The 55,160-nt window shown below is 73.8% G+C and carries 61 protein-coding genes (1 of these 61 cut by a window edge); 39 read left to right on the top strand and 22 right to left on the bottom strand.

The window, feature by feature from the left end; all coding sequences use genetic code 11:
* Positions 1-234: the beginning of a PP2C family protein-serine/threonine phosphatase gene (locus tag LC193_RS04210; protein ID WP_226071676.1), read on the bottom strand. Its footprint begins 948 nt before the window's first position; the window shows 234 of its 1,182 coding nt (coding positions 1-234); the start codon lies at positions 232-234; the stop codon falls past the left edge of the window.
* Positions 235-412: 178 nt separating this feature from the next.
* On the opposite strand from LC193_RS04210, the gene LC193_RS04205 reads away from it, so the two are divergent.
* The 7 genes from LC193_RS04205 to LC193_RS04175 all read left to right on the top strand — a co-directional run bounded on the left by LC193_RS04205 (position 413) and on the right by LC193_RS04175 (position 6,062).
* A complete protein-coding gene (locus LC193_RS04205) occupies positions 413-856 on the top strand; it encodes a MarR family winged helix-turn-helix transcriptional regulator (protein WP_226071674.1) in 444 nt (147 codons plus the stop codon).
* A 201-nt stretch (positions 857-1,057) separates the two neighbouring features.
* Positions 1,058-1,936, top strand: coding sequence for an STAS domain-containing protein (locus LC193_RS04200; protein ID WP_226071673.1), 879 nt, complete (start codon positions 1,058-1,060; stop codon positions 1,934-1,936).
* Complete coding sequence (locus LC193_RS04195; RefSeq protein WP_226071671.1) at positions 1,933-2,343, top strand: STAS domain-containing protein; 411 nt, start codon at positions 1,933-1,935, stop codon at positions 2,341-2,343. Before LC193_RS04200 ends, LC193_RS04195 begins: the two co-directional genes overlap by 4 nt.
* Entirely contained in the window at positions 2,330-2,794 is a 465-nt protein-coding gene (locus tag LC193_RS04190) for an anti-sigma regulatory factor (protein WP_404819514.1), read from the top strand. Before LC193_RS04195 ends, LC193_RS04190 begins: the two co-directional genes overlap by 14 nt.
* Positions 2,795-2,798: 4 nt before the next feature.
* Positions 2,799-3,824 carry an ATP-binding protein gene (locus tag LC193_RS04185; protein ID WP_226071667.1) on the top strand — a complete coding sequence of 342 codons (1,026 nt, stop codon included), beginning with the start codon at positions 2,799-2,801 and terminating at the stop codon, positions 3,822-3,824.
* A gap of 4 nt (positions 3,825-3,828) precedes the next feature.
* Positions 3,829-5,133 carry a PP2C family protein-serine/threonine phosphatase gene (locus LC193_RS04180; RefSeq protein WP_226071666.1) on the top strand — a complete coding sequence of 435 codons (1,305 nt, stop codon included), beginning with the start codon at positions 3,829-3,831 and terminating at the stop codon, positions 5,131-5,133.
* Positions 5,130-6,062 (top strand): aminoglycoside phosphotransferase family protein, encoded by a 933-nt coding sequence (locus LC193_RS04175; RefSeq protein ID WP_226071664.1) that lies wholly within the window; start codon positions 5,130-5,132, stop codon positions 6,060-6,062. The genes LC193_RS04180 and LC193_RS04175 overlap by 4 nt, the downstream gene beginning before the upstream one ends.
* Before the next feature lie 42 nt (positions 6,063-6,104).
* Here the strand turns inward: LC193_RS04175 and LC193_RS04170 are convergent, their stop codons facing one another.
* Both LC193_RS04170 and LC193_RS04165 read right to left on the bottom strand, forming a co-directional pair.
* Positions 6,105-7,391 carry a hypothetical protein gene (locus LC193_RS04170; protein ID WP_226071662.1) on the bottom strand — a complete coding sequence of 429 codons (1,287 nt, stop codon included), beginning with the start codon at positions 7,389-7,391 and terminating at the stop codon, positions 6,105-6,107.
* Between the two features lie 212 nt (positions 7,392-7,603).
* Positions 7,604-8,635: a LacI family DNA-binding transcriptional regulator gene (locus LC193_RS04165; RefSeq protein WP_226071657.1), complete on the bottom strand. Its 1,032-nt coding sequence runs from the start codon at positions 8,633-8,635 to the stop codon at positions 7,604-7,606.
* Positions 8,636-8,784: 149 nt separating this feature from the next.
* On the opposite strand from LC193_RS04165, the gene LC193_RS04160 reads away from it, so the two are divergent.
* Together LC193_RS04160 and LC193_RS04155 are read left to right on the top strand one after the other, a co-directional pair.
* Entirely contained in the window at positions 8,785-10,785 is a 2,001-nt protein-coding gene (locus LC193_RS04160; protein WP_226071656.1) for a beta-galactosidase, read from the top strand.
* 143 nt (positions 10,786-10,928) lie between these two features.
* Entirely contained in the window at positions 10,929-11,939 is a 1,011-nt protein-coding gene (locus LC193_RS04155; RefSeq protein WP_318842125.1) for a glycoside hydrolase family 53 protein, read from the top strand.
* Between the two features lie 184 nt (positions 11,940-12,123).
* Here LC193_RS04155 and LC193_RS04150 read toward each other — a convergent pair whose 3' ends face one another.
* The 5 genes from LC193_RS04150 to ectA all read right to left on the bottom strand — a co-directional run bounded on the left by LC193_RS04150 (position 12,124) and on the right by ectA (position 15,946).
* Positions 12,124-12,522 (bottom strand): nucleoside/nucleotide kinase family protein, encoded by a 399-nt coding sequence (locus tag LC193_RS04150; RefSeq protein ID WP_226071654.1) that lies wholly within the window; start codon positions 12,520-12,522, stop codon positions 12,124-12,126.
* 161 nt (positions 12,523-12,683) lie between these two features.
* On the bottom strand, positions 12,684-13,583 hold the full coding sequence (gene thpD / locus LC193_RS04145) for an ectoine hydroxylase (RefSeq protein ID WP_226071651.1): 900 nt from the start codon (positions 13,581-13,583) through the stop codon (positions 12,684-12,686).
* A 20-nt stretch (positions 13,584-13,603) separates the two neighbouring features.
* Entirely contained in the window at positions 13,604-13,999 is a 396-nt protein-coding gene (locus LC193_RS04140) for an ectoine synthase (protein WP_086161249.1), read from the bottom strand.
* 36 nt (positions 14,000-14,035) lie between these two features.
* Entirely contained in the window at positions 14,036-15,298 is a 1,263-nt protein-coding gene (gene ectB, locus LC193_RS04135) for a diaminobutyrate--2-oxoglutarate transaminase (RefSeq protein WP_226071650.1), read from the bottom strand.
* Positions 15,299-15,364: 66 nt separating this feature from the next.
* Positions 15,365-15,946, bottom strand: coding sequence for a diaminobutyrate acetyltransferase (gene ectA / locus LC193_RS04130; RefSeq protein WP_404819345.1), 582 nt, complete (start codon positions 15,944-15,946; stop codon positions 15,365-15,367).
* Positions 15,947-16,514: 568 nt separating this feature from the next.
* Between ectA and LC193_RS04125 the strand changes: the two genes are divergently transcribed.
* The 8 genes from LC193_RS04125 (at position 16,515) to LC193_RS04090 (ending at position 25,319) form a co-directional block, all read left to right on the top strand.
* Entirely contained in the window at positions 16,515-17,639 is a 1,125-nt protein-coding gene (locus tag LC193_RS04125; protein ID WP_226071646.1) for an amidohydrolase family protein, read from the top strand.
* Positions 17,640-17,745: 106 nt separating this feature from the next.
* Positions 17,746-18,645 carry an SCO1860 family LAETG-anchored protein gene (locus LC193_RS04120; protein WP_226071645.1) on the top strand — a complete coding sequence of 300 codons (900 nt, stop codon included), beginning with the start codon at positions 17,746-17,748 and terminating at the stop codon, positions 18,643-18,645.
* Positions 18,646-18,821: 176 nt separating this feature from the next.
* Positions 18,822-19,502, top strand: a complete 681-nt coding sequence (locus LC193_RS04115; protein ID WP_226071642.1) for a class II aldolase/adducin family protein — start codon at positions 18,822-18,824, stop codon at positions 19,500-19,502.
* A gap of 59 nt (positions 19,503-19,561) precedes the next feature.
* Positions 19,562-20,704 carry an alpha/beta hydrolase gene (locus LC193_RS04110; RefSeq protein ID WP_226071641.1) on the top strand — a complete coding sequence of 381 codons (1,143 nt, stop codon included), beginning with the start codon at positions 19,562-19,564 and terminating at the stop codon, positions 20,702-20,704.
* Between the two features lie 54 nt (positions 20,705-20,758).
* Complete coding sequence (locus LC193_RS04105; protein ID WP_226071640.1) at positions 20,759-22,198, top strand: hypothetical protein; 1,440 nt, start codon at positions 20,759-20,761, stop codon at positions 22,196-22,198.
* Positions 22,199-22,338: 140 nt separating this feature from the next.
* Positions 22,339-23,937: an ABC-F family ATP-binding cassette domain-containing protein gene (locus tag LC193_RS04100; RefSeq protein WP_226071639.1), complete on the top strand. Its 1,599-nt coding sequence runs from the start codon at positions 22,339-22,341 to the stop codon at positions 23,935-23,937.
* Between the two features lie 299 nt (positions 23,938-24,236).
* A complete protein-coding gene (locus tag LC193_RS04095) occupies positions 24,237-24,461 on the top strand; it encodes a helix-turn-helix domain-containing protein (RefSeq protein WP_176582984.1) in 225 nt (74 codons plus the stop codon).
* Between the two features lie 78 nt (positions 24,462-24,539).
* Positions 24,540-25,319 (top strand): enoyl-CoA hydratase/isomerase family protein, encoded by a 780-nt coding sequence (locus LC193_RS04090; protein ID WP_226071637.1) that lies wholly within the window; start codon positions 24,540-24,542, stop codon positions 25,317-25,319.
* Positions 25,320-25,328: 9 nt separating this feature from the next.
* Here LC193_RS04090 and LC193_RS04085 read toward each other — a convergent pair whose 3' ends face one another.
* The gene (locus LC193_RS04085) at positions 25,329-26,096 is read right to left on the bottom strand and encodes a nucleopolyhedrovirus P10 family protein (RefSeq protein WP_226071636.1); all 768 of its coding nucleotides are present in this window, start codon (positions 26,094-26,096) and stop codon (positions 25,329-25,331) included.
* A gap of 249 nt (positions 26,097-26,345) precedes the next feature.
* Between LC193_RS04085 and LC193_RS04080 the strand changes: the two genes are divergently transcribed.
* The 5 genes from LC193_RS04080 (at position 26,346) to amaP (ending at position 28,658) form a co-directional block, all read left to right on the top strand.
* Positions 26,346-26,783 carry an Asp23/Gls24 family envelope stress response protein gene (locus LC193_RS04080; protein ID WP_226078475.1) on the top strand — a complete coding sequence of 146 codons (438 nt, stop codon included), beginning with the start codon at positions 26,346-26,348 and terminating at the stop codon, positions 26,781-26,783.
* A 30-nt stretch (positions 26,784-26,813) separates the two neighbouring features.
* Positions 26,814-27,008, top strand: a complete 195-nt coding sequence (locus tag LC193_RS04075) for a hypothetical protein (RefSeq protein WP_086161261.1) — start codon at positions 26,814-26,816, stop codon at positions 27,006-27,008.
* 2 nt (positions 27,009-27,010) lie between these two features.
* The gene (locus LC193_RS04070) at positions 27,011-27,394 is read left to right on the top strand and encodes a hypothetical protein (protein ID WP_226078474.1); all 384 of its coding nucleotides are present in this window, start codon (positions 27,011-27,013) and stop codon (positions 27,392-27,394) included.
* Between the two features lie 62 nt (positions 27,395-27,456).
* The gene (locus LC193_RS04065; protein WP_226078473.1) at positions 27,457-28,047 is read left to right on the top strand and encodes a DUF6286 domain-containing protein; all 591 of its coding nucleotides are present in this window, start codon (positions 27,457-27,459) and stop codon (positions 28,045-28,047) included.
* A 14-nt stretch (positions 28,048-28,061) separates the two neighbouring features.
* Positions 28,062-28,658: an alkaline shock response membrane anchor protein AmaP gene (gene amaP, locus LC193_RS04060; RefSeq protein WP_226071635.1), complete on the top strand. Its 597-nt coding sequence runs from the start codon at positions 28,062-28,064 to the stop codon at positions 28,656-28,658.
* Positions 28,659-28,796: 138 nt separating this feature from the next.
* Here amaP and LC193_RS04055 read toward each other — a convergent pair whose 3' ends face one another.
* From LC193_RS04055 to LC193_RS04040, 4 genes are all read right to left on the bottom strand, one after another.
* On the bottom strand, positions 28,797-29,663 hold the full coding sequence (locus LC193_RS04055) for an alpha/beta fold hydrolase (RefSeq protein ID WP_086161263.1): 867 nt from the start codon (positions 29,661-29,663) through the stop codon (positions 28,797-28,799).
* Positions 29,645-30,133 carry a hypothetical protein gene (locus LC193_RS04050; RefSeq protein WP_226071634.1) on the bottom strand — a complete coding sequence of 163 codons (489 nt, stop codon included), beginning with the start codon at positions 30,131-30,133 and terminating at the stop codon, positions 29,645-29,647. Before LC193_RS04050 ends, LC193_RS04055 begins: the two co-directional genes overlap by 19 nt.
* A 264-nt stretch (positions 30,134-30,397) precedes the next feature.
* On the bottom strand, positions 30,398-31,237 hold the full coding sequence (locus LC193_RS04045; protein WP_226071633.1) for an SURF1 family cytochrome oxidase biogenesis protein: 840 nt from the start codon (positions 31,235-31,237) through the stop codon (positions 30,398-30,400).
* Positions 31,238-31,262: 25 nt separating this feature from the next.
* The gene (locus tag LC193_RS04040; RefSeq protein WP_226071631.1) at positions 31,263-32,273 is read right to left on the bottom strand and encodes a DEDDh family exonuclease; all 1,011 of its coding nucleotides are present in this window, start codon (positions 32,271-32,273) and stop codon (positions 31,263-31,265) included.
* A 122-nt stretch (positions 32,274-32,395) separates the two neighbouring features.
* On the opposite strand from LC193_RS04040, the gene moaA reads away from it, so the two are divergent.
* Positions 32,396-33,379 carry a GTP 3',8-cyclase MoaA gene (gene moaA / locus LC193_RS04035; RefSeq protein WP_226071630.1) on the top strand — a complete coding sequence of 328 codons (984 nt, stop codon included), beginning with the start codon at positions 32,396-32,398 and terminating at the stop codon, positions 33,377-33,379.
* Here moaA and LC193_RS04030 read toward each other — a convergent pair.
* The 4 genes from LC193_RS04030 to LC193_RS04015 all read right to left on the bottom strand — a co-directional run bounded on the left by LC193_RS04030 (position 33,362) and on the right by LC193_RS04015 (position 37,139).
* Positions 33,362-33,595, bottom strand: coding sequence for a hypothetical protein (locus tag LC193_RS04030; protein WP_404819344.1), 234 nt, complete (start codon positions 33,593-33,595; stop codon positions 33,362-33,364). The two genes, moaA and LC193_RS04030, sit on opposite strands and share 18 nt — an antisense overlap.
* Before the next feature lie 204 nt (positions 33,596-33,799).
* A complete protein-coding gene (locus LC193_RS04025) occupies positions 33,800-34,135 on the bottom strand; it encodes a DUF3099 domain-containing protein (RefSeq protein WP_226071628.1) in 336 nt (111 codons plus the stop codon).
* Positions 34,136-34,209: 74 nt separating this feature from the next.
* Positions 34,210-35,619, bottom strand: a complete 1,410-nt coding sequence (locus tag LC193_RS04020; protein WP_226071626.1) for a metallopeptidase TldD-related protein — start codon at positions 35,617-35,619, stop codon at positions 34,210-34,212.
* A complete protein-coding gene (locus LC193_RS04015; RefSeq protein WP_226071624.1) occupies positions 35,616-37,139 on the bottom strand; it encodes a TldD/PmbA family protein in 1,524 nt (507 codons plus the stop codon). Before LC193_RS04015 ends, LC193_RS04020 begins: the two co-directional genes overlap by 4 nt.
* Before the next feature lie 255 nt (positions 37,140-37,394).
* Between LC193_RS04015 and fabG the strand changes: the two genes are divergently transcribed.
* Entirely contained in the window at positions 37,395-38,114 is a 720-nt protein-coding gene (fabG, locus tag LC193_RS04010; RefSeq protein ID WP_226071623.1) for a 3-oxoacyl-[acyl-carrier-protein] reductase, read from the top strand.
* A gap of 2 nt (positions 38,115-38,116) precedes the next feature.
* Positions 38,117-38,896, top strand: coding sequence for an enoyl-ACP reductase FabI (gene fabI / locus LC193_RS04005; protein WP_226071622.1), 780 nt, complete (start codon positions 38,117-38,119; stop codon positions 38,894-38,896).
* Between the two features lie 100 nt (positions 38,897-38,996).
* On the opposite strand, the gene LC193_RS04000 is transcribed toward fabI, so the two are convergent.
* Positions 38,997-39,683, bottom strand: a complete 687-nt coding sequence (locus tag LC193_RS04000; RefSeq protein ID WP_226071620.1) for a FadR/GntR family transcriptional regulator — start codon at positions 39,681-39,683, stop codon at positions 38,997-38,999.
* A 66-nt stretch (positions 39,684-39,749) separates the two neighbouring features.
* On the opposite strand from LC193_RS04000, the gene LC193_RS03995 reads away from it, so the two are divergent.
* The 4 genes from LC193_RS03995 to LC193_RS03985 all read left to right on the top strand — a co-directional run bounded on the left by LC193_RS03995 (position 39,750) and on the right by LC193_RS03985 (position 42,173).
* Positions 39,750-41,057, top strand: a complete 1,308-nt coding sequence (locus tag LC193_RS03995) for a CynX/NimT family MFS transporter (protein WP_226071619.1) — start codon at positions 39,750-39,752, stop codon at positions 41,055-41,057.
* A gap of 16 nt (positions 41,058-41,073) precedes the next feature.
* Positions 41,074-41,190 (top strand): SGM_5486 family transporter-associated protein, encoded by a 117-nt coding sequence (locus LC193_RS28910; protein ID WP_264086253.1) that lies wholly within the window; start codon positions 41,074-41,076, stop codon positions 41,188-41,190.
* 184 nt (positions 41,191-41,374) lie between these two features.
* Positions 41,375-41,566, top strand: coding sequence for a hypothetical protein (locus LC193_RS03990; RefSeq protein WP_226071618.1), 192 nt, complete (start codon positions 41,375-41,377; stop codon positions 41,564-41,566).
* Positions 41,567-41,654: 88 nt separating this feature from the next.
* Entirely contained in the window at positions 41,655-42,173 is a 519-nt protein-coding gene (locus tag LC193_RS03985; RefSeq protein ID WP_226071617.1) for a SixA phosphatase family protein, read from the top strand.
* Positions 42,174-42,275: 102 nt separating this feature from the next.
* On the opposite strand, the gene serB is transcribed toward LC193_RS03985, so the two are convergent.
* Positions 42,276-43,502, bottom strand: coding sequence for a phosphoserine phosphatase SerB (gene serB / locus LC193_RS03980; protein ID WP_226071615.1), 1,227 nt, complete (start codon positions 43,500-43,502; stop codon positions 42,276-42,278).
* Between the two features lie 232 nt (positions 43,503-43,734).
* On the opposite strand from serB, the gene LC193_RS03975 reads away from it, so the two are divergent.
* The 5 genes from LC193_RS03975 to LC193_RS03955 all read left to right on the top strand — a co-directional run bounded on the left by LC193_RS03975 (position 43,735) and on the right by LC193_RS03955 (position 48,961).
* Positions 43,735-46,206 (top strand): FHA domain-containing protein, encoded by a 2,472-nt coding sequence (locus LC193_RS03975; RefSeq protein ID WP_226071614.1) that lies wholly within the window; start codon positions 43,735-43,737, stop codon positions 46,204-46,206.
* 171 nt (positions 46,207-46,377) lie between these two features.
* The gene (locus tag LC193_RS03970) at positions 46,378-47,526 is read left to right on the top strand and encodes a GAF domain-containing sensor histidine kinase (RefSeq protein WP_226071609.1); all 1,149 of its coding nucleotides are present in this window, start codon (positions 46,378-46,380) and stop codon (positions 47,524-47,526) included.
* Complete coding sequence (locus LC193_RS03965) at positions 47,519-48,160, top strand: response regulator (RefSeq protein WP_226071608.1); 642 nt, start codon at positions 47,519-47,521, stop codon at positions 48,158-48,160. The genes LC193_RS03970 and LC193_RS03965 overlap by 8 nt, the downstream gene beginning before the upstream one ends.
* 170 nt (positions 48,161-48,330) lie before the next feature.
* The gene (locus LC193_RS03960) at positions 48,331-48,570 is read left to right on the top strand and encodes a chaplin (protein ID WP_226071606.1); all 240 of its coding nucleotides are present in this window, start codon (positions 48,331-48,333) and stop codon (positions 48,568-48,570) included.
* A 151-nt stretch (positions 48,571-48,721) separates the two neighbouring features.
* Positions 48,722-48,961, top strand: coding sequence for a chaplin family protein (locus LC193_RS03955; RefSeq protein WP_226071605.1), 240 nt, complete (start codon positions 48,722-48,724; stop codon positions 48,959-48,961).
* A gap of 166 nt (positions 48,962-49,127) precedes the next feature.
* Here the strand turns inward: LC193_RS03955 and LC193_RS03950 are convergent, their stop codons facing one another.
* Complete coding sequence (locus tag LC193_RS03950) at positions 49,128-49,934, bottom strand: hypothetical protein (protein WP_226071604.1); 807 nt, start codon at positions 49,932-49,934, stop codon at positions 49,128-49,130.
* A 108-nt stretch (positions 49,935-50,042) separates the two neighbouring features.
* Here LC193_RS03950 and LC193_RS03945 point away from each other — a divergent pair, with 108 nt between their 5' ends.
* The 3 genes from LC193_RS03945 (at position 50,043) to LC193_RS03935 (ending at position 52,336) form a co-directional block, all read left to right on the top strand.
* Complete coding sequence (locus LC193_RS03945; protein WP_226071602.1) at positions 50,043-50,834, top strand: ABC transporter ATP-binding protein; 792 nt, start codon at positions 50,043-50,045, stop codon at positions 50,832-50,834.
* A 55-nt stretch (positions 50,835-50,889) separates the two neighbouring features.
* Positions 50,890-51,312 (top strand): NfeD family protein, encoded by a 423-nt coding sequence (locus LC193_RS03940; protein WP_226071601.1) that lies wholly within the window; start codon positions 50,890-50,892, stop codon positions 51,310-51,312.
* Between the two features lie 64 nt (positions 51,313-51,376).
* The gene (locus tag LC193_RS03935; protein ID WP_226071600.1) at positions 51,377-52,336 is read left to right on the top strand and encodes an SPFH domain-containing protein; all 960 of its coding nucleotides are present in this window, start codon (positions 51,377-51,379) and stop codon (positions 52,334-52,336) included.
* 85 nt (positions 52,337-52,421) lie between these two features.
* Here LC193_RS03935 and LC193_RS03930 read toward each other — a convergent pair whose 3' ends face one another.
* Positions 52,422-52,940 (bottom strand): HNH endonuclease, encoded by a 519-nt coding sequence (locus LC193_RS03930; RefSeq protein ID WP_226071599.1) that lies wholly within the window; start codon positions 52,938-52,940, stop codon positions 52,422-52,424.
* 169 nt (positions 52,941-53,109) lie between these two features.
* Positions 53,110-53,649: a YbhB/YbcL family Raf kinase inhibitor-like protein gene (locus LC193_RS03925; protein ID WP_226071598.1), complete on the bottom strand. Its 540-nt coding sequence runs from the start codon at positions 53,647-53,649 to the stop codon at positions 53,110-53,112.
* An 86-nt stretch (positions 53,650-53,735) separates the two neighbouring features.
* Here LC193_RS03925 and LC193_RS03920 point away from each other — a divergent pair, with 86 nt between their 5' ends.
* Positions 53,736-54,170 carry a barstar family protein gene (locus LC193_RS03920; protein WP_226071596.1) on the top strand — a complete coding sequence of 145 codons (435 nt, stop codon included), beginning with the start codon at positions 53,736-53,738 and terminating at the stop codon, positions 54,168-54,170.
* Positions 54,171-54,188: 18 nt separating this feature from the next.
* Positions 54,189-54,857, top strand: a complete 669-nt coding sequence (locus LC193_RS03915; RefSeq protein ID WP_226071595.1) for a DNA-3-methyladenine glycosylase — start codon at positions 54,189-54,191, stop codon at positions 54,855-54,857.
* The last annotated feature ends 303 nt before the right edge of the window (positions 54,858-55,160 follow it).

Raw genomic sequence — 55,160 nt, 5'->3', positions numbered from 1 at the left:
GGGCCGCTGGGAGCCGAACGCCCGCCCGGCCGGGCCGGTCCGCGCGGACACCACGCCCGCGTCGCCCGAGGCGTCGCCCTCCACCGGGCGCAGGGCGTCCATCGCGTAGTCGACGAGCCTGAATTCCACCTCGTGCACGGCGTAGTGCCGTGTCAGGGCGGCCCGGAGGGCACCGGGCAACCCGTGGGGGGCCGCCGTGCGCAGAGCGCGGTACGCGGCCAGAAGTCTGTCCACCGTGTGGGATCCGCCTTCTTCAGAAGTGACGTTGCCCACCGGCCGCGACGACCGGCGGGCAAGGATGTGGTACCGGACATCCGGGATGACAAGCACGAGCGTGAGTGCCACAGTGAGACACGTGAATCGGCCTTCTCCGCACCGCTCTCCGGACGCAGCCACCCTGGCGGCGTCCGAAATGATCGAGTTGCTGGAGATTCTGTGGGAACGAGGACGGGATGCCGCGTCGCCCGCGCCCGTCTCCTCCTCCCAGCTGCGGGTGCTCTACATACTGGAGCGCGACGAGGGGATCAACCTCCGCAATCTCGGCCGCCTGCTCGGCGCCGCGCCGTCCTCCGTCAGCCGGCTCTGCGACCGGCTCCAGGCGGTGGGGTTCGTCGAGCGGACGACCAGCCCCACCAGCCGGCGCGAGGTGGAGCTGTGGCTCACCCCGAGCGGGCGCCGTTTCCTCGCCGAGCTGCGCGCGCGGCGCGAGGCCGCGCTGCGGTCCGCGATCTCCGCCATGTCGCCCCCGGCCCGCAAGGCCCTCACCGAGGGACTCTCCGGGTTCAGGGCCGCGGTGCGCAAGACCACCGACATCGGCGGGGAGCGGCCGGGCGACCAGTCCGCCAGATCCGCGTAGCGGGGGCTGCGGTCCCATGCGGACTCCTTGCTGGTCGGACGGCACATGAGGGGAGCAGGCACCGGTGTACGGGCAGGGCTTCCGGCCCTGGACGGATGAACGCTAACATTTGCCGGAGTGCAACTATGAGGCTCACGGTGATTGAGCTGACGATTGATGACGTCGGCGCGACCGGAGGCGTCGACGGCGAGAGGGTTTGTTGTGAGTGCCATCGAGTCAGCCGTGCGTGACCGGCTGATCCATACGCTGCGTGACCATCACGAGGAGATCGCCCAGAACTGGGTGCGCCTCCAGATCGACCAGGAGGTCATGGTCAGCGGGATCGGCGAGGACGAACTGCGCCGTGAAGCCGGCCAGTTGCTCTCGGCGCTGCTGGCGGGCCTGGAGAGCGACATGGCCGCGGGGCGCCTCGCGGCGGAGCACACCGAGGTGCGGGACACCATCACCGAGCTGTCGCTGCGCCGGGCCCGCGCGGGCGCCACCCCCACCGCGACCTCGCTCGCCGTGCTGTCGCTGAAGGAGGTCATGCTGGAGATCCTCCAGCGCTCCACGCAGAACGCGCGGGAGCTGTTCGAGGCGGCGGTCGTGATCAACCGGCTGCTCGACACGGCGGGCGTGCTGTCGTTCGACACCTACGTCGCCAGCCGCGAGGAGATCATCAGCCGGCAGAGCAGGCAGCTGATGGAACTGTCCACTCCCGTCGTCCGGCTGTGGCGCCACGTGCTCGCGGTGCCGTTGATCGGGACCCTGGACACCGACCGCACGCAGGTCGTCATGGAGAGCCTGTTGCAGGCCATCCAGGCCGACGAGGCCCAGGTCGCCATCATCGACATCACGGGCGTCGCCACCGTGGACACCTCCGTGGCGCAGCACCTGATGCAGACCGTGGCCGCCGTGCGCCTGATGGGCGCCGACTGCGTCATCAGCGGCATCCGGCCGCCCATCGCCCAGACCATCGCCCAGCTCGGTCTCGACCTGTCGGCCATCACCACCAAGGCGACCCTCGCGGACGCGCTGGCCGAAGCCATCAAGATCACGGGCCAGGCCCGCATTCCCACGGGTGAGACGGTCGGCCGGTGACCGGAAGGCACTCGGCCGGTGTGCCGATCCTGCGCCTCGGTGACGTCCTCGTCACCGGTCTGCTCGACGAACTCGACGACCGGTCCGCCATGGGCTTCGTCGACGAGCTGACCGAGCGCATCGCCCGCGAGGCCGCGACCGGTGTCCTCATCGACATCTCCCGCCTCGAAGTCATCGACTCGTTCGTCGCCCGCACCCTCAGCGAGCTGACCACCACCGCCCGGCTGCTCGGCGCCCGGGTGATCGTCGCGGGCATGCGGCCACCGGTCGCCATCACACTCGTCGAGCTGGGGCTGAAGCTGCACGGTGTCGAGACCGCCCTGAACGCGGAGGCGGGCATGGCCGCACTCGGTTGGTACCGCACCAACCGGCTGGGGGAGGCAACCCGTGGCGATGACGCCTCCTGACCATCGGGCCACGCCGGACCTGGGCACCGGCCCCCGCGCCGCCGCGGCCGTGCACCGCGTGGAGTTCCCCGTGCGCACCGAGGAGGACCTGCTCGAAGCCAGGCACGCCGTCCGGGCCGCCACCCAGGAGATGGGGTTCGGACTGGTCGACCAGACCCGCGTGGTGACCGCGGCCAGCGAACTGGTCCGCAACGCCTACATCCACGGCGGCGGCGGCACGCTCGTCGTCGAACGGCTGCGCCGCCCCAAGGGCAGCGGCCTGCGGCTCACCGTCAGCGACAGCGGCCCCGGCATCCCCGACGTGGAGGCCGCGCTGACCGACGGCTTCAGCACCGGCGCCGGACTCGGGCACGGACTCGGCGGCGCGCGGCGGCTGATGCACGAGTTCGCCATAGAATGCCCGCCCGGCGGCGGGACCACTGTGTCCGTCACCCGCTGGACGGCCGGATAACGCCGTGCCCCCCCGTGCCACGCGACCGCGGATCACCCGGCAGGTCCGCATCGACCACCGCAGCGCCGTGCACCTGGCCGTCCGCGCCGCCCGGGAGGCGGCCGAGGAGGCCGGGCTGCCCGGCGCCCTCCCGGAGAAGGCCGCCGTGCTCGCCAGCGAGCTGGCCACCAACCTCCACAAGCACGCCGTCGACGGCGTGCTCTACCTCCAGCCGCTGCCGCTCGACCACGGCGTCGAAGTCGTGGCCGCGGACCGCGGTCCCGGCATCGGGAGCGTGGACGCCGCCCTCACCGACGGGTTCACCACCAGCGGCACCCTGGGCACGGGACTCGGCGCGATCCGCCGCATCGCCACGGACCTGTCCATCCGCACCGGCCCCACCGGCACCCTCGTCGCCGCCCGGCTCACGATGCCGGGCACCGCGCCCGTCGCCGCCGGTGCCGTGGGCACGGTGTGCCTGCCGGCCGGCCCGCAGGAGCAGGGCGCGCGCCACGAGGACCTGGCGTGCGGCGACGCCGCCGCGGTCGTGGAGACCGAGGCGGGCCGCACCGCCGTGCTCATCGACGGCCTCGGCCACGGACCGGCGGCGGCCGAGGCGGCCGGCAGCGCGATGACGGCCTTCCTCGCGGCCCCGGGCGCGCCGTTGTCCCCGCTGATGACCGCGCTCCACGATGCGCTGCGCCGCACCCGCGGCGCGGCCGTCGCGCTGCTGCGGAACGCGGGCGGCACCATGGAGTTCTGCGCGACCGGCAACGTCAGGCTGGTGCTCGCCGACGGGCAGCGGGCCCGCGGCGGCCCGCAGGGACCGCCCGGTATCGTCGGCTACAACCTGCCGCGGCCGGTGGTGCACCGGCTGCCCGCCACCGCGGCCGGCGTGTGGGTCCTGCACACCGACGGCATCGACGCCGCCTGGAGTCGGGACCCGGCCCCGTTCCTGCTCCGCCTGCCCCCGTCCCTGCTCGCCCCCGCCCTCGCCCACCGGCACCGCCACGACCGCGACGACGCGGCGGCCATCGCCCTCGCCCCGTAACGCCATGACGACGACCGAAAGCAGCCGCTTCACCAGCGCGGCGCAACTGCTCGGCGCGGTGCGCCTGACGGCCCGCGCCTACCGCCTGCCCGTCGACCTGCGGGCCCGCCTCGCGGTCTCGGTGGCCGCCGTGGCCGCGGCGGAGTTCGCCGCGGACCGGGCCGTCCGCCTGGAGACCGAGGTGCGCGCGGACAGCGCGGGCCGGGCCGGCGCGCTGCGGCTCACCTGCCGCCCCGACGAGGTGGGCAGCCGCCAGCTCCCCGCCGAACTGCCGCTGCCCGCGCAGGTGCTGACCGACGGTTCCGTGCTGTGGGACCTGCCGCTGCCCGCCGGGCCGCCCGCGCCCGCGGGCCCGGACGGCGCGGACGAGGACGCCGCCGAGCACGCCGCCCGCGAGGAGGAGCTGCGCCACGCACTCGAACGCGCCGAGACCCTGGCCGCCGAGCACCGCCGCCTCAAGGACGAACTGGCCGAGACCAACAGCGGCGTTCTCGCGCTCTACGTGCAACTGGAGGAACGGGACGAGCGGCTGCGCCGCGCGCACGGCAAGACGCTGCGCGAGCTTGAGGACGCGCTGCGCCCGCCGCCCATCGTCGTGGACGGGCTCGAACTCGCCGTCCACTACGCCCCGGCAGGCACCGACGCGCCCACAGGCGGCGACCTCTACGACTGGTTCCGCCTGCCCGACGGTTCGGTGCACATCACGGTCGTCGACGCGCTCGGCCACGGCGTGCGCAGCACCCGCAGCGCCCTCAACGTCACCCACGCCGTGCGCACCCTCGCCCTTGAGGGGCACGGCATCGAGTCGATCATCGCCCGCACCGACGAGATCCTGCTGCCGTTCGACCGCGACCTGATGGCCACGGTGCAGCTCGCGCGGCTCGACCCGGCGACCGGCGAGCTGCTGCTCGCCAACGGCAGCCACCCGCCTGCGCTGCTGATCGGCGCCGACGGCAACCACAGGTACCTGGAGGTCAAGGGCCGAGGCATCGGCTTCCCGCTGCCGGGCAGCGACGCGGTGCTGCGCACCGGGTTCGCGCCGGGCGACCTGCTCGTGCTGTACACCGACGGGCTGACCGAGAGCCGCAAGGACCCGCTGGAGGGCGAGGCCCGGCTGATCCGCGCCGCGGCCCGCCACGCCGGGCGGCCGATAGGCGAGGTGCCCTCGGCCATCGCGGAGGACATGCACACCGTGATCCTGCACCCGGACGACACGCTCGCCCTCGCCGTCAGGGCCCTGTCCTGGCCGGCCGCCGCCGGTCCTGTCCCGCCCGCGCAGCTCGGCCCGGTGCCGCGGAGCGGCGCGTGAGGCGCCCCGACGCGCCGCGGCGGCGGGAAGCGGTCGCCGTTCCCGAGGACTTCGCCCGCCTGACCGCCGCGCGGGAGGGCGAACGCGGACTGGCCTGGCTCGCCGGGCTGCCCGCGCTGGCCGGCCGGCTGCTGCGGCGCTGGGACTGCGAGGTCGCGGGGCCGGTGGCGCACGGCGAGGTCGGCATCGTGGTGCCGGTGCGCCGCGCGGACGGTGCTCCCGCGGCGCTGAAGGTGTCCTTCACCCACCCGGGCAACGTGCACGAACCGGACGCGTTCGCCGTCTGGGAGGGCCGGGGCGCGGTCCTGCTCCTCGAACGGGACGACGCGGCGTTCGCGATGCTGCTCGAACACGCCGGGCCCGGCACGCTGGCCGATCTCCCCGACACGGAGGAGGCCGTCGCGGAGGCGGGCCGCCTGCTGCGCCGGCTCGCCGTGCCCGCCCCGCCTGGGCTGCCGCGGCTCGCGGACCTCGCGGACCGGTGGGAGGAGGAACTGCGCGCGAACGACGAGGCGCTGGGCCGCCCCATGTCGCGGCGCGCCACCGGGGCGGCGCTGGCCGCCGTGGCGGAACTCGCCGGTGACCAGCCCGCGGTGATGGTCCACGGCGACCTGCACTTCCGCAACGTGCTGCGCGGGGCGCGCGAGCCGTGGCTCGCCATCGACCCCAAGGGCCTGGTGGGCGACCCGGCGTACGACACGTTCTCGCTGGTCAGGGCGAGTCTGCTCGACGTGGTCGGCTCGGGTGACCTGGCGGGCCACGCGCGGCGGCGGGTCGCGGTGTTCGCGGAGGCCGCCGGCCTCGACGCCGAACGCGCTCTGCGGTGGACCCAGTTGCTGACCGTGCGGTCGGCCCACTGGCACCGGGCGCACGACCGGGACCCGGGGTTGGCGCGGCTGACCGAGCAGCTGGCGGAACAGCTCCTCTGAGTCCGGCCGCGCCCCGGCCGCCCCCCCCCGGGCCCGGGGGCGTCAGTGCGTGACGCGCTCGAACGGGGTCGGGGTCGCGCCGGTCCAGCGGTACAGGTGCACCTCGCCCTCCTGGCCGCCGGGCACGGGACCGCCCTCGGCCGCGTAGTAGTAGCCGTTCCCGAGCGCGGCGAGCCCGTAGTCGCCGTGGAAGTCCCAGCCGCGGATGCCGGTGGCCGGGTCGTGGAGGCCGTCGTCGACGAGGCTCAGCAGCCGGCCGTGCTCGCGCTCGGGCTGGCCGGCGATCTCGCCGCGCTGCGGGCGGGCCGAGCCGTCCACGATGAAGAACGAGTAGTTCGGGAAGCCGGGCTTCACCCCGTTGTAGACCGCGAGCATCCAGTCGCCCGTGTACGCGTCGTACTCCAGGTTCTGCACGCCGAACCTGGTGTTCCCCGTGTACACGAAGTACTTGCCGGCCGTGCGGCGCGGCCCGCTGCGGTGCGGCTCGCTCTGCGTCAGCGGGCGCTCGTAGCGGTGCCAGGTGCGCACGTCGTATTCCAGGATCACCTGGTGGTCGTTGTCGGCGCGTTCGGTGTTGGAGTACACGCCGTAGGCGACCATCAGCCGCTGCGGCCCGCCCGTGCGCCCGAAGGACGGGCCGAAGGAGACTCCGTCGATGCCGCTGCACCCGTAGCGGTGGTCCGCGGTGTCGGCCGTGTCGCCGTCGAACACGCCGTCGCCGTCCATGTCGGCGGTGAAGTCCTCGACGACCTCGTCGAGGTGGACGGCCGTCATGACGCCGTCGGTCTCGGCGTCGAGGCCGATCCGGTCGACGGCGGCCCCGTCGAAGACGGCTATGTAGAACGCCTCTTCCGCCTTGTACTCCAGCGATCCGTACACGCGGCCGTCCCGCGGGTTGAGGTCGATGTCCCCGAGGTGCCCGGTCAGGCCCTCGACCGTGCCGAGGACGTTGCCCTCCAGGTCGGTCTTCACCAGCATCTGCGTGAAGGACCAGTAGACCCAGCCGTGTTCGTGGTCGACGGTGACGCCCTGGACGTGGCTGGTCGGCCAGGTTCCGCCGTGGATGCTGAGGGGCAGGTCGCGCGGGTGGCCGGGCCGGCGGCCCGGGTCCCGGTGGGGCACGTCCTGCGGGGTGGCGCCCTGTGGCGAGACGTTGTGCGGAAGCGCGTCCGCGGCGGGCATGGTCGGAACGGGCATGGTCCCGGCGGGAGTCTGGGCGGGGGCGGTCTGAGGGGGCATGCTCTGAGGGGGCACGGCGAACGCGGGGGTCGCGGCGGCGACCGCGGCGGCTGCGAGGGCTGCGGCGAGGGTCGGCCTGGCCTTGCGCACGATGTTCTCCCTGGCTCGGTGGGGGAAAGCAAACGGACCCTAGGGAACGGGAGTTTCCGGCCCGCCCGGCCCGGGAGTCGCGCGGACGACGTCCGTGTGAACAGCCGTGGGGGAGTGGGCCACCCTCGGCATTCCCGCGCACCACGGGTGCCGAAGCATCCCGTGCGCCCCACCGTCCTGTGCGCTCGCGCGCGGTGGCGGACGCGCCGCGGTCAGGCGGACTCCCTGCGGACCAGTTCGGTGGGCAGGATCACCGCCGAGGCGTCCTCGCCCGCCATCCGGGCGAGCAGGACGCGGACCATCTCGGAGCTGATGCGGTCCCACGGCTGCCTGACCGTGGTCAGGCCGGGCCGGGAGGCCACCGCCGCCGTCGAGTCGTCGAAGCCGCCGACGGCCACGTCGTGCGGCACGCGGCGGCCGGCGCGTTCCAGCGCGGCGAGCGCGCCCCGCGCCATCAGGTCCGAGGCGACGAACAGCGCGTCGAGGTCCGGGCGGCGCGCGAGCAGCCGGGCCGTGGCCGCCGCGCCGCCGTCGTGGCTGTAGTCGCCGGTCTCCACCAGGTCGTCGTCCGCGGGCAGGCCGGCCTCGTCGAGCACCTCGCGGTAGCCGGCCAGCCGTTCCACGCCGCCCGGGGTGTCGAGCGGCCCGGTCACCGTCGCCACGCGCCGCCGGCCCGTGGCCAGCAGGTGGCGGACCATCTGCCGGGCGCCGCCCCGGTCGTCGGCCGCCACGTGCGCCAGGCCCGTGGCGCGCCCCACGGGCCGGCCGCACACGACCACAGGCAGGCCGGCCCGCACGAGCGTCTCGGCCATCGGGTCCCCGGTGCGCGAGGAGACGAGCAGCACGCCGTCGACGTGGCCCGCCGAGACGTAGCGGGTGATGCGCCGCTGCTCCGCGCCGCTGCCGGCGATCATCAGCAGCAGCGGGATGTCGTGCGCGGCCAGCGCCTGCGTGCAGCCGCGCAGCAGCACGCCCAGGTTCGGGTCCTCGAAGAACCTCTCCTGCGGCTCGGTCAGCAGGAACGCCGCGGAGCCGGAACGGCCGGTGATGAGGCTGCGGGCGTGCCGGTTGACGACGTAGCCGGTCCTGCGGATCGCCGCGTTCACGGCCTCGGCCGCGGCCGGGCTGACGTGGTGCCCGCCGTTGAGCACCCGGGAGACGGTGCCGCGGGAGACGCCCGCCTCCCGCGCCACGTCGTGGATCGTCGGCCGCCTGCGCCGGGTCGTGTTGTTCGTCGGGCTCACGGGCACGACTGTACGGCGCCGCTGCGAGAGCCGGGGCGAGGGCTGGGATCGTGCACAGGAAGGGCCCGATCCAACCCTTGTCAATGGTCGGTGCTGTGCGGTTATGTTGCCTGTGCACGTTCACAGGAAAGGCAGCTCGACAGATGCGCATGGACCGACTCGCGTTCGGCGGGGACTACAACCCCGAGCAGTGGCCCGAGGAGCTGTGGCCGGAGGATGTCGCGCTGATGCGCGAAGCCGGGGTGACCCTCGTCAGCATCGGGATCTTCTCCTGGGCCCGGCTCGAACCCCGCGAGGGCGTGTACGACTTCGGCTGGCTCGACCGGATCATCGACCTGCTGCACGAGGGCGGCATCCGGATCGACCTCGCCACCCCCACGGTCGTCCCCCCGGCGTGGTTCTACCGCGCGCACCCCGAGGCGCTGCCGGTCACGCGGGAGGGCGTGCGCCTGGAGTTCGGCTCGCGCGGGGCGATCTGCCACAGCTCGCCCGCCTACCGCGAGGCCGCCGCGCGCATCACCCGCGCGCTCGGCGAGCGGTACGGCGACCACCCGGCGCTCGCGCTGTGGCACGTGCACAACGAGTACGGAGTGCCCGTCCTTGAGTGCTACTGCGACGTCTCCGCCGCCCACTTCAGGCGCTGGCTCGCCGAGCGGTACGGCACCCTCGACGCGCTCAACGCGGCCTGGGGCACGGCCTTCTGGGGCCAGGCGTACGGCGAGTGGGACGAGGTGCAGCCGCCCAGGCTCACCCCCACCACGGCCAACCCCGCGCAGCGCCTGGACTTCGCGCGCTTCGCCTCCGACAGCGCGCTGGAGAACTTCCGCGCCGAGCGCGACCTGCTGCACGAACTGTCCCCCGGCGTGCCGGTCACCACCAACTTCATGGTCTCGCCCACCCAGTGCGACACCATTGACTACTGGAAGTGGGGCCGCGAGGTCGACATCGTCACCAACGACCACTACCTGGTGGCCGAGGACGACAGGAACCACATCAACCTCTCGTTCGCCGCCGACCTCACCCGTTCCGTCGGCGCCGGCCGCCCCTGGCTCCTGCTCGAACACTCCACCAGCGCCGTCAACTGGCAGCCGCGCGGCATCGCCAAGCGGCCGGGCGAGATGGCGCGCAACAGCCTCGCGCACGTCGCCCGCGGCTCGCAGGGCGCGATGTTCTTCCAGTGGCGCGCCTCACGCGCCGGCGCGGAGAAATTCCACTCGGCGATGGTGCCGCACGCGGGCACCGACAGCCGTGTGTGGCGCGAGGTCGTCGAACTCGGCGGGCACATCGACGCGTTGGCGGACATCATGGACACCCGCACGGTGGCCGACGCGGCCGTCGTGTGGGACTGGGAGTCCTGGTGGGCGCACAAGCTGGAGTGGCGGCCGAGCGACGACCTGGGCACCAGGGAACGCGCGGAGGCGTGGTACGCCGCGCTGTTCGACCAGCACCTGACCGTCGACTTCGCGCACCCCGAGTCCGGTGACCTCGCCGGCCGGCCGCTGGTCGTCGTCCCGGCCCTCTACCTCGCCACCCGGGCCGCGGGCGAGAACCTGCGCCGCTACGTCGAGGGCGGCGGCACGCTGGTGGTGTCCTGCTTCTCGGGCATCGTCGACGAGCACGACGCCGTGCACCCGGGACCGCACCCCGGCGCGCTGCGCGACGTCCTCGGCCTGGTCGTCGAGGAGTTCCAGCCGCTGCGCGCGGGCGAGACGGTGCGGCTGGCAGGCCCTGAGGGCGCCACCGCGACCGCCGACGTCTGGGCGGAGACCGTCCGCACCACGGGCGCGGAAACGGTGTGGACCTACGCCGACGGACCCGCGGCCGGCGGGCCCGCGATCACCCGCCACCGGCTCGGTGACGGCACCGCCTGGTACGTCTCGGCCCGCGTGGGCCAGGAGGGGCTGCGCCAGGTCCTGGCCGCGGCGGGGAAGGACGCCGGTCTCGACCCGCGCGACGACCTGCCCCGCGACGTCGAGGTGGTCAGGCGCGCGGGCCCCGGCGGCGACTTCCTGTTCGCGATCAACCACACGGCCGAGGACCACGAGGTGGCCCTGCCCGCCTCCGGCACCGAACTGCTCACCGGCACCCGCGCCGACGGCCCGCTCGCCGTGCCCGCGGGTGCCACCCGGGTGGTGCGCCTGGACCGGTGACGCCCCGCGGGTGAAGTCCTGTCACTCATGGAAGGGACCCATGATGCACAGACGCACACTGCTCCGCGCCACAACGGCCGCCCTGGCCGGCCGCCGTCCTCGCCTCCCTGCCGGGCGGCGCCGCGCACGCCGCGGCGCCGCCCGTGCGGGGGGTCGACCTCTCCTCCGTCCCGAAGGCGGAGGACCTGGGCGCCGTCTTCCGGTACGCCGACGGCACCGTCGGCGACCCGGTCCGCATCCTGCGGGACGGCGGCGCCAACTGGGTCAGGCTCAAGGTGTGGGTCGACTCGCCCGACGGCTACCACGGCACGGCGCAGGTCCTGACCATGGCCCGGCGGGCGCATGCCCTCGGCATGCGCCTGCTGGTCGACTTCCACTACTCGGACAGCTGGGCCGACCCGGGGCAGCAGCGCAAGCCCGCCGCGTGGACGGGACTGCGCGGCAGCGCGCTCGAACAGGCCCTCTACGACCACACGTCCGATGTCCTCGGCGCGCTGCGCGCCCAGGGCACCCCGGCCGCGATGGCGCAGACCGGCAACGAGATCAACCACGGGCTGCTGTGGCCCGAGGGCTCGACCGACGACTGGAACGCCCTGGCCGGCCTGCTGCGCGCGGGCTCCCGTGCCGTCGCGGACGCCTCGCCCGGCACCGAGGTCGCCCTGCACCTCGCGGAGGGCGGCGACAACGGGGGCACCGTGTGGTGGTTCGACCAGGCGGTGGCGCGCGGCGTGCCGTTCGACGTGATCGCGCTGTCGTTCTACGTGTACTGGCACGGCACGCTCGACGACCTGGGCGCCAACCTGGCGGACGCGGCCGCCCGTTACGGCAAGGACGTCGTCCTGGCCGAGACGGCGTACCCGTTCACGCTGCGCGACGCGGACGGCCACCCCAACCTCATCGGGGACACCGGCCAGTTGCCCCCCGCGTTCCCCCCGACGCCGCAGGGCCAGGCGGCCTGGCTCGACGCCGTCTCCGGCGTGGTCGGCGCCGTGCCCGGCGGGCGCGGACGCGGGCTGTTCTACTGGGAGCCGGCGTGGATCGCGACCCGCGGCAACGGCTGGGACCCCGCCGACCCGGCCTCGGGCAACGCCTGGGAGAACCAGGCGCTGTTCGACTTCACCGGCCGCGCGCTGCCCGCGGCCCGCTGGCGCTGATCTTCCGCTCCGGTGCCTGGCGGGGGATACTGCCCGCATGGCCGTGGAACAGGTGTCGCAGGACGAGCCGCACCGCCGCGTGGTGCGCGTCGGCGAACTCGAAAGCCGCGTCGTGTGGAGCCGGGAGAACCGCCACCTGTTCGTCTGACGCCCGGCCGCCGCCTGGCCGTTCGGCCGCGGAGGGTCACGCGGGCAGGGGCCCGGCCAGGCTCTCCACCTGCCCGACCACGTCCGCCACGGGCGCGGTGGCGTCGATCTCGGCGCTCGCGGTGGCTCGCAGCAGCGGTTCGACGGTGGCCAGATGACGCAGCACGGCGGCCCGTTCCTCCGGCCGCTTGCCGTAGGGGTTGCCGGTGCGCCGCTCGATCCTGGCGAGCAGCACGTCGGCCGGCGCGCTGAGCAGCACGACCTGGTCGAGCAGCGGATAGAAGCCGCCCTGGTTGCTCTTGCAGCCGGCGAGGAAGAGGTGGCCACCGGTGTGGCCGGTCAGCAGGGCGGTGATCTCCCGCTCGCGCCAGATCCGGTCGGGGGAGCCGTCCGGCAGGGTCACCCAACGGCTCCAGGCGTCGCTGTCGGTGTCCACCGTCCTGTGCCCCCGCGCGCAGCAGGCGCAGCGCCGTCGACTTGCCGGTGCCCGACATGCCGGTGAGCAGGACCTTGGCCACGGGCCGAGAGCCTACGCGAACGCGGCGGGCGCCGGTCCCCCTCGCGGGGAACCGGCGCCCGCCGGCCGGTGAAACCGGCTCAGCTCACCGGCGTGAAGTCCCTGGCCCCGATGAACTCGGGACGGCGGACCGGTGCCGCGAAGGGCTCGACCGCGGCGTTCTCCACGCTGTTGAACACGATGAACACGTTGCTGCGCGGGTAGGGCGTGATGTTGTCGCCCGAGCCGTGCATGCAGTTGCAGTCGAACCACGTGGCCGAGCCGGCCCGGCCGGTGAACAGCTTGATCCCGTGCCGGTCCGCGAACCCGGTCAGCGCCTCGTCCGACGGCGTGCCCGCGTCCTGCATCTGGAGCGACTTCTTGTAGTTGTCCTTCGGCGTCTCACCGGCGCAGCCGAGGAACGACAGGTGCGAGCCCGGCATGATCATCAAGCCGCCGTTGGTGTCGAAGTTCTCCGTCAGCGCGATCGACACGGACACCGTCCGCATGCGGGGCAGCCCGTCCTCGGCGTGCCACGTCTCGAAGTCCGAGTGCCAGTAGAACCCGCTGGCGCCGAACCCCGGCTTGACGTTGATCCGGCTCTGGTGCACATACACCTCGGAGCCCAGGATCTGCCGCGCCCGGTCGAGCAGCCGCGGGTCGCGCACCAGCCCGGCGAACTTCTCGCTGATCTTGTGCACCTCGAACACCGACCTGATCTCCTGCGACGAGGGCTCGACGATCGAGCGCTCGTCCGCGCGGATGTCCGGGTCGGTGACCAGCCGGTCCAGTTCGGCGCGGTAGGCCAGCACCTCCTCCGGCGTGATCAGCTGGTCGACGGCGGCGAAGCCGTCCCGTTCGAAGCCGGCCAGCTCGTCCGTGCTGAACGGCCCCGGCGCCCCGGGTTCTGACCACACCACCGGGTCCTGGCGTGGCGTGGTGACCTCGGTCGCCCCGCGGGTCGGGTACAGGTCGGCGGTGCGTTCGGGTGCGGTGGTCATGTGGGTGTTCCTTCCTCTCCTTACGCCTCGGTGAGCAGCGGGTAGACACCGTTCTCGTCATGGTCCTCACGGCCGGTGACCGGCGGGTTGAAGACGCACATGACGCGGAAGTCGCTCTTCGGACGAATGGTGTGCTTCTCGTGCCCGTCGAGCAGATACATCGTTCCCGGCGAGATCCAGTGCTTCTCGCCGGTCTCCTCATTGGTCAGTTCGGCCTCGCCCTCGACACAGAAGACGGCCTCGATGTGGTTCGCATACCACATGGTGGTCTCGGTACCCGCGTAGAGCACGGTCTCGTGCAGCGAGAATCCGACGCCCTCCTTGGCCAGGACGATGCGCTTGCTGCGCCACGTGCCGGAGGCGGACTGCACGTCCCGGTCGGTTCCCTCGATGTCGCTGAGCGATCGGACGATCACGGCGGTGTACTTCCCTTCCCGTTCCCAGTGGTTGCTTCAGTCGGTCTCGCGGACGGCACGGGCCAGCACCCGCAGGCCCTCGTCCAGCTCCTCGGGCGTGGTCGTCAGCGCCGGCAGCAGCTTGACGACCTCGCTCTGCGGGCCCGACGTCTCCAGCAGCAGGCCGAGTTCGAACGCGCGGCGGCACACGGCGGTGGCGCGCTCGGTGTCCTCGAACGTCAGGCCCCACACCATGCCGCGGCCGCGGTAGGAGGCGCCGGAGTGCTCAGCGGCGATCGCGCGCAGCGCGGACTCCACCTGCTCGCCGCGGCCGAGGGTCTGCTTCTCCATCTGCCCGTCGTTCCAGTACGTCTCCAGCGCGGCGGCGGCGGTGACGAAGGCCGGGTTGTTGCCGCGGAACGTGCCGTTGTGCTCGCCGGGGCCCCAGATGTCGAGCTCGGGCTTGAACAGCGTGAGGGCCATCGGCAGCCCGTAGCCGCTGATCGACTTCGACACCGTGACGATGTCGGGCACGATGCCCGCCTCCTCGAACGAGAAGAACGGCCCGGTGCGCCCGCAGCCCATCTGGATGTCGTCGACGATCAGCAGCATGTCGTGCCGCCGGCACAGGTCGGCCAGGCCGCGCAGCCACTCGGGCCGCGCCACGTTGATGCCGCCCTCGCCCTGCACCGTCTCCACGATCGTCGCCGCGGGCTTGTTCAGCCCCGAACCGGTGTCCTCAAGCAGCCGCTCGAACCAGATGAAGTCCGGGGTGCGGCCGTCGAGGTAGTCGTCGAACGGCATCGGGGTGCCGTGCACCAGCGGGATGCCGGCGCCGGCGCGCTTGAACGCGTTGCCCGTCACGGCGAGCGAGCCGAGCGACATACCGTGGAACGCGTTGGTGAAGGAGATGATCGACTCGCGGCCCTTGACCTTGCGGGCCAGCTTCAGCGCGGACTCCACCGCGTTGGTGCCGGTCGGGCCGGGGAACATCACCTTGTAGTCGAGGTCGCGCGGGCGCAGGATCACGTTCTGGAACGATTCGAGGAACGCCCGTTTCGCGGTGGTGGACATGTCCAGGCCGTGGGTGATGCCGTCGCGCTCCAGGTAGTCGAGCAGGGCGCGTTTGAGCACCGGGTTGTTGTGGCCGTAGTTGAGCGAGCCGGCGCCGGCGAAGAAGTCCAGGTAGGTGTGGCCGTCCTCGTCGTACAGGTAGCTGCCCTGCGCGCGGTCGAAGATGGTGGGCCAGGCGCGGCAGTAGCTGCGGACCTCGGACTCCAGGGTGGTGAACACGCTCAGGTCGGGCTGGGTGATGGTCACAACGGTCTCCTGATCTCAGGGGGTGATCACGTGGAGGGGTCGGAAGTGGTCGCGGTCGGGTCGGAGTCAGCGGGCGGTCGCCGCCGGTTCGGCTATGGGGCCGATCCGGTACAGCACCTCCGGCTGGTGCCCCCGTTCCGGGAACACCCCCGCGTCGAACAGCACCTCGCGCTCCACGGCGGCGTCGTGCCGCGCGGCGAAGGAGGCGAAGAGGCGGTTGGACGCGGTGTTGTCCGGTGTGACGGTGGTTTCGATCATGTTCACCCCCAGCTCCCGGCCCGTCCGGCGGGCCAGGGCGTCAAGCATCGCGGCGGCGAGGCCGCGTCCGCGCTGCCCGCCGTCGACGGCGACCTGCCACACCAGCAGGGTGCTCGGCGCCTGCGGGCGGGTGTACCCGGTGATGAAGCCGACCGGGACGCCGGCCGCGTCCCTGGCCACGATCGAGGTGCGCGCGTAGTCGCGGCACCACAGGAGGTAGCTGTACGACGAGTTCAGGTCCAGGACCCTGGAGTCCCGGGCGAGGCGCCACAGGTCCGCTCCGTCGTCCAGGCGCGGGGTGTCGAGTGTGAGGCCATCGGTTCCTGCGGTGAATTCACTGTCCATGAAATCCGGTCGGGCACGTGCATGGTCTGCTTGTGCGGGGGTCATGCAGATTCAATTTACCCAGCGATTCTTGAAATTGCACCGCCGACTGGTCTTAACAGGTCGGGCCCGATGTGTTATCGCGCGCGCGGGGGACCGCAGCTTACTTCGGAGCAAAAAGTTACGTTCTGTCCGTTAGTTACCGGGCAAATCGGTCATCCGTGTGGGCTTGGTCACATGTCTGTAACGAAGAAGTGAGGGTGCTGACCCGTTCCGGTGACCGGCCACGATCGTGTATCGGCCCCGTTTAGAAGTCGATAAAGCGGGCAGAAGAGGCCCGTTGGCTCCGTCTGAATTACCTGGGGAATCGCAGTTTGAATTCCGTTGTAAAACGCCGGGAGCTGCGCCGGGAATTATCGCGCGGCAGCCGGGGGACCGCCACCCGCGGACCCGGTGCCCCGAACCCCTCGCGCCCGTTCCCGGGCGCGGGGCGGCGCGCGGGCCCCGCGGCGGCCGCTCCATCGAAGTCGTCCATCGGAGTCGTCCATCGGAGTCGTCCACCGGGGCCGCCCCGCCCACGAGTTCGGGCACCGGCCCTCGGCGCGGGCGGCGGCCCGGCCGTAGGCTGCGGCGCATGAACGCAGGCCCGCCCTCCGCGCCCGTCCTCCACATCCGGGGCCGCGTGCTCGCGGCCGAGGGACCGGACGGCGGACCCGACCTGGTGATCCGGGACGAACTCTGGGTCGTCGGCGGCCGGATCACCTACGACCGGCCGCCCGCCGCGCGGGACGTCGTCCGCCTCACCGGCTGGGTGCTGCCCGGGCTCGTCGACGCCCACTGCCACGTGGGCCTCGACGCGCACGGGGCCGTCGGCCGCGCCGCCGCGGAGGCGCAGGCCCTCGCGGACCGCGACGCGGGCGCCCTGCTGCTGCGCGACGCCGGGTCGCCCTCCGACACCCGCTGGACGGACGCGCGCGCCGACCTGCCCCCGATCATCCGCGCCGGCCGGCACATCGCCCGCACCCGGCGCTACATCCGCGAGTACGCGCACGAGATCGAGCCCGACCGGCTCGCCGCTGTGGTCAGGCAGGAGGCCAGGCGCGGCGACGGCTGGGTCAAGCTCGTCGGGGACTGGATCGACCGCGAACGCGGCGACCTCGCGCCCTGCTGGCCGGCCGACGCGCTCGTGGCCGCCGTCGCCGCCGCGCACGAGGAGGGCGCGCGGGTCACCGCGCACTGCTTCGCCGAGGACTCGCTCGCGGACCTCGTGGCCGCGGGCATCGACTGCGTGGAGCACGCGACCGGACTCACCGAGGACACCATCCCCCTGTTCGCCGCGCACGGCGTGGCCATCGTTCCCACCCTGGTCAACATCGCGACCTTCCCCGGCCTCGCCGAGAGCGGGGAGGCCAAGTACCCGCGCTGGTCGGCCCACATGCGCCGGCTGCACGCGCGCAGGTACGACACCGTGCGCGCCGCCCACGACGCGGGCATCGCCGTCTTCACCGGAACGGACGCCGGGGGCTCGCTCCCGCACGGCCTCATCGCGCGGGAGGTCGCGGAGCTGTGCCGGGCCGGACTGCCCGTCCACGACGCGCTGGCCGCGGCGACCTGGCGGGCCAGGGAATGGCTCGGCCGCCCGGGCCTGACCGAGGGCGCGCCCGCCGACCTCGTCGTCTACGCCGACGACCCGCGGCGCGACCTCGCCGTACTCGCCGAGCCGCGACGCGTCGTGCTGCGGGGGCGCGTCGTCGCCTGAGTTACCCCGTTCGGGTGAACGGGTGACGTAACCAGGACGGCCGGCGCGAGCGGACCGAAGGATGGCGGGCGTCCCAGCAACACCCATCCCGATGGAGTCCCCTGTCGTGAACAGAACCGCCCGCCGCGGCGCCACCGCGCTGCTCGCCGCCACCGTCCTGACGACCCCGGCCACGGCCCGTGCCGACGAGGCCGGGGACCGGAGCGCGGGGACGGCGAGCGCCGCAGTCCTGCGAGCCGGCCTGAACGTCTCCCTCCTCGACGGCGGCGTCAGGCTCCCGCTCACGGCGTCGCTCAACGAGGTCAGCGCGCCCGACGGGGGCGGCAGCGCCGACGACACCCTGCTGACCGCGACCCTGGAGGGCGTCGAGGACGGGCAGCCGTTCGACCTGCTGCGCGCCGATGCCGCCTCCGCCTCCGCGACGACCGGCGCGGACGGCGCGTTCGCCGAGACGAGCCTCGCCGGAGCCCGCGTCCACCTCCCGGGCCTGCCGCTGCTCTCCCTGATCGAAGTGGACGCGGTCTCCGCGCGCGCCTCGTGCCCGGTGGGCGGGCAGGCGTCGGCCGAGACCGTGATGCCCGCCACGGCCACCGTGCTCGGCCGCACCGCCGAGCTGAGCACCGAGGGCACCACCGAGGTGTCGGTGCCGGGCGTCGGCGACGTCACCCTCGCGCTCGCCCAGCGCGAGTCGGGCGACGGCACCGCGAGCGCGAGCGCGCTCGACCTGAACGTGGCGGTCGACCCGCTCGACCTGGGCGTCGCCGAGGTCACCGGCACCGTCACGCTCGCCGAGGCCGCCTGCACCGCGCCCGCCCCGCCCGGGCGGGGCCCGCAGACCGTCACGGAGGACCAGCCGGTCGAGCGGCCCGATGAGGACGTCGACCTGGCGGAGACGGGCGGCGGCTCGTCCACGCCCTACATGGTCGGCGGAGCGGCCGGCCTGCTCGCCGCCGGCGCGGCCACCGTGCTGATCGCCCGCCGCCGCAGGGCCGCCGCGCAGGGCTGACCGGCCCGGCGCGGCGCCGCGGGAACGCGGGCCGGGCGCCGCGCCTCGCGCGCGCCCGGCCCGTTCCCCTGTCGCCGCGTGCCCCGCCTGCCGGACAATCACCCGTGGCCGGCGGCGCCGACGACGGGCGGTGCGGCCGATGACGAGCGGTACAGGGGAGACGGGTGGACGCGGCGATGAGCGGACAAGGGCAGGGCGAGACGTCCGGCGGGTGGCCGGACGCGTGGCAGGAGGCGTGGCACGACCTGGTCGCGCACGCGCGGCGGACGGTGGCGGACGGCCTCGTCGTCGGCACCTCGGGCAACGTGTCCGTCCGCGTGGGGGACGCCGTGCTCGTCACCCCCTCGGGGGTCCCCTACGAACGGCTGCGCGCCCGCGACCTGCTCGCGGTCGACCTCACGGGCCGGCGCGTCGCCGGTGAGCTGGCCCCCACCAGCGAACTGCCGCTGCACCTGGCGGTCTACCGCGGCACGGACGCGCGGGCCGTGGTGCACACCCACGCGGTGCACGCCACCGCGGTGTCCACCCTCGTGGACGAACTGCCCGCCGTCCACTACATGACCGCGGTCCTGGGCGGCCCGGTCCGGGTCGCGCCGTACGCCACGTTCGGCAGCGACGAGCTGGCGCGGCACGCGCTCACCGCGCTGCGCGGGCGCAGCGGCTGCCTGCTGCGCAACCACGGGACCCTCGTGCACGGCGCCGACCTGCGCGAGGCGTACGACAACACCGCGCAGCTTGAGTGGATGTGCCGCGTCTGGCTGGCCGCGGCCTCCGTGCCGGGGCGCACGCCGACGCTCGTTCCCGAGGACGAACTGGCCCGCGTGCGGGAACGGTTCCGCGGTTACGGCCAGCGCTGACCGGAGGGCCGCGGTCCGCGCGGTGGCGCCGCCGCCGCGCCTGGCGCATCCTGGAAGGCATGCGTCGGCACACCAAGGCGGCCGTGGCCGCCACCACGCTGCTGGGCGCCGGGGCGGCCGTGGCCACGGTCGCCGCCGGGCGGTGGGCCTTCGGCGCCACGCTCGGCCCCGCCCGCCCGGCCCGCCCCGCCGGGTTCGCCGAGAGCCGGTTCGCCGTGCACGGCACCGCGGCCGGCCAGGTCACGCTCACCCGCTCCCTGGAAACGCTGCGGCCCGGCACCTACGGGCTGACCGCCGGGCCCTGCCACGCCGTCGTCGGCCCGGTCCTCGACGTGCCGAGCGGGCCCGACAGCGTCGTGCGGCGGCTCGAACGCGTCGACCGCGGCGCGCTCGTGCCCGGCGCCCCGGCCGCCCTCACCCCGCAACTGCACCTCGGGACCCCCGAGTCCGCGCTCGGCATCCCGTACTCCGACGTGACCGTCCCGGGGGAGCGCGGCCCGCTCCCCACCTGGTTCGTGCCCGGCGCGCGCGACACGTGGGTGATCGCGCTGCACGGGCTCGGCGCCACGCGCGAACATCCGCTCAACCTGCTGCCGTTCCTGCACGAGCAGCGGTTCCCCGTCCTCATCCCGGGCCACCGCGGCGACGCGGGCTCCCCGCGTCCACGCGAGGGCGTGCACCGGCTCGGCGCCGCCGAGTGGCACGACGCCGACGCGGCCCTGCGGTTCGCGGCCCGGCGCGGCGCCAAGCGCGTCGTGCTCTACGGCTGGTCGACCGGCGGCGCGATGGCCCTGCGCACCGCGACCCGCTCCGCCCTGCGCGGCCTGCTGGTCGGCCTCGTCCTCGACTCGCCGGTGCTCGACCCGGCCGCGACGCTCCACGCGCTCGCCGTGCGCCGCGGCGTCCCCGGCCGGCTGGTGCCGCTCGCGCTCGGCGCCGCACGCGGCGGGTTCGGCCTCGACCTCGACGACCGCCCGCCCGGGCAGCCGCTGGGCGCGGGGGGCGCGCCGGTCCCGGTGCTGATCCTGCACGGGCCCGCCGACACGATCGCGCCGTGGCGCGCCTCCCGCGAGCTGGCCGCCCGGCACCCGGAGAGCATCGTGCTGCACACCGTTCCCGACGCCGAGCACGCCGCGATGTGGAACGCCGCGCCCGAGGCGTACGAGGAGCGGCTGCGGCGCTTCCTGACCCCGCTCATGTGAGCCCGCGACGCAGGGGGTTTGGGCTTTCGCGGCCCGAGCGGTGAAACTGCTCACGTGACGTCCCGAACTCCGCGTGAGCCCCGGTTGCGACTTGTCCCCCAGACCCCACCGCAGCGCGCCACGGTACCCAGGCGCACGCAGGCCGGCAGACGCACGCCCCCGCCGCCCAAGGGACTCGCCCCGCAGGAGGAGCTGGCCCGCCGGGCGCGCGCGCAGCTCGCCGACGCCGTACGGCTCGCCCGCTGGGCGCAGCGCACCGGCACCTCACCCGACACCGCGGCCGAGCGGGCCGCGGGCGATCTCGGGTTGACCGTGCGGCAGACGCACGACCACTGGGGCCGCGCCCGCCTGGCCGGCCTGATCGAGCAGGGCCGCGACGGCACCGGCTCGGTGCGCGCCGGCTGGCGGCTGCGCGCCTGGGACCACGACGACACCGCGGCGCTGCGCGGCTGGGTCGCCCTGCTCGACGCGTGGTCCCTGGCCCGCCCGGCGCCGCCGGACGCGGACCCGGGCACGGTGGCCGACGTGGTGGCCGCCGTGCCGCAGCTCCTCTCGGTGATGTACCTCTCCGACGGCCCGGTGACCGGCGCCGGGCTGATCGACCTGACGCGGCGGCGCATTCTTGAGCTGCGCGCCGACCGCGGCCCCGGCGGCGCGATAGCGGACGACGAGCCGGACGCGCGGGACGCGCGGAGCCAGGAGGACGAGCGGAACGACGGGGAGCGGAGGGACGAGGAGGACGTGGCCGAGCTGGTCCGCATCCTCGGCTGGGCCCTGGACACCCTCGCCTCGGTGGGCGCGCTCACCCTGCACGCCCGCGGCCACCATCCCGAACGCGCCCGCCTCACGGAGCTGGGCGGCTGGGCGATGTGGACCAAGCTCGAACACATCTGCATCGCGGCCCAGAGCCCCGCGGGCAACATCGAGCAGTCCGCCGTCGCCATGCTGCGCGGCTGCGCCGGCCTCACCCCGGGGCCCGCCCGTGCCGAGTACCGCGCCTGGCTCGCCGTGCGGCCCGCGGGCCCCGCCGTGACCGAGCTGCTCGACGCCGCGCGGGGCGAGGACGCCCTCATCCGGGGGCTGGCGTTCGAGGCGCTGCGCGCGGTCGGTGCCCCCGCGCTGCCCGCGGTGCGCGAGGCGGCCGACGAGCCGGGTCTTCGCCCCTACGCGCTGCTGTGGCTCGCCGAGCACGAGGAGGGCGACCCGCGCGACCAGGCCGACTCGCCGCACGGCGTGCTCTCCCGGGCCGAGGCCACCTGGCTGTGGGTGGACACCGCCTCGGCCGCGCAGGAGCACGGCGCGGAACGGCTGCTGCTCGACCACCTCGACGCGGCCCCGCAGCCCGACGTCGTCCAGCTGGTGGACGAGATCCGGGACTGCGGCCATCCGCGCACCGTGCAGGTCCTGCTCGCGCTCGCCGCCGCCCACCCCGACCCCGCGGTGGCCAAGCGGGTGCGCCGGGCGGCGTTCCAGGTGCACACGGGAGGGGTCTGAGCCGGCCCGCCGGCCGGGAAATCCGCTTGCGCACGTCGCTAGACTGGTCCCCATGGACTTTCTGCTCCTCGTGCCTTAGCGGACGTACGCCACTCCCAGCCGAGCCGCCACGTCCCGTCCCGCCGTTCAGGAGTCCGTCCATGATCACCGCTTCCGGCATCGAGCTGCGCGCCGGCGCCCGCGTCCTCATCGAGTCCGCCTCGTTCCGCATCGCCAGGGGCGACCGCATCGGCCTCGTCGGCCGCAACGGGGCGGGCAAGACCACCCTGACCAAGTGCCTGGCCGGCGACGGCGTGCCCGCCGCGGGCACCATCACGCGGGGCGGCGAGGTCGGCTACCTGCCGCAGGACCCGCGCACCGGCGACCTCGACGTGCTGGCCCGCGACCGGGTGCTGTCGGCCCGCGGCCTTGACACGGTGCTGCGCGGCATGCGCGAGAACGAGCAGCGCATGGCCACGGGCCAGGGCGCCACCCGGGTCAAGGCGATGAAGAAGTACGAGCGCCTGGAGACCGAGTTCCTCACCAAGGGCGGCTACGCGGCCGAGGCGGAGGCGGCCACCATCGCCGCGAGCCTCGGCCTGCCGGACCGGGTGCTCGCCCAGCCGCTGCACACTCTGTCGGGCGGGCAGCGGCGCCGCGTCGAGCTGGCCCGCATCCTGTTCTCCGACGCCGACACGCTGCTGCTCGACGAGCCGACCAACCACCTCGACGCCGACTCCGTCATCTGGCTGCGCGACTTCCTGCGCACCTACCGCGGCGGTCTTGTCGTGATCTCCCACGACATCGACCTCATCGAGACGGTCGTCAACAAGGTCTTCTACCTGGACGCCAACCGCGCGGCCATCGACGTCTACAACATGGGCTGGAAGCAGTACCAGGTGCAGCGCGAGGCCGACGAGAAGCGGCGCAGGCGCGAACGGGCGAACGCGGAGAAGAAGGCCGCCGCCCTCAACGCCCAGGCCGACAAGATGCGGGCGAAGGCCACCAAGGCCGTCGCCGCGCAGAACATGGCCCGCCGCGCCGAGCGGCTGCTCGCGGGACTTGAGGCGGAGCGGCAGCAGGACAAGGTGGCCAAGCTGCGGTTCCCCGACCCCGCGCCCTGCGGCAAGACACCGCTGACGGCCGAGGGGCTGTCGAAGTCCTACGGGTCGCTCGAAATCTTCGCCGACGTCTCCCTGGCCATCGACCGCGGCTCGCGTGTGGTCATCCTGGGGCTCAACGGCGCGGGCAAGACGACGCTGCTCCGCCTGCTGTCCGGCATCGAGCCCCCCGACACCGGCGTGGTCACGCCGGGGCACGGGCTCAAGCTCGGCTACTACGCGCAGGAGCACGAGACGCTCGACCCCGACCGCACGGTCCTGGAGAACATGCGCACCGCGGCCCCCGACCTGGACATGGTCGACGTGCGCAAGACGCTCGGGTCGTTCCTGTTCTCCGGCGACGACGTCGACAAGCCCGCCGGGGTGCTCTCGGGCGGGGAGAAGACGCGGCTCGCGCTGGCGACCCTGGTGGTCTCCTCGGCGAACGTGCTGCTGCTCGACGAGCCGACGAACAACCTGGACCCGGCCAGCCGGGAGGAGATCCTCGGGGCCCTGCGGAGCTTCGCCGGCGCCGTCGTCCTCGTGACCCACGACGAGGGCGCCGTGGACGCGCTCCAGCCGGAGCGGATCATCCTGCTGCCCGACGGGGTCGAGGACCTGTGGAGCGCCGACTACGCGGACCTGGTCGCGCTCGCCTGACGGCACGCGCCCGGCGTTTGTGATCGCGCGCGGTGGATCATTCGGCCGACGCTTGATCATTCATCTGAGTGAGTCAGGACGTAGCCCGGCGTGTCGGCGCGCCGGGGCGGCCCGTTCCGCCCACCACCGCTCTGACCTGCCCTTTTCCCATGCTGCTCGGTGCCGGTCGCCGTCGGCCGTCCGCGGCGGACGGCCGACGGCGGTCCGTTTGTCGTACGGAACCGGACGAATGGGTGGCCAGGAAGCCGGATAGGGGTGATCATGAGAGCCAAGAGCGCACTTCCCACGAGGAGGCACGGGTGGCCGAGACTCTGAAGAAGGGCAGCCGGGTGACCGGCCCCGCGCGCGAGAAGCTCGCGGCGGACCTGAAGCGTAAGTACGAATCGGGCGCGAGCATCCGCGCCCTGGCCGAGGAGACCGGCAGGTCCTACGGCTTCGTGCACCGGATGCTCAGCGAGGCCGACGTCACGTTGCGCGGCCGAGGCGGTGCCACGCGCGGCAAGAAGGCCGCCCCGACGCCCTGATCCCGGCGGGGCCGCGGACGGGTTACCCTGCGGACGACAAGCTACCGTTGGGTAATACCAGTCGCACGGAGGTCCGCGATGAGCCTGCTCGACCGGGACGGGATACGGGTGTCGGTGGGTGACGCCGTGGCCACGGTCACGCTGACCCGCGGGGAGAAGCGCAACGCGCAGACCCCGGCGATGTGGCGGGCCCTGGCCGAGGCCGGCCGGATCCTGCCGGGCGACGTCCGGGTGGTGATCCTGCGCGGCGAGGGCGCCTCGTTCTCCGCCGGGCTCGACCGGCGGGCGTTCACCCCCGAGGGGATCGACGACGACCTGTCGTTCGCCGACCTCGCCCGCCGCCCCGACGCGGAGGTGGACGCGGTGATCGCCGGGTTCCAGGAGGCGTTCACCTGGTGGCGCCGCAACGACCTGGTGAGCGTCGCCGCCGTGCAGGGCCACGCCATCGGGGCCGGTTTCCAGCTGGCGCTCGCCTGCGACCTGCGCGTGTGCGCGCAGGACGCGCAGTTCGCGATGCGCGAGACCTCGCTCGGGCTCGTGCCCGACCTCGGAGGCACCCACCCCCTGGTGTCGCTCGTCGGGTACGCCCGCGCCCTGGAGATCTGCGGCACCGGCCGCGCGGTGCGCGCCGACGAGGCGGAACGCATCGGCCTCGCCAACCTCGTCGTGCCCCCGGCCGACCTCGACGCCGCCGCGAACGACCTGGCCGCGGCCCTGCTCGCCGCGCCCAGGGACGCCCTGACCGAGACCAAGGCGCTGCTGCGCGCGGCCACGACCCACGGATACGACGAGCAGCGCGGCGCGGAACGGGCCGCCCAGGCCCGCCGGCTGCGCGACCTCGCCGGCCTCGGCGAGTAGCCCGCGGCCTCAGCGGCCGGCCGGAACGGTGTCCGTCACCACGACGGCGGCACCTCCGGCGCGGCCCGCCGCGGCCGAGGCGGCGCGCGCCACCGCGCGCGCGACGTCCAGCGCCCGGTGCGCCTCGTCGACCGCGACCTGCACGCGCACAGGACGCCGCCCGTCGGCCGGGATCTCCACCGCCCGCAGCCGGCCGCCGGGCACGTCGGTCAGGCCGCGCACGCCCGGCACCGCGAGCACCGCGGCGGCCACCGGGGCCGCCGCGTTCTCGGCGTCCGCTGCGGTCTCGGCGTCCTCGGTGCCCTCTGCGTGCTCGGTGACCGCCGCCGACGGGACCGAGGCGGCCGGCGGCCGGCCGCGCGTGCGCAGGGCCGCCAGCTCCCGCGCCGTCAGGACATCGCGGACCGTCAGATCCACGTCCGTCACCGCGAGCCCGAGCCGCTCGGCCGCGGCCCCGGCCAGCGCGGCCCGGACGGCGGCCGTCGTGCGCGGCAGCGGCAGGGCCGCGTCGGCCACGACAACGGCCTCCACGCGCAACGGGCCGGGCGGCAGCGCGCTCGGCGGGGCGCCCGCGGCGAGCGCGGCCACCGCGTCCCCCGCGGGAGCCACCCGCAGATCCTCGACCACCACCCCGGGCACGCGCTCCGCCGCGCCGCGCAGGACCGGTGCCGCGGCGCGCTCCGCGAGCCAGGCGCCGTCCGCCGGGCCGCCGAGCGGCAGCAGCCGGCCCAGGCTCAACTGCCGCCGCACCGCGTGCGCCAGCTGGTCCGAACCCATGTCCGCCCGCCTTTCCCCACGACTCGTTCGTACTCAATTCGCGATGGCTGGGTACAGCATGTCGTATGCACGGTCGGGGCGGGGGCGCGTACGGGCCGCGCGGCCCACTCGATCGGGGCGCGTGGCCGGGGCGAGCGCCCCGCAGCGCACATAAGGTGGCACTGAACCGGCGGAACTGACCGTCGTTCGGAAAGGGGCAAGGGCGAAGTGACCGACACCAGTACGGAAGCGAGCAGCGGTACCACCGCGATCGACGTACAGGGCAAGCAGCTCGGCACGCGTCGCGGAACGGGCGACCCGGCGACGCGCGGCCGGACCACGATCGCGGACGGCGTCGTCGCCAAGATCGCGGGCATGGCGGCGCGCGACGTGGTCGGCGTGCACGCCATGGGCAGCGGGCTCTCCCGCACGTTCGGGGCCGTCAGGGACCGGGTCCCCGGCGCGAGCAAGTCGGCGACCCGCGGCGTCAAGGCGGAGGTGGGCGAGGTCCAGACGGCCCTCGATCTCGAAATCGTCGTCGAGTACGGCGTTTCCATCGCCGATGTCTCCCGTACGGTACGGGAGAACGTGATCGCGTCCGTCGAGCGGATGACGGGCCTCGAAGTGGTCGAGGTCAACATCAACGTGGGCGATGTGAACCTCCCGGACGACGAAGAGGAAGACGACGAACGGCCGCCGCTCCAGTAGCGCGACCGGAGCAAGGGCCAGGAGTTGTACATGAGCATGGCTGTGGTCGGCATGATCGCCGGCATGGCACTGGGTTTCGCCGCGTACTTCGGCGGCTTCGGTGCCTTCCTGTTGGTCGCGGCGCTCGGCACGATCGGCTTCGTCGTCGGCAGGTTCGTCGACGGCGACCTCGAACCGGGCGACTTCTTCCGCGCCAGGGACCGCGACGACGACCGGCGGCGGTGACCGTGGAACCGGTGCTGTCCCCGGCCGACCGCGGGGCGACGAGGATCTCCGACCGCGTCGTCGCGAAGCTGGCCGCGCAGGCGGCCCGGGAGGCGTTGCGCGGCGGCGCCTCGCCCCCCGGGCTGCCGCGCCCCGGCGCCCCGCACGCGACCGCCGTGGTGCGCCGCCCGCCCGCCGGCGACGGCACCGGCGGCCTGGCCAGCGTCGAGGTCGCCGTGGAACTCGGCTACCCGTCCGACATCGGGGCGCAGTGCGGCGCGGTCCGCAGGGCGGTCGCGGCCCGCGTGCGCGAGCTGGCGGGCATGGACACCACGGAGGTGACCGTCGCGGTGGAACGCCTGCGCTCCGCCCACTTCACCGGTGACGCCTCGGGGAGGGTGCGGTGAGCGACCCGCGGCGCGAGGCGGCGCGGGGGGACGCGGCCCGCACGCTGGAGAAGACCGCTCCACTGGAGCGGACCGGCCCCCCGGCCGCACCCGGCCGGGGCGCGGGCGGGCCCGCCGCCCGCCGGTTCTGGTCGGAGCGCCGCGGACCCGCCGCGCTGGTCGCCGCCGTGCTGACGGGGGCGAGCGGCCTGCTGCTCTACGACATCGTGTCGGTGCGCGCGGACCGGCCCGCGGCCTCCTGGCGGCGCACCTTGGCCGACGGCCTCGCCACCCGCCACCTGGACGACGCCTGGGTCGTGCTCGGCGCCTCGGCCGCCGTGCTGACCGGCGTCTGGCTGATCGCGCTCGCCCTCACCCCGGGCCTGCGCGGCCTGCTGCCCATGCGCCGGGACGACGAGCTGATGCGCCCCGGCATCGAACGGGGCGCCGTCGCGCTGGTCCTGCGGAACCGGGCCATGGAGGTGTCGGGCGTGCGCTCGGTCCGGGTGGACGTCGGCAGGCGCCGCATCCGGGCGCTCGCCGAGGCCCACTTCCGCGAGATCGACACCGTCAGGGCGGACCTGGAGGCCGTGCTGTCCCACGGCGTCGCGGAACTCGGGCTCGCGCGTGAGCCCGCCCTGACCGTGCACGTCCGCCGGCCCCCCAAGCCCTGAGGTTGGTGAACGCCATGCTCCGGACCGTCAACCGGGTCCTGCTCGTCCTGACCGGCCTGTGCCTGATCGGCGGCGGCGCCGCCGCCCTGGCCGCCGCCCTCGACCTGCCCCGCCGGTGGGGCTTCTCGCCGCCCTCCGGCTGGTCCTGGCGCGCCCCGCACGACGTGCTGCTCACCCACGCCGACCGTACGCAGTGGCGCGAGGAGGGCTGGTGGTGGCCGGTGGTCATCGGCGGGCTCGCGCTGCTCGTCCTGCTGTCGCTGTGGTGGCTGCTCGCGCAGCTGAGGCGCCGCAGGACGACCGAGATCGCGATCGACAGCGGGGACGGCGCGGGAGCCGTGCTGCGCGGGCACGCCCTGGAGAACGTGGTGGCCGCCGAGGCCGAGGCGCTGCCGGGCGTCGACCGCGCCCGGGTCAGCCTGACCGGCCGCCGCGGCAGCCCCCGGCTCTCGGTCGGCCTGCTGCTCACCCCGCAGGCCGGGCCCGACGCGATCGTCGAGCGGCTGCGCACCGAGACCGTCGAGCATGCCCGCGCGTCGGCGGGACTCGACGCGCTCCCGGCCGAGGCCAGGCTCCGGGCGGCCCAGCACGGGGAGGAACGCGTCAACTGACGCCCCGGGGCCCGGGGCCCGCTCGCCCGGAACGAGACGCGTCGGCCCGGAGCACGGCGACAAACCGGCGCCGACCCGGAACCCCGCGCCTTCGTCCTGGCCTCCGGCCGGGCAGGACCCAGCGGGCCCCGGGAGAAGTCACCGGGCGTCGCTGACCGGGTCCGTCAGTTCCAGCACGGCCCGGGCGACCCGCTCGGGCAGTTCGGCGACCATGTGGTGACTGGCCGGCAGTTCGAGCACGCGCAGGTGCGGCCGATCGGCGACGAGGGGCAGCAGGTCGCGGCGGATTCCGGCGCGCAGCGCCGGCATGAGATCGCCGACGCGGCCCGGCAGGCCGGGAAGGTTCTCGGTGGCCAGGACGAACAGGGCGGGGCAACGGATGTCGGCCACCGCCTCGACGCTGTCCTGGAAGTACGGGTCGTACCTGATCTGCCTGGCCAGCGCGGCGTCCGGCCGCGCGTACACGCCCTCGGCGGTGGTGCGCAGCGCCCGTTCGGGAAGCATCGCGGCCTGGGCCTCGGGCAGCGGCCGGGCCATCATCTCGGCCTGGGCGTCGAAGAGCGCCTTCAGCTCGGCCAGCAGCCCGGTCAGCTCGCCCGGCTCGATGCCCGCGTAGTGCCGTGGCGCGGTCTCGGCCGAACGCAGGCCGTCGAGGTTGACGATGCCGGGGCCGTCCGGGTGGCGCAGTGCCCAACGCACCGCGACCATGCCGCCGAGGGAGTGGCCGACCAGCACGGGAGCGTCCAGGCCGACGTGGTCGATGACCGCCCGCACGTCGTCGAGGACCGCCTCCCACTCCCACGGCCCGTCGCCGGACAGCCCGTGACCGCGCAGGTCCATGGAGACCACCCGGTGTGCGCCGGTCAGCCGCGGCGCGACGGCGTCCCAGTGCAGGAGGGTGCCGCCCAGGCCGTGGAGCAGCAGCACGGGAGAGCCGCTGCCGCCGTGGTCGCGGACGGCCAGACGCACCGGACGATCATCGATGATCACTTCTTGGGGTGGCACGGGATGCTCTCCTGGGGGCGGTTGAGTCGGTCGCGGATGGAGGATGTCGTGACGCCGCCGCCGGAGTCCCTGGCAAGCTTGCCGCGTTTGACCAGGTCGTGAACGCCTTGCCGGGTGATTCCGAGTATCGCCCCCGCCGTGGAGTACGACACGGCCGCCGCCGATGGGTGGCCGGTGGCGCGCGCCACGGCCCGTCCCAGTGCGGTGCGCCACCACGAGGCGGGCGGGTCGAAGGGCGCGTCGCCAGGGAAAAGCGCGCCGATGAGGCGAGCCGCGGTCGCGGTGGCCCGCTTCCGGTCGGCGCCGAGCAGCTGGGCGGCCCAGACCTCGGCTTCGACGCGCAGCCGTGCCCTGACGGGTTCGAGAAGCGCGTCGGAGGCCAGCAGGATCTCCAGCGGGTCGAGAATCCGTGTCTCCAGCACCCTGACCAAATCGGCCACCAGTTCGGCGTGATCTTCCGTGGTCGTCACTTGACGAAAGATAGCAAGTACTTGCTATCGGGTGTCAAGTAGTGGTGTGCGGGGCGGTGCACGGAGGCATGGGCCGACGACGTCCGGCGTTGTCGCCCGGGAGCGGAGCCGCGACCACTCCCGGCGCATGCCCGTCTCCCCGCGCGTCCGGCCTGACGAGCCGGCGGGACGCGCGGGCGGCGGGGGACCGCGAAAGCGCCCGCCGGGCGGCGACGCCCGGCGGGCACGGAGGGCTCAGGAAGGGCGCAGGGCGACGAGGGGGCTTCAGGAGGCGCCGGCCGCCGCGGCGGGTTCCCGCGCGGGCCCGCCCGCGCCGTCCCCGCCGCCCGCCGCCGCCTTCGCGTCGGCCCGCCGCTGGTCCTGGACCTCGCGCCGCAGCAGCAGCACCCAGCCCACCGGGACCCCCGCGGCGAACAGCCACCACTGCACCGCGTACGCGAAGTGCGCCCCGATGCCCGTGTGGTCGGGTTCCGGCAGCGGCGCCGGCTGCGCCTCGCCGTCGGCGGGCTCGGGGTCGGTCGCGGTCAGCTCCAGATAGCCGCCCAGCACGGGAACGCCCATGGCGTCCGCCCGCTCTTGGCTGCTGATCATCATGACCATGCCGTCGGGCAGGCCGGACCGCTCCCTGATGCCGGTGCTGCCCGTCGACTCGTCGGCCATCAGCCGGCCGGTCACCGTGACCTCGCCACCGGGCGGCGCGGCGACCTCGGGCACGCGGGTCACCTCGCGGCCCGCCGCGACCCAGCCGCGGTTGACCATGACCGCCGAGCCGTCCGCCCGCACCAGCGGCGTCAGCACGTAGTAGCCCATGGCGCCGTCGTCGTTCTCGCGGTGCCGCACCACGACCTCGTGGCCCGGGTCGTACACGCCCGTCGCCGTCACCGGCCGGTACCGGTCGTCCGGATCCACGGCCCCGCCCGCCGACGAGAGGTCGGTCATGGGCACCGCGGGCGCCGCGAGGCTCGCGGCTATCAGGTCGTTGCGCTCGACACGCTGCTCGTGCCGGTTGAGCTGCCAGAACCCGAGCCACGTGAAGGCGGGCACCATCAGCAGCGCGACGAGGGTGAGGATCACCCACTGCCGGGACAGCAGAAAGCGGTACACAGCACTCGACGGTACCCGAACGGGGTCAGCCGCCCGGCGCCGGGTCCACGTCCCGCAGCAGGTGCGTGAAGGCCGCCTCGTCCAGGATCGGCGTCCCGTAGGCCCGCGCGTTCACCACCTTGGACGTGGTGGCGTCCGGGTCGTTGGTGACGAGCAGGCTGGTCAGCCGGGAGACGGCGGAGGCCACGTGCAGGCCCGCCTCGAACGCCCGGTCCTCCAGCAGCTCGCGCTCGATGGAGGTGTCCCCGGAGAACGCCACCCGCATGCCCTGCACCAGCCGGCCGCCCGCCTCGTACCGGCCGGGGTTGGGCCACGGGCAGGTCCTGCGCGGCCCGCCGCGGCGGCCGGTCCGCCAGGAGCGCCCGGACCCCGCCGGGGTCCGCCCGCCCTGGTCCGTCCACGCGGTCAGCGGCCGGCAGACGTGCAGCGGCAGGGGCAGGCCCCGCCCGGCCGCGTGGTGCAGGCTCGGCCGGAACGCCTCCGCCAGGACCCGGGCGTCGTCGAGCGCGTGGTGCGCCCGCCGCTGCTCCACGCCGTAATAGGCGGCCAGCGTCTCCAGCTTGTGGTTGCCGAGCGGCAGCGCCAGCGCCTTGGACAGCAGGATCGTGCACAACCGCTGCTCGACGGGAGGCGTGCGTCCGGCCCTCGCGTACTCGCGGGCGATCATGTTCCAGTCGAACACCGCGTTGTGGGCGACGAGCACGCGCCCCGCGAGCCGTTCGGCGAACTCCCCGGCGACATCGGCGAACAGGGGCGCCCCGGCCAGCATGTCCGCCGTGATCCCGTGCAGCCAGCTCGGTCCCGGGTCGCGCTGCGGATCGACCAGCGTGTACCAGTGGTCCTCCACCTCGCCCCTGGCCGTGAGCCGGTAGACGGCCGCCGACACGATCCGGTCCGCGCGCCCGAGACCCGTGGTCTCGACGTCCACCACGGCGTACCCGTCGGGATACTCCGCGGGCCACGGCCCGTCGGCGGGCCGCGGGGCGGGAACCCGGGCGGGGGAGAGGTCCGCTGCTGCCTGGTGGTCTTCGAGCATGGTCACTGAGGATACGGGCCGGTACCGACAGGGGCCCCGGGGGCGCGGGGAGTTGAGGCCGCGTCGGACGTGCGCGGGCGCGGGCCGTACGTATGTCCCTGGCGTGACGTACGCTGCGAAGCATGCTGCTCGACACCTACGGGCGAATCGCGACGGACCTCCGGGTCTCGCTGACCGACCGGTGCAACCTGCGCTGCACGTACTGCATGCCGGAGGAGGGCCTGTCCTGGCTCGCCAAGCCGGAGTTGCTGACCGACGACGAGATCGTCCGGCTGGTGGACATCGCCGTCACACGGCTGGGCGTGACCGAGGTCAGGTTCACCGGCGGGGAACCGCTGCTGCGCCCCGGCCTGGTCTCCATCGTCGAGCGCTGCGCCGGCCTGCGCCCCCGGCCCAGGCTGTCCCTGACGACGAACGGCATCGGCCTCGAACGCATGGCCGTCGCCCTCCGCGCCGCCGGCCTCGACCGGGTGAACGTGTCGCTCGACACCACCGACCCCGAGGTGTTCGCGCGCATCACCCGGCGCCGGCGGCACGGCGACGTGCTGCGCGGCCTGGCCGCCGCCAAGGCCGCGGGACTCGACCCGGTGAAGGTCAACTCGGTGCTGATGCCGGGGCTCAACGAAACGGAGGCGCCCGACCTGCTGGCCTGGGCGGTCGAGCACGGCTACGAACTGCGTTTCATCGAGCAGATGCCGCTGGACGCCCAACACGGCTGGCGCCGTTCCGACATGGTCACGGCAGGCGACATCCTGGAGTCGCTGCGCACCCGTTTCACCCTCACGCCCGAGGAGGAGCGCGGCTCCGCGCCGGCGGAACGCTGGCTGGTGGACGGCGGCCCGCACCGGGTCGGCGTCATCGCCTCCGTCACCCGGCCCTTCTGCCGGACCTGCGACCGCACCCGGCTGACCGCCGACGGGCAGGTGCGCACGTGCCTGTTCGCGCGGGAGGAGTCGGACCTGCGCGGCGCCCTGCGCTCCGGAGCGGACGACGCGGAGCTGGCGGAGCGGTGGCGGACCGCGATGTGGGGGAAGAAGGCCGGATCAGGTCTGGACGACCCCTCGTTCGTCCAGCCGCAGCGCCCGATGTCAGCGATCGGCGGCTGACCGCTCCCACTCGGCGAGCGCCACCACGTCCTTGAGGAAGCCCCGGAGGTCGAGGAAGCGCGACAGGTGCTCCCGGTGCTCGTCGCAGGCGACCCACGTCTTGCGGCGTTCGGGAGTGTGCAGCTTCGGGTTGTTCCAGGCGAGGACCCAGACGGCGGGAGCGCGGCAGCCCTTGGCCGAGCAGATCACCACGTCGGACGCGGATGCGGTCGGCACGGAATCCATCCAACACCCTCAACATTCGCACCGCGGACACACAGAAGGCGACGCCGGGCAGCCACGGGGGGAGCCGCCCGGCGTCGGTGTCGCTCCGACGGGGGATACGGAGCGCCCTAGAAGTATGACATGCATTGCCCCGAAGAGCGCAGGGGATCGGTTCAATTGAGGGGGGAATCCGGCGACCGCGCGGCTCCGGAGGGCTCAGCTCCGGTTGTGCAGGTCTCCGCCTCCCGGCGGCGGCAGCGCGGGCCGCGGCTCGCCGCCGACGAAGGCCGACGGCAGCGACGGCACGTTCTCGCGGCCCGCGTTCGCGATCACGACCGCGATGTACGGCAGCAGCGTGCCCAGGACCAGCGCCACGACCGCGAACGGCCGGTTCACGTTCCACAGCGTGATCGTGAGGACCACCGCGAGGGTCCGCACCAGCATCGAGATGATGTAGCGCCGCTGCCGGTCCCGGACGTCCTCCTCCAGGCCCCTGCGGGCCTGGGTGATCCGGAAGACCGTCGTGTCGGTCTTGCGCTGTCGCCTTCGCATCGTCTCACCACCCGCGACCAGGGTAGCCCCGGCGCGGCCCGTGCGGCGGGCCGGCCGGGACGTCCGGGGTCTCCCTACACGCCGGGGCTGACCGAACTCATGTGGAACTCGGGCACGCGCAGCGCCGGCATCGCCGTGCGGGGGAAGTACTCGCCCCACTCGCGGGAACGGCAGCGCCGCCGGGCGCCCGCCTCGGAGGCCCGGCCGAGCGCGTCGAGCGGGGACTCGTTGAAGCGGAAGTTGTTCACCGCGCCGGTCACCTCGCCGTTCTCCACGAGATACACGCCGTCCCTGGTCAGACCCGTCAGCAGCAGCGTCATCGGGTCCACCTCGCGGATGTACCACAGGGACGTCACCAGCAGTCCGCGCCGGGTGCGGGCGACGAGGTCCTCGATGCCGCCGGTGCCGCCCGCGTCCAGCAGCAGGTTGTCGCCGAACGGCGCGTGCGGCAGCCCGGTCAGCTCCGCGGTGTGGCGGGTGGTCGGCAGCCGGCGCAGCACGCCGTCGGCGATCCAGTCGGTGCGGGCGTGCGGCAGGCCGTTGTCGAACACCGACACGGCCGGGGTCAGCGAGTCGGTCGAGGCCCGCGCGAGGACGAACGGGCAGCCGGCGACACCCGGCGCGGCCGGGTCGCTCCACAGGGTCAGCGGCAGGCCCGCGAGCCGCTCGCCGGCCCGGGTGCCGCCGTCGCGGCCACTGAACACCGTGCGCCCCTGGTGTGCCCGGCCCGCGTCGGACGCCCAGTGCAGGTAGACCACCAGGTCCGCGACGGAGCCGGGCGGGAGCAGCGTCTCGTAGCGGCCCGGCGGCAGGTCGACGCGCCGCTCCGCCCAGCCGAGCCTGGTGGCGAGGCCGGCGTCCAGGGCGGCCGGGTCCACGTCGGAGAAGTCGTCGGTCGGCACGGTCACGTAGGCGGACCTGGTGCGGTCGGGCGACTTGGCGTTCAGCTCGACGTGCCCGGCCGGCTGGTCGTGCCGCAGCCGCAGCCCGGTGGAGGTGCCCAGGTAGGAGGACACCATCCGGTGGCTCGCGAAGCCGAACAGCTCGCGGCCCCGGGCGCGGGCCCGGGCGAACGTCGCGCCGAGCGCGGGCGCGAAGGAGGCGAACACCGCGGATGAGGTCTCGGCCGGCGGCGCCGTGAAGTGCGGGTCCGGGGCGCGGTGGCCGGCCAGGGGGCGGGCGTCCTCGGCGGGCGGCGACTGGCGCGCCGCCTCCTCGGCGGCGAGGACCAGGGGGGCGAGGTCATCGGCCGTGGCGCCGCCGCGGGAGACCACGCCGGACGCCGTTCCCCGGCCGCCGTCGACGGTCGCGACGACCGTGATCCTGCGCCCGCGGGTCTCGCCGTTGGTGGTGAGCGTGTTGCCTGCCCAGCGCAGGTTGGCCGTGGACTCCTCGTCGGCGATGACGACGGTGGCGTCGGCCCGGGACAGTTCGAGGGCGCGTTCGACGGTCTCGTGCGGCGCGCCGGTGCTGCGGGGGGTCATCGGCCGGACTCCTGGGTGGTGTTGAGGATGTCGACGCCGCGGAACACGGCGGAGGGGCAGCCGTGCGAGACGGCGGCGAGCTGGCCGGGCTGGGCCTTGCCGCACATGAACGAGCCGCCGAGCAGGTAGGTCCCAGGACCGCCGAGGGCCTCAAGAGACCCCCAGAAGTCCGTCGTCGTCGCCTGGTAGGCGACGTCGCGCACCTGCCCGGCCAGGCGCCCGTGCTCGATGCGGAAGAAGCGCTGCCCGGTGAACTGGAAGTTGTGGCGCTGCATGTCGATGGACCACGAGCCGCTGCCCACCACGTAGATGCCGCGCTCCACCCCGGCGATGAGCCCGTCGGTGCCCGGGCCCTCCGGGTCGGGCCGCAGGGAGACGTTGGCCATGCGCTGGAGCGGCACGTGCGCGGGGGAGTCGGCGAACGCGCAGCCGTTGGAGCGCTCGAAGCCCGTCATGCACGCGGTGCGCCGGTCCATCTGGTAGCCGACGAGGACGCCGTCACGTACCAGGTCCCAGGACTGGGTGCGCACGCCCTCGTCGTCCCAGCCGGTGGTGGCCAGGCCGCCTTCCGCGGTCCTGTCCGCGGTGACGTTCATGAGCGCGGACCCGTACGCCAGTGAGCCGAGCCGGTCGAACGTGGCGAACGACGTGCCCGCGTACGCCGCCTCGTGGCCCAGGGCGCGGTCGAGTTCGGTGGCGTGGCCGATCGACTCGTGGATCGTGAGGTACAGGTTCGTGGGGTCGATGACCAGGTCGTACCGGCCCGGCTCGACCGGGGGCGCGGCCATTTTCCCGGCCAGCAGCTCGGGCATGCGGGCCAGTTCGCCGTCCCAGTCCCAGCCCGTGCCCGTCAGGTACTCGAAGCCGCGCGCCGCGGGCGGCGCCAGGGTGCGCATCGAGTCGAAGCGCCCGCTCGCGCCGTCCACGGCGACGGCGGTCAGCTCGGGCAGCAGGCGCACGCGCTGCTGGGTGGTGACCGTGCCCGCGGTGTCGGCGTAGAACTTGTTCTCCTGCACCGCCCACAGCCGGGCGTCGACGTGGCTGATGCCGGGCGCGGCCAGGAGCCGCCGGCTCCACTCCGCGAGCCGTCCGGTCTTCTCCGCGTCCGGGACGTCGAACGGGTTGGTCTCGTAGGCCGAGATCCACGTCTGCTCGCCGTGGGACGGCTCGGGCGCCAGCTCGACGCGTTCGCCGGAGCCGGCCGCCGCGGCGATCCCGGCGGAGAGCCTGGCCATCGCCACGGCCCGGGCCGCGACGCGGGCCGCGGCGTCCGGGGTCAGGTCGACGCCGGCGGCGAACCCCCAGCTGCCGCCGTGCACGACGCGGACGGCGTACCCGAGGTCGGTCGCGTCGGCCGTGCCGGCCAATCTCGCGTCCCTGAGCAGCCAGTTGGCGTTCCGGACGCGTTCGAGGCGGAAGTCGGCGTGGTCGGCGCCGAGGGACCTGGCGCGGGCGAGCGCGGCGTCCGCGAGCTGCCGCAGGGGGAGTGCGAGGAAGGTCTCGTCGATGGTTCTCGGCACGGTGTCTCCTGATCCGTAGCCAGGTGCCGCGGGCCGGCGGCGGGAAAGCCCTGGCACGATCATGCCCGCGGGCCGTGCCGGGGCGGCCCCCGGCCCCGGCCGCCCGCGCGGTCCCGGCGCGGTGGCGGGAAGGGGGGTCCCTGTAGGGATTCGACAGGGGCCGGGCGGTCCCCCTGTCACGCCCCGCTTCCTGCGGCGGGCGGGGGGAGGGCTAGCGTTTGTGCGGAGCAACACGAACCGAAGGAGGGTGGTCCCTTGAGCCGCTCGGTACTCGTCACCGGAGGGAACCGCGGAATCGGCCTGGCCATCGCCCGGTCCCTGGCCGACGCAGGCGACAAGGTCGCCATCACCTACCGCTCCGGGGAGCCCCCGAAAGAGCTGATCGAACGCGGCTGCCTGGCCGTGAAGTGTGACATTACCGATCAGGAACAGGTGGAGCAGGCATACAAAGAGGTCGAGGATGTTCACGGCCGGGTCGAGGTCGTGGTGGCCAACGCGGCGATCAACCGCGATCAGCTCCTCCTGAGGATGTCAGAGGACGACTTCACCTCCGTCCTTGAGACGAACCTGACGGGCACCTTCCGGGTGGTCAAGCGCGCCTCGCGCGGCATGCTGCGCGCCCGCAGCGGCCGGATCGTGCTCATCTCGTCCGTGGTCGGGCTCAGCGGCTCCGCGGGACAGGCCAACTACGCCGCGGCCAAGGCGGGTCTCGTCGGCTTCGCGCGTTCCGTCGCCCGTGAACTGGCCTCGCGCAACATCACCTGCAACGTCGTCGCGCCCGGGTTCGTCGACACCGACATGACCAGGGCGCTCGGCGAGGAGCGGCGCGAGGAGATCGTCGGGCAGGTTCCGCTGGGCCGTTACGCCCGGCCCGAGGAAGTCGCCGCCGTGGTGCGCTTCCTGGCGTCGGAGGACGCCGCGTACATCACCGGAGCCGTCATTCCCGTTGACGGCGGATTGGGCATGGGCCACTGAACATGAGCGGACTTCTGGCGGGCAAGCGCGTCCTGGTGACCGGGGTGCTGACCGAGTCCTCCATCGCCTTCCACACCGCACGGCTGGCCCAGGAGGAGGGCGCCGAGGTGGTGCTCACCGGCTTCGGCCGGCTGAGCCTGGTCGAGCGCATCGCCAAGCGGCTGCCCAAGCCGGCACCGGTGATCGAGCTGGACGTGCAGAACCAGGAGCACCTGGACGGCCTCGCCGCCCGCGTCTCCGAGCACCTGGGCGAGGGCGTCGGCCTCGACGGCGCGGTGCACTCGATCGGGTTCGCGCCGCAGGACGCGCTGGGGGGCAACTTCCTGAACACCGGCTGGGATTCGGTCGCCACCGCGGTCGAGGTCTCGGCCTACTCGCTCAAGTCGCTCACGATGGCGCTGCTCCCGCTGCTCTCGCAGCGCGGCGGCTCCGTCGTCGGCATGGACTTCGACGCGCGGGTCGCGTGGCCCAAGTACGACTGGATGGGCGTGTCCAAGGCGGCCCTTGAGGCCACCTCGCGCTACCTCGCCCGTGACCTGGGCGGGCGCGACATCCGGGTGAACCTGGTGGCCGCCGGCCCGGTCAAGTCGATGGCGGCCAAGTCCATCCCCGGCTTCGAGGAGCTGGCGGACGTCTGGAACCACCGGGCGCCGATCGGCTGGGACCTGACCGACCCGGAGCCGCCGGCCCGGGGCGTGGTGGCCCTGCTCTCCGACTGGTTCCCGAAGACGACGGGCGAGATCGTCCACGTCGACGGCGGCGTGCACATGATGGGCGCCTGAGACCCGACCGCGCGGCGGCGCCCGGGGGAGTGCCCCCGGCCGCCGCCCGGCACCCCGGGCGGGCGGCGCGCTCCGCACGCCCCCCGGGGCCCGGCGAGGCTCAGCCGCCGGCCCGCACCGCGAACCGGCGGCAGATCAGCGCGTAGGAGCCGGCCTCTGCGGCGGCCCCCTCCGCGTCCTGCTCCTCGATCGCGGCGACCAGCCTGCCGTGGTCCACGTGGTCGTCCGGCCGCAGTTCGTCGCCGACCTCACCACGCAGGAACGTGCGCACCACCGTGCCCAGGTCCGCGTACAGCGCGGTCAGCACCTCGTTGTGCGAGGCCTTGACGACCGCCATGTGGAACGTGGCGTCCGCCTCGACGAACTGCTCCACCGCGCCCGCGGCCCAGGCCGCCTCGCGCCGTCCGAGCAGCGTCCGCAACTGACTCAGCTCCCGCGCGGTGCGGTGCCGCGCGGCCAGCCGGGCCGCCGCGGCCTCCAGCGTGCTGCGCACTTCGGCCACGTCCTGCGGGTCGGCGTCCGCGAACCTCCGGTGCATCACGCCGGCCAGCTCGCTGGTGGCCACCACGTAGGTGCCCGAGCCCTGGCGGATGTCGAGCAGCCCGTTGTGGGCGAGGGCGCGGATGGCCTCGCGCACGGTGTTCCTGGCCACGCCCAGTTGCTCGACCAGCTCGGGTTCCGTGGGAATGCGCGAGCCGACCGGCCAGTCGCCCGAGGTGATCTGGCGGCGCAGCCGGGTGATCACCTGGTCGGCCAGGGCGGAACGGCGAGGCACGGTCAGTGACATATCTCTCCCGAGCTGTCCGGATCCCTCGGCGAGGGCATTCATCCCATGATTCTATGATATTGTTTCATGGGGTTGACGAAGAACGACGGTACTCCCGGCACGCTCCAGCGGCGCCTACCGGCGCCGCCCCGCGCCCACCGCGCCGCCCCCTGGGTGATCGCACTCGGCCTCGTCCTCACCGCGTTCAACCTCCGCCCCGCCATCTCGGGTCTCGGCCCCGTCCTCGCAGAGGTGCGCCTCGACCTCGGCATGGACGGAACGGTCGCCGGGCTCCTGACCTCGGTGCCGCCGCTGTGCTTCGCGGTCTTCGGCGTCGCCGCGCCGCGCCTGTCCCGCCGCTTCGGCCCCGTCCCCGTGGTGCTGGGCGGACTCCTCGCGATCGTCCTGGGCCTGGGCCTGCGCGCGCTCGTCGGCTCCACCGCGCCCTTCCTCGCCACCACGGCGCTCGCCCTCGCGGGGATAGCCGTCGGGAACGTCCTGATGCCGGTGCTCGTGCTGCGCTACTTCCCCGACCGGGTCGGCTCCCTGACCGGCCTCTACTCCATGGCCTTCGCCCTCGGCGCCGCGGGCGCCGCGGGACTCACCATCCCCCTCACCCGCGCCCTCGGCGACAGCTGGCGCGCCGGGCTCGCCGTCTGGGCCTGCACCGCCGTCCTCGCCCTGCTGCCCTGGCTCGCCGTCCTGCGGCCCGCCCGCCGCCGGGCGGCCGTCGCGGACCCGCCCCCAGGCGACAGCGCACCGCCGAGAGCCGCGCCCGTCGCGCGCGCCGGCGCGGGCCAGGAACGGCCCCGGTCCCCGCGCATGGCCCGTTCCCGCACCGCCTGGGCGCTCGCCTGCTTCTTCGGCCTCCAGGCCACGGCCGCCTACATCACCCTGGGCTGGGCCCCGCAGATCTTCCGCGACGCCGGGGTCCCCGCCGGCACCGCCGGGGTCCTCCTGGCCGTGATCATGGGCATCGGCGCGCCCCTCGGCTTCGTGCTGCCCCGCATCGCCACCCGGCTGCGGCACCAGGGCCCGCTGGTCCTCGTCCTCGGCGGGTGCGGTCTGGCCGGCTACGCGGGGCTCTGGCTGGCCCCCGCCGGCGGCGCCTGGGCCTGGGCGGTGCTCCTCGGCGTCGCCAACTGCGCCTTCCCCGTCGCCCTCACCATGATCGGGATGCGGGCCAGGACCGGCACGGGCGTCGCGCGCCTCTCCGCGTTCGCGCAGAGCACCGGCTACCTCATCTGCGTCCCAGGGCCCCTGCTCGTCGGCACGCTGAACGACGCCACGGGCGGCTGGGACGCGCCCCTCGCGTTCATGGCGGCCCTGCTCGTCGCGCAGTGCGCCGTCGGCTGGTTCGCCGGGCGGGACCGGTGCGTCGAGGACGGCGACTGAGTGGGAAACTGTCCCCATGCCAGCGCTCGACCCCAACCCCGCAGGCGGGCAGCGGAAGCTGCTCCTCATCCTGGGCGCCATGCTCGGGATCAGCGTCGTCATCGCCGTCATCGCCGTCGTGGCCTCCCCGTGAACGGGGCCGCGGCCGGGCCGGGCCCGGCCGCGGTGCCGCGTTCCGCCACCGGGGGTGGGGCCAGCCCCACCCTCCCCTAGGGGGCCAGGTTCAGGGGGGTGTGGGTGGGTCACCGGATGGGCCGCGCGCCCGCGCCCGCATACGTTCGTCCCATACCCCGCACCCGACGGCTGGAGACGAGGCCATGGCACCGAGACCGCACCACCCCGGCGTGAACCTCCGCCTCCGCTGGTGGGCACTCGCCCTGCCCGCCGCGGCCTTCGCCGCCCTGCTGACGCTGCTCGTCTCGGCGGGCGACGCAGGCGCCGCGGCGTCCGGTGAACGGCAGCCGGTGCCCCGCGTCATCGAGCGCATCCACGCGACGCTGACTCCCTGACCGCACCGCCCCCCACCAGGCAGGTTCCGGCGCACGGGATTGCCAACCACCCGCGCTCCCCGGCCCCTTTCGTGCGAAGCTGGGGCACATGAGCGTCGATGTTCCCCGCAGGATCGTTCTTCTCCGACACGCCAAGGCCGACTGGCCGCAGGTGTCCGACCACGACCGGCCCCTCGCCGAACGCGGCCGGAAGGACGCACCCGTCGCCGGACGCTGGCTCGCCGGCGCGGGTGTCCACCCCGAACTGACCCTCTGCTCCACGGCCGTCCGCGCGCGCGAGACATGGAAACTGTGCGCGGCCGAGCTGCCGAAGCGCCCCAGGACCGTGTACGACGAGCGGATCTACGAGGCGTCGCTCGGCGAGCTGATCGCTCTCATCAACGGCACCGACGACGCCGTCACGGATCTCATGCTCGTCGGGCACAATCCCACGATCCACGCCCTCGCCGACGCGCTGGCCGGCGAGGCGGAGGGGGACGCGCACGCCCGGATGAACCGCGGCGGCTTCCCCACCTCCTCGATCGCCGTCCTCTCGCTGACCGGCGACTGGAAGTCCGCCGAGCACGGCGCGGCACGCCTCGTCGCGTTCTGGAGCCCGCACGACTGACCCGACCGGGCGGCGCCGCGGACCGGCGGCTCCCCGCCGCCCGGCCGCCCCGGCCGTTCGCCGGGCACGGCACCCGCGCCGCCGGGGCCCGTGGCCCGGCGCTCAGCCCTGGGCGTCGGCCGCCTCGACCTCTTCGCGCGTGATGCCGAGCAGGTACAGCACGGTGTCGAGGAACGGCACGGACACGGCGGTGTGCGCCGCCTCCCTGACCATCGGCTTGGCGTTGAACGCGACACCGAGACCGGCCGCGTTCAGCATGTCGAGGTCGTTCGCCCCGTCCCCGATCGCCACCGTCCGCGACAGCGGCACGCCCGCGCTGGCCGCGAAGCCCCGCAGCAGCCGCGCCTTGGCCGGCCGGTCCACGATCGGCCCGGTCACGCGGCCGGTCAGCCTGCCGTCCACGATCTCCAGCGTGTTGGCGGCGGCGAAGTCGAGCCCGAGGTGGTCCCGCAGCGCGTCGGTGACCTGGGTGAAGCCGCCGGAGACGACGCCGACGCGGCAGCCGAGACGTTTCAGCGTCCTGATCAGGGTCCGCGCCCCGGGGGTCAGCCTGACCTCCGCGCGCACCTTGTCCACCACCGACGCGTCGAGCCCGGCGAGCAGCGCGACCCGCGCGTGCAGCGACTCCTCGAAGTCCAGCTCCCCGCGCATCGCCGCCGCCGTCACGGCGGCGACCTGCTCCTCGCACCCCGCGTGCGCCGCGAAGAGCTCGATCACCTCGTCCTGGATCAGGGTGGAGTCCACGTCCATGACCACCAGGCGCGGCGCGCGCCGCTGGAGCCCCGAGGCCACCACCGCCACGTCGACCGACCGGGCCGCCGCCTCGGTGGCCAGCTCGGTGCGCAGCGGCTCGGTGGGGACGCCGGAGACGTCGAACTCGACGGCCGTCACGGGATACTTGGCGAGCCGGTTGATCCGGTCGATGTTGCCGCCCGCCGCCGTTATCCGGGCGGCGATCGCCGCCGTGGCCTCGGCCGTCAGGGGGCTGCCGAGCACGGTGACGTGGGAGCGGCCCACCCCGCGCGCCGGGTTGTCGCCCGTCCCCGAGATGATCTCGGCCTGGAGCCCCACCGTCTCGGCCCACGTGTGCACGGTGGCGCGCAGCTCGCCCTCGGAACCCGTCGCCTTGGCCGGCGACGTCACCAGGGCGCACAGCGTGATCCGCCCGCGGGTGACCACCTGTTCGAGGTCGACGAGGTCCACCCCGAAGCCCGCGAGGGTCCGCAGCAGCCCGGCGGTCAGACCGGGCCGGTCCCTGCCGAAGATCTTCACCAGCAGCGTGGGGGCGGCGTCAGGGCCTGCCGCCCCGGCCTCATGTACACGGGTCATGGTGCTTCCACGGTATCGGGTCCGCGCGGCGGCCCCATGACCCGTCCGGTCCCCGGACACGGCACGGAGATGAACGTCACGGGCCCACTGACGCTCTGTACCAGCTCGGTGACATCCGGGGGGCGGGTTCCCGTCGCGGGCCCGAGCCTGGAATAGTTCCCCGCACGACGGTCAACCATTCCCTAGATCTCCGGCGGAGATCTATTCGGGGGACAACTTTGTGGGGCTTGGAGTGCCGGAACTCGTACTCGAATTGAACGGACAGACCTGGACGTTGGATCCCACCCGGTCCTATCGGCTCGGCCGGGACCCGCAGGGGGACCTCGTGCTCCAGGACTCGCGTGTCTCCTGGCGGCACGCCACCGTCCGGTGGGACGGCCAGGGCTGGCTCATGGAGGACCACGGCAGCACGAACGGCACGTACCTCCAGGGGCAGCGCGTGCAGCACGCCGTTCTCGGCCCGGGGACGACCGTCCACCTCGGCAACCCCACGGACGGCCCCCGGCTGAGCTTCTCCGGTGCCGCGCGGGTCCCCCACCAGCAGCAGCACAGCCCCTCGTTCGACGCGTTCGACGCCCGGGCCACCATCATGGCCGGGCAGCCGCCCGCCATGGCACCCCAGCAGCCCGCCGCGCACCAGCCGCCCCACCAGCCGCCGCCGCGGCACCGGCAGGCCGGTGGGAACACGGGCGGCGACCGCGGCGCCACCAGCCTCCACCAACTCGCCATCGGCCAGGTGACCCGGATCGGCCGTGCGCTGGAGAACGAGCTGGTCGTCTCCGACCTCCAGGTCTCGCGCTTCCACGCCGAGTTCCTCGCGCACCCCGACGGCCGCTTCGAGATCCACGACCTCGGCAGCCACAACGGCACCTACGTCAACGGCCAGCAGCTGCCGAAGAACGGCCGCCGCGACCTCGGGCACAGCGACACCGTCGGTATCGGCCACTCCACGTTCCGGCTCGTCGGCAACCAGCTCCAGGAATACATCGACACCGGCGAGGTCTCCTTCTCCGCCCGCCACCTGACGGTGCAGGTCAACAACGGCCGGACCACCATCCTGAACGACGTCTCCTTCGGCGTTCCCGAGAAATCCCTCGTCGGCGTCATCGGACCGTCGGGCTCGGGGAAATCCACGCTGCTGCGGGCCCTGACCGGCTACCGGCCGGCCACCTACGGCGAAGTCCTGTACGACCACAGGAACCTGTACACCCACTTCGCGGAGCTGCGCCACCGCATCGGGCTCGTCCCCCAGGACGACATCCTGCACACGGCGCTCCAGGTGCGCCAGGCCCTGCGGCTGGCCGCCAAACTGCGCTTCCCCGGCGACGTCGCCGACGCCGAGCGCGACGCCCGCGTCGAGGAGGTCCTGGCCGAGCTGAAGCTCAGCCACCACGCGGACAAGCGCATATCCTCCCTGTCCGGCGGCCAGCGCAAGCGCGTGTCCGTCGCGCTCGAACTCCTCACCAAGCCGTCCCTGATCTTCCTCGACGAGCCCACATCGGGGCTCGACCCGGGGATGGACCGCGACGTCATGCAGCTGCTGCGCGGCCTGGCGGACGACGGGCGCACCGTCCTGGTCGTCACCCACTCCGTCGCCGAGCTCGGGCTGTGCGACCGCGTCCTGGTCATGGCCCCGGGCGGCGGCGTCGCCTACTTCGGCCCGCCGGACGAGGCACTGAACTTCTTCGGCTACGAGACCTGGGCCGACGTCTTCTCCGCCTTCGAGAACTACCGCGACTACGACTGGATGGGCCGGTGGCGCGGCTCGCAGCACTACCAGATGTACGCGGCCGACCTCGACGCGGTGCAGCCGCAGGCGACCGCCTTCCAGCCGATGGCCGTCCAGCAGAAGGCGCAGAGCTGGGGCTCCCAGGTGCTCACCCTCATGCGCCGCTACGCCGCGGTCATCATGGCCGACAAGGGCTTCCTCGGCCTCACCCTCGCCCTGCCCATCGTCCTCGGGATCGTGAGCACGTTCGTCCCGGCCGAGGACGGCCTCGGCTACGGCACGGCGGAGAACGGCGGGCGCAACGGCGACGCCAGCATCATCCTCCTCATCCTCGTCGTCGGCATGTGCTTCACCGGCGCGGCCAACGCCGTCAGGGAACTCATCAAGGAACGCGTCATCTACGAGCGCGAACGCGCCGTGGGACTCTCCCGGTCCGCCTACCTGATGTCAAAGGTCTTCGTCCTCGGCACCGTCACCGTCATCCAGGGCGCCATCCTCAGCCTGATCGGCTTCCTGCCCCGGGAGATGCCCGAGGAGGGCGTGCTGTTCACGAGCGCGCCCGCCCTGGAGATGACGCTGGTGCTCATGGTGCTCGGCTGCACCTCCATGATGATCGGCCTGGTCATCTCCGCTCTCGTGCGCACCTCCGAGATGACCATGCCGCTCCTGGTCATGATCTCCGTGGTGCAACTCGTCTTCACCGGCTCCCTCTTCCAGGTGCACGGCAGCCTCGGCGTCGAGCAGCTGGCCTGGCTCATGCCCTCCCGCTGGGCCCTCGCCGGCACCGGTACCACCGTGGACCTCAACGTCCTGACCGCCTCGCCCACCGCGGAACCCGACCCCGACCCCATCTGGAAACCCGAGGCCGGCTACTGGCTGCTCGACGTGTCGATGCTGATCGTCATCGGCGTCGTCTGCGGCTACCTGGTCATGAAGTTCCTCAGGCGGCACGAGCCCGAGGTCATGCGCAAGTAGCCCCTGCGGACCACCCGGCGGGCGCCCGGCAGCGGGCGCCCGCCGCCGCGTCCCCGGGCGCGCCCCACCGGCCCGGCCCGCGCCTCCGCCCCAGGTCGTAGTCCCACGGCCGCACCCGTCACCCACCGCGGGCCGATCCGGCCCCCGCCCCCCGCGGGCTACGGTCTTCCCATGGGCCCCAGAACCGGACTGGCCGCAGTGAGTGCCGCCCTGCTCGCCATGAACCGCACCCTCGCGGTGCGCGACGTCCTCCAGACCATCGTGGCCTCCGCACGTGACCTCCTCGGCGCCCGCTACGCGGCCCTCGGCATCCCGGACGGCAACGGCGGCTTCGCGCAGTTCTTCGTGGCGGGCATCAGCGACCGGCAGTGGAAGGCCATCGGCCCCCTGCCGCGCCAGCACGGCATCCTCGCCGCCATGCTCCAGGACGGGACCCCGGTCCGGCTCGCGGACGTCCGCCTCGACGCCCGCTTCGAAGGCTGGCCGGCCGCCCACCCCGAGATGTCCGACTTCCTCGGCATGCCCATCGCGGACGGCGAGGACATCCTCGGCGCCCTCTTCCTCGCCAACAAGCGCTGCCCTCCCGGCCGCCGCACACCGGGAGTGTGCGCCTTCACCGCCGAGGACGAGGAACTGCTCCGCCTCCTCGCCGAGCACGCCGCCATCGCCCTCACCAACGCGCGGCTCTACGAACGCAGCCGCGAGCTGACCATCGCCGACGAGCGCGCCAGGCTCGCCCACGAACTGCACGACGCCGTGTCCCAGAAACTGTTCTCCCTTCGTCTCACCGCGCAGGCCGCGGCCACCCTCGTCGACCGCGACCCCGCACGCGCCCGCAGCGAACTGCGGCAGGTCGCCGCCCTCGCCGCGGAGGCCGCGGACGAACTGCGCGCGGCCGTCGTCGAACTCCGCCCCGCGGCCCTCGACGAGGACGGACTCGTGGCCACCCTGCGCGCCCAGGTCCAGGTGCTCGACCGGGCCCACCCCGCGCGCGTCACGTTCGACTGCCGCGACACCCGCGCCCTCCCCGCCGCGCACGAGGAGGCTCTGCTGCGCGTGTCCCAGGAGGCACTGCACAACGCGCTGCGGCACGCGGCTCCCCGGCACGTCGAAGTCGTCCTGCTCCGGCGCGGGCTGCACACCGTCCTGCGCATCGCCGACGACGGCTCCGGTTTCGACCCGTCGGCCGTGCGCGCCGCGGGCCGGCACCTCGGCCTGGTCTCCATGCGGGACCGGGCCGCCGCCGTCGGCGGCACCCTCACCGTGGAATCGGCGCCTGGAAGAGGCACCGTCATCGAGATGGAGGTCCCCGGTGGCTGACGCCATCAGAGTCATGCTCGTGGACGACCACCAGGTCGTCCGCCGCGGCCTGCGCACGTTCCTCGAAGTGCAGGACGACATCGAGGTCGTCGGAGAGGCGGCCGACGGCACCGAAGGGGTCGCCCTGGCCGAGGACCTGCGGCCCGACGTCATCCTCATGGACGTGAAGATGCCGGGCACCGACGGCGTCGAGGCGCTGCGGCGTCTTGCGGACCTCGGCAACCCCGCCCGGGTGCTGATCGTGACCAGCTTCACCGAGCGCCGCACCGTCGTGCCCGCGCTGCGGGCGGGCGCCGCGGGCTACGTGCACAAGGACATCGACCCCGACGCGCTGGCCGGCGCGATCCGCTCCGTGCACGCCGGCCACGTGCTGCTCCAGTCCGAGGTGGCCGACGCCCTCCTCGCGCAGGACGAGTCCGGAGGCGCCGGGGGCCGGGCCGGCTCCCTGACCGACCGGGAGCGCGAAGTGCTCGCCCTGATCGCGCGGGGGCGCTCCAACCGCGAGATCGCCCGCGCCCTGGTGCTCTCCGAGAAAACCGTGAAGACCCATGTGTCGAACATCCTTATGAAGCTGGACCTGGCGGACCGCACCCAGGCCGCGCTGTGGGCGGTGCGGCACGGAATCTCCGACTGACCCCGTTACCCCACTCGACCGCCGGACACCAAACGCGGGTTGCCTTCCCGGCCCACATTCATACCGTCGGGTGGATGTAACCCGATCGGCGTAACCCCCCGGGCGGCCGACCGTTGTCCAGGGCACGCCGCGGCGAACGACCGCGGCACCGTGCAAGGAAGGTCTGGCAAGTGAAGAACCTGAAGAAGGCCGCCGCTGTCACTCTGATGGCCGGCGGGATCGCCGCCGCCGGTGCGGGCGCGGCCTCCGCCCACTCCGGCGCCGTGGGCACCGCCCTCAACTCGCCGGGCGTCGCCTCCGGCAACGTCGTCGAGGTGCCGGTGAACCTCCCGGTGACCGTCAACGGCAACTCCGTGAACGTCATCGGTGTCCTCAACCCGGTGTTCGGCAACGCCTCCTTCGTCGGCTGAGACGGCACAGGCCACCGCCGTCCCCACGGGACACTGGGCCGAACGTGCGTAACGGGCAGCACGCCCGTGCCGCGCGTTCGGCCCGCGCGTTGTGCAGCGTGCGCCCTCGTCACCGGCGGGCGTGGCACAGCAACGTCCAGGAGGACCAATCATGAACACTGCCAAGCGGGCCGCCCTCGTCCTGGTCACCGCGGGTACCGTGGCCGGCACGGCCGCCGGCACCGCCGCCGCAGCCGCCGACGCGGGCGCCCAGGCCGTGGCCTCGCCCGGGGTCGCCTCGGGCAACATCGTGCAGATCCCCGTGAACCTTCCGGTCACGGTCGTCGGCAACTCGGTGAACGTCGTCGGCCTCCTCAACCCCACCTGGGGCAACGTCGGCGTCGTCGGCTGAACGAACGGCCACCGGCCGGGGAAGCGACGCGCTGCCGGACGTCAGGGCTCGCCCCGCCCGCGCGCGTCAGCGCCCCTCAGGCGCCCCCGGACCGCCGCCCTCCCGGCCGCGGCCGGGGGCACCTCCGCGTCACCGGCCCGACCCGCGGGTACGGCCCCGCCCGCCCTCAGTCCCGCTGCCGCTCCAGCTCCTCGGCGTACGCGTTGTAGGCGGCCACCCTGGCCCGCCGCGCGGCCCGCTCCACCGTGCGCAGCACCCGGTCCCGCTCCCCGATCTGCGCGGCGCTGACCGCGGCCCCGTGCGCGAGCCGTTCGTCCTCCGCGCTCTCGTCCGCGATCTCCACCAGGGCACCGACCCGCTGCGCGAACTCCAGCACGCGCACCGCTCGCGGCGGGTAGCCCGGCGCGAGCAGCCGCCGCCCCTGCTCCATCCTGACGCGGTACGCCTCAAGGCGCGCCAGCGCCATCGGCCCCGCACCGGCCACGTCCAGCCGCGTCAGCGCCTCCGTCGCCTGCCGCAGCACCTCGGCCAGCTCCCGCTCGGCCTCCCCGAGCGAGGGCACGTCGGCCGGCGGCGCCGCCCGCACCGGCAGGCACCGCCACAGCACCTCGGTCACCACGTCGCCCGCCGGCCCCGCCCGGTGGACCTCGGGAACCAGCCCGAGCCCCGGCCCGGGGCCGATCACCGCTTCCCCCGCCTCGATCGCCGCGGCGTTGAACTCCGCGGGGCCGCTGAGCCCCAGCGGATGCCCGGGCGCGGGCAGCGCGACACGCAGCCCCGCCACGCCGAGCGCCCGCAGCCGGCCGAACGCGAGCGTCAACCCGACCGCCCCGTCCTCATCCGGCAAACCGATGACGCGGTGCACGGTGTCGCCGCCCACGGCGCGCGTCGCGGCCTCGTCCGGTGAGACAAGTCCGGCGAACAGCGCATTGCCCCACGCAGCGAGGCGGCCCGCACGAGGTTCGTCCAGCATGCCCTCTACCTTAGGGAAGCGGACCCAACGAGCCTCCCGCCGCTCCGGGTCCGGCAGCGGTGGCGTAAGTTTTGTCCGACGGCGACTGCAAGGGGAGAGACCGCGCGCATGAGCGATGTACTGGAGCTGGTGGACGTATCCGTGGTCCGCGAAGGCCGGTCGCTGGTGGACAAGGTCTCCTGGTCCGTCGCCGAGGGCGAGCGCTGGATCATCCTGGGGCCCAACGGCGCGGGCAAGACCACCCTGCTCAACCTCGCGTCCAGCTACCTCTTCCCCACCTCGGGCACCGTCGGCATCCTCGGCGAGAAGCTGGGCGCCGTCGACGTGTTCGACCTGCGCCCCCGCATCGGCATGGCGAGCAGCGCGCTCGCCGGCAAGCTCTCGGCCCGCCAGACGGTGCTCCAGACCGTGCTGACGGCCGCCTACGGCATGACCGCGGGCTGGCAGGAGGAGTACGACGAGGTCGACGAGCGGCGCGCCCGCGCGTTCCTGGACCGGCTGGGCATGAACGCCTACCTCGACCGCAAGTTCGGCACCCTCTCCGAGGGCGAGCGCAAGCGCACCCAGATCGCCCGCGCGCTGATGACCGACCCGGAGCTGCTGCTGCTCGACGAGCCCGCCGCCGGCCTCGACCTCGGAGGCCGCGAGGACCTGGTGCGCCGCCTCGGCCGCCTCGCCCGGGACGCGTACGCGCCCGCGATGGTGATGGTGACGCACCACGTCGAGGAGATCCCGCCCGGTTTCACGCACGTCCTCCTCATCCGGCAGGGCAAGGTGCTCGCGGCCGGCCCGATCGGCACCGTGCTCACCTCGGCCGAGCTCTCGCACTGCTTCGGCCTGCCCCTCGTCGTCGAGCGCCAGGGCGACCGCTGGACCGCCCAGGGGCTGCCGCTCGGCTGACACCGCGGGCTCGCGGGCCTGTTCCGTGGCGTGCCCGCGGATCTACCATGAGTCGGTGGACTTCTGGGTGTGGTGGCTCGTCGCCGCCGGAGGATTCTCGATCGCTCTCGTTCTGACCGCCATGCCGGAGCTCGGCATGCTGGCCGCCGGGGCCGTCGCGGGCGCCCTCGCGGCCGGCGTCACGGACTCCGTCGCCGTGCAGGTCGTGGTGTTCGCCGTCGTCTCCACCGCGCTGATCGCCGTCGTCCGGCCCATCGCGCGCCGCTCGCGCGTGCAGCCGCCCGCGCTCAGATCGGGTCCCGACGCGCTCATGGGCAAGTCGGCGGTCGTGCTCGAACGCGTCGACGCGCGCAACGGGCGCATCAAGCTCGCCGGGGAGGTCTGGTCGGCGCGGGCGCTCGGGGAGGGCGACTCCTACGAGCCGGGCAGCCAGGTCAGCGTTGTCGAGATCGACGGGGCCACCGCCGTCGTGATGTGATGGCCCGGTCGCCACATCGACAATTCAATTGTCCGAACTCGTCTAGTCGCAGGGGGAGTACACGATGGACGCCATCATCATCGTGCTGATCATCCTGGTGGTGCTGGTCGTCATCGCTCTCGTCCAGACCATCCAGGTGATCCAGCAGGCGAGCGCCGCCATCGTCGAGCGCTTCGGGCGCTACACCAGGACGCTGAACGCCGGCCTCAACATCGTCGTCCCGTTCATCGACCGCATCCGCAACCGCATCGACCTCCGCGAGCAGGTCGTGCCCTTCCCGCCCCAGCCGGTGATCACCCAGGACAACCTCGTGGTGAACATCGACACCGTCATCTACTACCAGGTGACCGACGCCCGGGCGGCCACCTACGAGGTCTCCAACTACATCCAGGCCATCGAGCAGCTGACGGTCACCACACTGCGGAACATCATCGGCGGCATGGACCTGGAACGGACCCTGACCTCGCGCGAGGAGATCAACGCCGCCCTGCGCGGCGTCCTCGACGAGGCCACGGGCAAGTGGGGCATCCGCGTCAACCGCGTCGAGCTGAAGGCCATCGAGCCGCCCACCTCCATCCAGGACTCGATGGAGAAGCAGATGCGCGCCGACCGCGACAAGCGCGCCGCGATCCTCCAGGCCGAGGGTGTCCGCCAGTCGGAGATCCTCCAGGCCGAGGGCGCCAAGCAGTCCGAGATCCTCCGCGCCGAGGGTGACGCGAAGGCCGCCGCGCTGCGCGCCGAGGGCGAGGCCCAGGCGATCCGCACGGTCTTCGAGGCCATCCACGCCGGCGACGCCGACCAGAAGCTGCTCTCCTACCAGTACGTCCAGATGCTGCCGAAGATCGCGGAAGGCGACTCCAACAAGCTCTGGATCGTGCCCAGCGAGATCGGCGAGGCGCTCAAGGGGCTGGGCGGCAACCTCAGCCGCTTCACCGCGCCCAACGGCGGCGGCACCCCGGGCGGACCGTCCGCGGGCGACGCCCTCGACAAGCCGGCCCGCCGCGAGCAGCCGCGCATCGAGTAGGGCGCACGCGTCAGCGAAACGCCGGTGCCCGCCCCGCGATCCGCGGGGCGGGCACCGTTGCGTTCCGGGCGGGGCCCGGCCGTTGTCACGCGGACGCCGCGGCCCCCGGCAGCGGCAGCCAGTCGGGCAGCTGGTCCCCGCCGGTGGCCCCGACCGCGAGCAGCAGCGCGTCCGCGGGCGTGGGCTCGAACGGCTGGGCCAGCAGGCGCATGCCCGCCTGGGCCGGCGTCCTGGCGGCCTTCCTGTGATTGTCCTCGGCGCACGCCGCGACCGTGTTCAGCCACGTGTCCCCGCCGCCCTGCGACTTGGGCACCACGTGATCGATCGTCGTGGCCCTGCGCCCGCAGTACGCGCACCGGTGCCGGTCGCGCACGAGCACGCCGCGCCGCGACCACGGCGCCCGTTGTCGGAACGGCACCTTGACGAACCGCCGCAGCCTGATCACCTGCGGTACCGGGAGGTCGACAGCCGCCGCACGCACGCGCAGCCCGGGGTGGGACTGCTCCACGATGGCCTTGTGCTGGATCACCAGGACCACGGCACGCCGCAGGGACACCGTCGACAAGGGTTCGTAGCTCGCGTTCAGCACGAGGGTCTGCCGCATCCCGCCCACCTCCCGTTGTGCCCCGCCCCGCGGCGGGCTGGCTCCACTGTGCCGGGGGCCTGCCGGGCGGACAATGCAATTTCCCGGCGCGGTGGGGGAAGAGGAGGCGAACGGGAGGTGACGGCGGGACCTGCGACAACGGGCGGCGCGAGCCCGCGTCGCGCGTGCGTCAGCCCTCGGCCGGGACCTCGTACTCGCCGATCACCTGGCCCCGGCCGATCGCGTGGAACCGCAGCATGAAACCGACCTGGGCCGGAGTGGCGTTCCCGTCCGGGCCCAACTGCTCGGCGTCCACGGCGTACACGGTGAAGACGTACCGGTGCGGACCGTCCCCGGGCGGCGGCGCCGCGCCGCCGAAGTCGCGCGTGCCGTAGTCGTTGCGCACGTGCACGGCCCCGGCCGGCAGGCCCGGCTTCTCGCCGCTGCCCGCGCCGGCCGGGAGCTCCGAGACGTCGGACGGGATGTTGAAGACCACCCAGTGCCAGAACCCGCTTCCGGTCGGCGCGTCCGGGTCGTAGCAGGTGACCGCGTAGCTCTTGGTGCCCTCGGGGGCGCCGGACCAGCGCAGGTGCGGCGAGGTGTTGCCCGCCGCGAACACCTGCTCGTCCTTCAGCCGCCCGCCGTCCGGCACGTCGTCGCTGACGACCGTGACGGGGGCCACCGGCGGGTGGAAGTCATGGGGGAGCGGACGCCGCCGCGGCTCGGACATGACGAGACCTCCTGCTGTTCCGGGTTCTCCTCCCGTCTGCCGGGAGGAGCGCTTGCCGGCGCTAGCCTAGTGAGACGGGAGAGAACATGGTCAGCGACGAAGGCCCACCGCAGGACACGGTCGCCGGTGTCCTCGACGGCTCGCGCCCGCCCGGCGTCCACCGCTGGTCCGCGGACGCCTCGGCGGTCGACGGCGCCCGCCGCGCGGCGCGCCGCGCCGGCTGGCACGTGGCGGTCCTGCCGGCGGGGGAAGCGGTGGACAAGCGTTCGTTCCTCGCTCTCTGCGCGGACGCCCTCGACCTGCCGGACTGGTTCGGCCGCAACTGGGACGCGCTGCACGACTGCCTGACCGACCTCTCGTGGTGGGGCACCCCGCGCGGGTACCTGCTCATCGCCCGCGGCTGGAGCGTGCTGGAGCGGACGGCACCCGACGTCGCGGCGACCGCGGGACTTATCGTCGAGGAGAGCGTGGTCCACTGGCGGTCCCGCCCGACCCCGATGTCCGTGCTGCTCGAAGGATGACCGTCCCCAGGGGGAGGAATGACAACCGATCCGAACGAACCGCTGCCCCGGGGCTTCTTCGACCGGCCCGTCCTGGACGTCGCCCCCGATCTGCTCGGTCGCACGCTGGTCCGCGTCCTGCCCGAGGGGGAGATCGTCCTGCGCCTGACCGAGGTCGAGGCGTACGCCGGGGAAGTGGATCCCGGCTCGCACGCCTACCGGGGGCGCACCCGGCGCAACGCGACGATGTACGGCCCGCCGGGCCACTCCTACGTCTACTTCACCTACGGCATGTGGCACTGCGTCAACCTGGTCTGCGGACCGGCCGGGCACGCGAGCGGGGTGCTCCTGCGGGCCGCGGAGGTCGTCTCCGGCGTGGAACTCGCGAGGCGCCGCCGGCCCAGGTCCCGCGGCGACGCGGAGCTGGCGCGGGGTCCTGCCCGCCTCGCGACCGCGCTCGACGTGGACCTGGGCATGGACGGCACGGACGTGTGCGGCGGCGCGGCGGGAGCCGCGCTGCGCGTCCTGCGGGGAACGCCGGTGCCGCGCGGGCGGATCAGCAGCGGTCCGCGCACGGGGGTCGGGGGCGAGGGGGCCACGCAGCCGTGGCGGTTCTGGATCACCGACGACCCCACGGTGAGTCCGTACCGGGCCCACAAGCCCCGGCGGCGGGCGGCGCGACTTGACGCGTCACAGGACGGGTCGTAATGTTGGTCGAGTCGCCCAAGACGGAGGCCGGTACACCAGCTGCCACAGGCAGGCTGGGACGGCTCCAGGGCGGACCACGACAAGCACTGACTTCCCCCGCAGGGGCGTTTTCGGTTCCCCGAAAACAATCCGACGGGCACGGATTAGGAAATAGCCAGGAAGTCGGCTAACGTAGTGGACACAGCGAAGGGAAGCGCCCGGAGGGTCCTGAGAGGGATTCGAAGGAAGCGTCCGTTCCTTGAGAACTCAACAGCGCACCAAAAGTCAACGCCAGTTTTTTTGAGGCAAGACAAGCAGTTCATG

This window comes from Streptomyces marincola (genome assembly GCF_020410765.1).
Classification (GTDB): domain Bacteria; phylum Actinomycetota; class Actinomycetes; order Streptomycetales; family Streptomycetaceae; genus Streptomyces; species Streptomyces marincola.
Note: the sequence above shows the minus strand (reverse complement) of the source record. Positions and strands in the feature narration are given on the sequence as shown.

What these genes read in the sequence shown, in the direction of transcription:
- LC193_RS04205 (WP_226071674.1), top strand. Translation starts at nt 413, where the DNA reads ATGATCGAGTTGCTGGAGATTCTGTGGGAACGAGGACGGGATGCCGCG.
- LC193_RS04190 (WP_404819514.1), top strand. Translation starts at nt 2,330, where the DNA reads ATGACGCCTCCTGACCATCGGGCCACGCCGGACCTGGGCACCGGCCCC.
- LC193_RS04180 (WP_226071666.1), top strand. Translation starts at nt 3,829, where the DNA reads ATGACGACGACCGAAAGCAGCCGCTTCACCAGCGCGGCGCAACTGCTC.
- LC193_RS04160 (WP_226071656.1), top strand. Translation starts at nt 8,785, where the DNA reads ATGGACCGACTCGCGTTCGGCGGGGACTACAACCCCGAGCAGTGGCCC.
- thpD (WP_226071651.1), bottom strand. Translation starts at nt 13,583, where the DNA reads ATGACCACCGCACCCGAACGCACCGCCGACCTGTACCCGACCCGCGGG.
- ectA (WP_404819345.1), bottom strand. Translation starts at nt 15,946, where the DNA reads ATGACCCCCGCACAAGCAGACCATGCACGTGCCCGACCGGATTTCATG.
- LC193_RS04125 (WP_226071646.1), top strand. Translation starts at nt 16,515, where the DNA reads ATGAACGCAGGCCCGCCCTCCGCGCCCGTCCTCCACATCCGGGGCCGC.
- LC193_RS04115 (WP_226071642.1), top strand. Translation starts at nt 18,822, where the DNA reads ATGAGCGGACAAGGGCAGGGCGAGACGTCCGGCGGGTGGCCGGACGCG.
- LC193_RS04110 (WP_226071641.1), top strand. Translation starts at nt 19,562, where the DNA reads ATGCGTCGGCACACCAAGGCGGCCGTGGCCGCCACCACGCTGCTGGGC.
- LC193_RS04100 (WP_226071639.1), top strand. Translation starts at nt 22,339, where the DNA reads ATGATCACCGCTTCCGGCATCGAGCTGCGCGCCGGCGCCCGCGTCCTC.
- LC193_RS04090 (WP_226071637.1), top strand. Translation starts at nt 24,540, where the DNA reads ATGAGCCTGCTCGACCGGGACGGGATACGGGTGTCGGTGGGTGACGCC.
- LC193_RS04085 (WP_226071636.1), bottom strand. Translation starts at nt 26,096, where the DNA reads ATGGGTTCGGACCAGCTGGCGCACGCGGTGCGGCGGCAGTTGAGCCTG.
- LC193_RS04075 (WP_086161261.1), top strand. Translation starts at nt 26,814, where the DNA reads ATGAGCATGGCTGTGGTCGGCATGATCGCCGGCATGGCACTGGGTTTC.
- amaP (WP_226071635.1), top strand. Translation starts at nt 28,062, where the DNA reads ATGCTCCGGACCGTCAACCGGGTCCTGCTCGTCCTGACCGGCCTGTGC.
- LC193_RS04040 (WP_226071631.1), bottom strand. Translation starts at nt 32,273, where the DNA reads ATGCTCGAAGACCACCAGGCAGCAGCGGACCTCTCCCCCGCCCGGGTT.
- moaA (WP_226071630.1), top strand. Translation starts at nt 32,396, where the DNA reads ATGCTGCTCGACACCTACGGGCGAATCGCGACGGACCTCCGGGTCTCG.
- LC193_RS04025 (WP_226071628.1), bottom strand. Translation starts at nt 34,135, where the DNA reads ATGCGAAGGCGACAGCGCAAGACCGACACGACGGTCTTCCGGATCACC.
- LC193_RS04020 (WP_226071626.1), bottom strand. Translation starts at nt 35,619, where the DNA reads ATGACCCCCCGCAGCACCGGCGCGCCGCACGAGACCGTCGAACGCGCC.
- fabI (WP_226071622.1), top strand. Translation starts at nt 38,117, where the DNA reads ATGAGCGGACTTCTGGCGGGCAAGCGCGTCCTGGTGACCGGGGTGCTG.
- LC193_RS04000 (WP_226071620.1), bottom strand. Translation starts at nt 39,683, where the DNA reads ATGTCACTGACCGTGCCTCGCCGTTCCGCCCTGGCCGACCAGGTGATC.
- LC193_RS03995 (WP_226071619.1), top strand. Translation starts at nt 39,750, where the DNA reads ATGGGGTTGACGAAGAACGACGGTACTCCCGGCACGCTCCAGCGGCGC.
- LC193_RS28910 (WP_264086253.1), top strand. Translation starts at nt 41,074, where the DNA reads ATGCCAGCGCTCGACCCCAACCCCGCAGGCGGGCAGCGGAAGCTGCTC.
- LC193_RS03990 (WP_226071618.1), top strand. Translation starts at nt 41,375, where the DNA reads ATGGCACCGAGACCGCACCACCCCGGCGTGAACCTCCGCCTCCGCTGG.
- LC193_RS03985 (WP_226071617.1), top strand. Translation starts at nt 41,655, where the DNA reads ATGAGCGTCGATGTTCCCCGCAGGATCGTTCTTCTCCGACACGCCAAG.
- serB (WP_226071615.1), bottom strand. Translation starts at nt 43,502, where the DNA reads ATGACCCGTGTACATGAGGCCGGGGCGGCAGGCCCTGACGCCGCCCCC.
- LC193_RS03970 (WP_226071609.1), top strand. Translation starts at nt 46,378, where the DNA reads ATGGGCCCCAGAACCGGACTGGCCGCAGTGAGTGCCGCCCTGCTCGCC.
- LC193_RS03955 (WP_226071605.1), top strand. Translation starts at nt 48,722, where the DNA reads ATGAACACTGCCAAGCGGGCCGCCCTCGTCCTGGTCACCGCGGGTACC.
- LC193_RS03950 (WP_226071604.1), bottom strand. Translation starts at nt 49,934, where the DNA reads ATGCTGGACGAACCTCGTGCGGGCCGCCTCGCTGCGTGGGGCAATGCG.
- LC193_RS03945 (WP_226071602.1), top strand. Translation starts at nt 50,043, where the DNA reads ATGAGCGATGTACTGGAGCTGGTGGACGTATCCGTGGTCCGCGAAGGC.
- LC193_RS03935 (WP_226071600.1), top strand. Translation starts at nt 51,377, where the DNA reads ATGGACGCCATCATCATCGTGCTGATCATCCTGGTGGTGCTGGTCGTC.
- LC193_RS03930 (WP_226071599.1), bottom strand. Translation starts at nt 52,940, where the DNA reads ATGCGGCAGACCCTCGTGCTGAACGCGAGCTACGAACCCTTGTCGACG.
- LC193_RS03925 (WP_226071598.1), bottom strand. Translation starts at nt 53,649, where the DNA reads ATGTCCGAGCCGCGGCGGCGTCCGCTCCCCCATGACTTCCACCCGCCG.
- LC193_RS03920 (WP_226071596.1), top strand. Translation starts at nt 53,736, where the DNA reads ATGGTCAGCGACGAAGGCCCACCGCAGGACACGGTCGCCGGTGTCCTC.
- LC193_RS03915 (WP_226071595.1), top strand. Translation starts at nt 54,189, where the DNA reads ATGACAACCGATCCGAACGAACCGCTGCCCCGGGGCTTCTTCGACCGG.